Below are 57,011 nucleotides of genomic sequence, written 5' to 3'. Positions count from 1 at the left end.
TCGCCCATGGTTTCTTTCCATTTGGCGACAAAGGCTTCGTTGACCTCGGTGTCTGCCGACTGGAAGTAATTCCAGGCTGCCAGGTGACCAACGAGGTTGGAGGTATCCAGACCAGACAGTTCTTCTTCACCAACTGAGAAGGCAACAACAGGGATATCGTCAGCCGAAATGCCAGCTGCTGCCAGTTCTTTATAGAAGCCGATGTTTGCGTCGCCATTGATGGTTGAGATCACGCCGACTTTTTTTCCGTCAGCCCCCAGTGCTACAACGTCTGCAACAATTTTAGACCAGTCCGAGTGACCAAAGGGTGTGTAGTTGACGAAGATGTCGCCGTCGGAAACACCTTTGCCCTGCAGATAGGCCTTAAGAATGTTGTTGGTTGTGCGGGGGTAGACATAGTCGGTGCCCAGTAGTGCAAACTTTTCTACGCCCAATTCTTCGAGGAAGTAATCGGTGGCTGGGATCGCCTGTTGGTTTGGTGCGGCACCGGTGTAAAAGACGTTCTTCGAACTTTCTTCGCCTTCGTACTGAACTGGGTAGAACAGCAGGCCGTTCAGCTCTTCAATCACCGGCAGAACCGATTTACGAGACACAGAAGTCCAGTTGCCGAAGATCACGTCAACATCATGTACAGAGATCAGTTCGCGCGCTTTTTCAGAAAACAGCGGCCAGTCCGACGCCGGGTCAACCACAACAGCTTCCAGTTGCTTGCCCAGCAAGCCACCTTTGGCATTTTGCTCTTCGATCAGCATCAACATGGTGTCTTTCAGCGTTGTCTCTGAAATGGCCATTGTGCCGGACAGCGAATGTAGAACGCCAACTTTGATTGTGTCACCGGCGAATGCCGCACCAGTCATGACGCTCAAGGCCAGTACGCTAGCTGCGGTTTTCTTTAAAAAGGTCATCGTATCTCTCCAGACAGAGCGCGCAGGAGTACTTGCCTTTTACAGACGGCACTACTACGTCGACCCTGCAACGTTTGTTGCAAATCGTGTGGCGGCCGCATCGAGGTCCAATTCGTTTGGTCGTCACACACCTATTTTTACTGAGATCACAAAAATGATTGCGCTCTCAGTGGCACCAGAGGTTCTGCTTGACCGGATGATTGGCAACTGCGGCACCCCTTAATTTCTGGGCAAAAATTACAAATGATCAATTTCTAGGCGAATAATTGCAGGTGCGCCCAATTATTACCCACCCGCCTTTTGTGCCCCAGCTTACACTGCCGGTTTTCTAGTTATCGCTACCTTGATGTGCTCCATATTCTGTCGAGAACAGGGTATCGAGGAAACCGGCATCACCATTCGCCAAGACATAAACGCTGCAACAGCAGAGGCTGCGCAACCCCGTGCCATTGGGGCTATGCGAGTTGTTGGGCATCTCAAAAGCGGCAAATCTTGCCTAGCAAATCTGCGCCAGTCTGGTGCGCTTAAACTACTGTTCCCGCGCAGGGTTTCCGGCCTTGAGGCCGTAATGATAAATACTGCGGGTGGCATAACCGGCGGTGACCGTTTCTCCATTTCGGTAGAGGCTGTAGGCAACTGTCATATGACCCTAACCACCCAAGCCGCAGAGCGGGTATATCGCGCGCAGCCAGGACAGACTGGTCGGATGGACACCCGCCTGCGTGTTGGCACCGGTGCGCGCCTGAACTGGATGCCGCAAGAAACCATTCTGTATAACCATTGTTCCTTCCAACGCCATCTCACCGCAAATCTGGCCAAAGATGCCACGTTGCTGGTGGTCGAACCGCTGGTATTTGGCCGAATTGCCATGGGCGAAGTGCTAAGTAACGCACGGTTCAACGATTGTATCGACATACGTCGCAATGGACAGCGTCTCTATTACGATGCGGTTCGGCTGCACGGGGACATTACAGCCAAACTGTCCCGCCCCGCCGTGGCCAATGGCGCAAATGCCATGGCCAACCTGATATTCACTGCTCCGGATGCAGGGCGTCACCTGACGTTCTTACGTGACGCCTTGCCTGACACCGGAGGTGTGTCGCTGATTGGCGATGACCTGCTGGTGTTACGTATGCTCGCCAAAGACAGCTTTGTCCTGCGCAAGTCCCTTTTACCCATTCTTGACCGGCTCACTGACAACGGTCTGCCGCTGTGCTGGAGACTCTGATATGAACCTGACCCCCCGCGAGAAAGACAAACTGCTGATTGCCATGGCCGCCGAGATCGCGCGCAAGCGGTTGGCCCGTGGCGTCAAACTGAACTACCCCGAGGCGATTGCTCTGATCACCGACGCCGTTGTCGAAGGCGCCCGGGATGGCCGATCCGTTGCCGACATGATGGAAGCCGGAGCCGAGATCATCTCGGTCGAGCAATGCATGGAGGGCATCGCCGAGATGATCCCCGAAGTGCAGGTCGAGGCCACATTCCCGGACGGCACCAAACTTGTCACCGTTCACAACCCCATTCGATAAGGACATTCCGATGAAAACTCTGATATTTCTACCGTTGATCGCTTTTGCCTCCCCTGCCCTGGCCCACAGTGGCGCCCATATCCACCCGCATGAAGCCAGCAGCTGGTTGCCGGTTGTGCTGGGCCTGACAGCCATCGCTGGTGCCGCCGCGCTAGCCTATGCGCGCAGCAGCCGCAAATGATCCCTGGAGAGTTGTTTCCAGCCGCGGGCGATATGGTACTGAACGACGGAACCAAGGCGGTGACGCTGATGGTTGCCAATACCGGCGATCGTCCGGTGCAGGTTGGCAGCCATTACCATTTTGCCGAAAGCAACTCGGCACTTGAGTTCGACCGGACCGTGGCACATGGCCTGCGGCTCGACATTGCCGCCGGAACAGCGGTGCGGTTCGAGCCGGGACAACGGCGCGAGGTGAACCTGGTCCCTATTTCCGGGGACCGGCGGATCTATGGGTTCAATCAAAAAGTGATGGGGAACCTGTAACTTACCGTCGCTACCAGCCGAACCATCCTCAAAAAATCCGCAAGACACCACCGTATCCGACGCATTGGAGGCCACAAGATGCCAGCCACAATCAAACGCTCCGACTATGCCGCAATGTATGGCCCCACAACGGGCGACCGTCTGCGTCTGGCCGATACCGATCTGATTATCGAGGTCGAGCGCGATCTGACCACCTATGGCGAAGAAGTCAAATTCGGTGGTGGCAAAGTAATTCGCGACGGAATGGGCCAGTCGCAAGTCACCCGCGCCGATGGGGCGGTGGATACGGTAATCACCAACGCGATGATTATTGATCACTCAGGTATCTTCAAGGCTGATGTGGGTCTGAAGGACGGGCGCATTGCCAAACTGGGTAAAGCAGGCAACCCTGACACCCAACCTGGCGTAAACATCATCATCGGCCCGGGCACCGAAATCATCGCCGGTGAAGGCAAAATTCTGACGGCGGGCGGTTTCGATAGCCATATCCATTTCATCTGCCCCCAACAGATCGAGGACGCGCTGCACTCAGGCCTGACCACCATGCTGGGTGGCGGCACCGGCCCGGCGCATGGTACCCTAGCCACCACCTGCACCCCTGGCCCCTGGCATATCGGGCGCATGTTGCAGTCAGCCGATGCTTTTCCGATGAACCTGGCCTTTGCGGGTAAGGGCAACGCCAGCTTACCCTTTGCGCTGGAAGAGCAGGTAAAAGGCGGTGCCTGTGCGCTGAAATTGCACGAAGACTGGGGCACCACCCCTGCGACCATAGATTGTTGCCTTGGTGTCGCCGACGCCATGGACGTTCAGGTGATGATCCACACAGACACACTGAATGAGTCCGGTTTTGTCGAACACACTGTCAACGCCATGAAGGGCCGCACCATTCACGCCTTCCATACCGAAGGTGCCGGCGGCGGTCATGCGCCTGATATCATCAAGATCTGTGGCGAAGAGCATGTCCTCCCGTCCTCCACTAACCCAACGCGGCCCTTTACCGTCAACACACTGGAAGAACATCTGGATATGCTGATGGTCTGTCACCATCTGGACAAATCCATCCCCGAAGATGTCGCCTTTGCCGAGAGCCGGATCCGGCGCGAGACCATTGCCGCAGAGGATATTCTGCACGATATGGGCGCCTTTTCGATCATCGCGTCGGACAGTCAGGCAATGGGCCGTGTCGGCGAGGTGCTGATCCGAACCTGGCAGACCGCCGACAAAATGAAGAAACAGCGCGGGCGTTTGGTAGAAGAAACCGGCGAGAACGATAACTTCCGGGTACGCCGCTACATTGCCAAATACACCATCAACCCGGCCATTGCCCATGGCATCAGCCATGAAATCGGCAGCATAACCGAAGGCAAGCGCGCCGATCTGGTGCTGTGGAGCCCGGCGTTCTTTGGCGTGAAGCCCGAGATGGTCCTTATGTCGGGCAGCATTGTCTGTGCGCAGATGGGCGATCCAAATGCCTCGATCCCAACACCGCAACCTGTCTACACCCGCCCGATGTTTGGCGCTTATGGCCGGTCACTGGAAAACAATGCGGTTACATTCGTATCTGAGGCGGCACAGGCAGACGGTATTCGTGAAAAACTGGGTCTGGCCAAACAGACCGTGGCGGTGCGCAACACTCGCAACATCGGCAAGTCGGATCTGATCCTGAACAATGCCACGCCCGAAATGGACGTGAATCCCGAAACCTATGAAGTGCGCGCCGACGGTGAGCTTTTGACCTGCCAACCAGCTGAGGTCCTACCGATGGCCCAACGCTACTTCCTGTTTTAAGAGGCGAAATATGCAAAGAACTCATTACGATATCTGCCCTTCCCATAGGGCGCTGCCATGAGCGCTCCGTCGATGACCTGCCGCGCCTATCACAGCCATGCCCATGACACAGCCCCGGTTGATCGGGTGGTGCTTGATTACGATGCCCGATTTATGCGCCGTAAGGTACTAACCACCGAGGCTGGTCAAAAACTGCTGGTCGATCTGCCCCAAACCACATCACTGGACCACAAGGGCGTGCTGCTGTTGGACAGCGGTGGCGAGATCGAAGTGGTCGCCGCATCGGAAAAGCTGTTGCAGATCACCGGCGATGACATGACCCAGTTGGCCTGGCACATTGGCAACCGCCACACCCCCTGCCAGATCGAACCCACCCGCCTACTAATCCAGAATGATCATGTGATCCGCGACATGTTGAAACTATTGGGCGCCGAGCTTTGCGACGTGACCGAGACCTTTACCCCGGTTGGAGGCGCCTATGGTCACGGGCGCACTCATTCCCATGCTCACTGATCCCGACCTGACCCGGCTTCAGCAATGGCTGTCTCCGTCCTACCCGATCGGGGCCTTCGCCTATTCGCACGGCCTTGAGACCGCAATCGAGACTGGTGCAATCATCAGCAGTGCTGACCTACGGATGTGGTTGATTGACCTGCTAACAAATGGTGCCGGTTACAGTGATCCAATCCTACTGGTCGCCGCCTATCGCAGTGAAGACGCCAAAGTTTTGCAGGACATCGACCAACAGGCGCGGGCCTTTGCCCCCTCCAAAGAGCGTCTGGCCGAGACAGCTCTGCAAGGTGCTGCCTTTTGCCAGACCACCTCGGCGATTTCAGGCCATGACATCCCAGATCTGACTTATCCGGTTGGCCTTGGCTATGCAGTGCAGCTACATGATCTACCGCTGGATGTGACCATGCATATGTACCTGCATGCCTTTGTCTCCAACCTTGTCGCAGCCGCGCAGCGGTTGATGCCAGTTGGGCAAGTCGAAGGGCAACGCATTCTGACAGAACTGGCACCATTGATTGCCCAAGTGGCACAAGACGCACTGACATCAGATCTCACCCACCTCAGCGGCTCCTGCTTCCTGGCCGACGTCGCATCAATGCAACACGAAACTCAATACTCAAGGATGTTTCGCTCATGAGCACTTTTAATGGCCCCTTGCGGATAGGTATCGGCGGCCCCGTCGGCGCTGGCAAAACCACCCTGACCGCCGCCCTTGCGCGCAGTTTGTCCAGAACCCACTCCATTGGAGTCATCACCAATGACATCTATACACAGGAAGACGCCGAAGCGCTGATGCGGATGCAGGTGTTGCCGCGGGATCGCGTCATCGGTGTCGAAACAGGGGGCTGTCCACATACTGCCATTCGCGAAGATGCCTCGATCAACCTCGCCGCAATTGCTGAAATGCAAACCAGACATTCCGACCTTGAAATTGTCCTGATCGAAAGCGGTGGTGACAACCTGTCAGCCACCTTCAGCCCCGAACTAGCCGATGTGACCATCTATGTCATCGACGTAGCCGCAGGTGAGGAAATCCCCCGCAAGGGAGGCCCGGCAATCACCCGTTCTGACCTGCTGGTCATCAACAAAACCGATCTGGCCCCCTATGTCGGGGCCTCGCTCGAGGTGATGGACCGGGATGCAAAGCGAATGCGTGGCGACGGGCCGTTCTTCTTAGCCAGCCTTAAACACAACCAAGGGGTCCCGGATATTATCGCTCAACTTGCTGAGGTTGGTGGATTTTCCATTACCTAAGGGACTGTTGCATTAACCAGTCTAAGATTGTGAAGTGTTTTTTGAGGCTCTGTCGCAAAGTTTTCAATCCGCTGAAGCCAAGTATTGGCCGGGTGATCCGCTTGATGAAACGATGGTCCTGCTCGACGATATTGTTGAGGTATTTGGATTGAACGATGTTGATGATACGGCCAGTTCCCGTAAATTTGAGAATGACGTTCAGCTTTTGAAGACCAGCTAAATTGGCCCCGCTTTTGTCGATGGCAATACGGTCCGGGATACCGTTTGAGCCAACTGCTCGTTTGAAGAACCTTCGTGCGGCGGCGGTGTCGCGCCGCTCTGACAACATGAAATCAAGGGTTTGCCCGTCACGATCAACTGCGCGGTACAGATACGTCCATTTCCCTCGAACCTTGATATACGTCTCGTCCATCCGCCAGGAGATAGCGGTCGGCTTTTTTCTGGCTTGGGCGTTTGCCGCAATCGTTGGCGAGAACTTTACCACCCAGCGGTTTAACGTAGCGTGGTCGACTTCCACCCCGCGTTCGGTCATGATTTCCTCCAAATCTCGGTAAGAAACTGCATATCGGACGTAGAAGAACACGGCGTACAGGATCACCGACTTTGGGTAATGGATTCCTTTGAAATCAATCGTCACGGTGGTTGCTCGCCTTCAAATTTCGAGACCTTCGGCTAACATAATTCCGCCGTCCACCCCAACAGCCAAAACTATGCGACAGAACCCCGAGTGGCGCATGATTTTGCAAACGCCCCGGCTCTGTTGATGATAGACCCTTGGTTAGTGTCTTCCGATTGTTTTCCCACAATATGCTGAAATTGCTTGCGGGAATCGCGTTATTCTTCCATTAATATACGGAATATGTGGAATAACACGATGGAAACCGTAACAAACGGTTCCGACCAAAGGCCAGAGCATGACCCAACAGATCTCCCGTATCGACCAGCTCGTCGGGCAACACGCTATGAAGTTATCTGAGCGTTTACAGGCACATAGAGCAGAACTGTTTCCGCCAGATGCCCGCAAGGAGTTGCGTCGTTTTACCTCTGGAGAGGCTGCAGAGTTACTTGGTGTTAAGGATGCATACCTGCGAAAACTGCATCTCGATGGCAAAGGACCCTCGCCCGAGATTCGCAGCAACGGACGCCGTTTCTATTCGCCGGCCGAAGTTCAGGCCCTGCGTGAATTGCTGGAAGCGGGTGCCAAAACACCCGGCACCTACCTGCCAGGACGAAGTGAAGGCGACCATCTGCAAGTGATCACTGTGATCAATTTCAAAGGTGGATCTGGTAAGACAACAACCGCCGCCCATCTGGCGCAAAAAATGGCCTTGGATGGTTATCGGGTTCTGGCAGTCGATTTGGATCCACAGGCTAGCCTGTCCGCTCTGCACGGCTTTCAGCCTGAATTCGACCTGCTCGACGGCGGCACACTGTACGATGCCATTCGCTACGATAATCCGGTGCCCTTATCGCAGGTGATACAAAACACCTATTTCACCAATCTGGACCTGATTCCGGGCAATCTGGACCTGATGGAGTTTGAACACGATACCCCCCGCGCGCTCATGCAACCAGATGGTAGTTTGTTTTTCACCAGAATAGGCGAAGCGCTGGCTTCGGTTGAACACGATTATGATGTGGTGGTGATAGATTGTCCGCCTCAGCTTGGCTTTTTGACCATGTCAGCGCTGTCAGCAGCAACGGCGGTTTTGGTCACAGTGCATCCTCAAATGCTGGACGTGATGTCAATGTGTCAGTTTCTGCTGATGGTGTCGAATTTGCTCGGCGTGGTGTCCGAAGCCGGCGGCGACATGTCTTATGATTGGCTCCGCTATGTTGTCACACGGTACGAGCCTGGCGACGGGCCGCAGAATCAGATGGTCAGTTTCATGCGTTCGATGTTCGGTGATCATGTGCTTAATCACCCGGTGCTAAAATCCACCGCCATTTCGGATGCCGGTCTGACCAAACAGACACTTTATGAAGTGGAAAAGAACCAGTTCACCCGCTCAACTTATGAGCGCGCAATGGAAAGTCTGAACGCCGTCAACGGCGAGATCGAGGCCCTGGTTCAATCAGCATGGGGACGTAACAATGGCGCGTAAAAACTTGCTCAAGGGCCTGATCGAAGGAACCACCGAAGCCGCCCCGCCTGTCGGCGAACAAAGGCAGCGTGTGGACAGTGCCAAGCCACGCTATACCACCGGGGCAATTGGCGCGGTCAATCAATCGATTGCCGCACTGAAAAGCCGTTCGGTTGCAGATATTGACGCGCGAATGATCGACACTGCCGGAATGCAAGACCGTCTGGATACGGCGGATGATGATCTGCATATGCTGACCCAGTCAATCCGGGATTACGGCCAACAGGTGCCGGTATTGCTGCGCCCCAATCCCAATGACCCAGAACGCTATCAGGTGGTCTATGGCCGCCGCCGTGTCGCCGCGCTCAGGACCCTGGGATTGCCGGTCAAGGCGTTGGTTCGGGTTCTGGATGATCGGGCACTGGTGATTGCCCAGGGTCAGGAAAACGCGGCCCGCAAAGATCTCAGCTTTATTGAAAAAGCCAACTTTGCCCGCCAGATGCGCGATGGCGGCTATGACCGCAAGGTCATTTGTGACGCGCTACACATGGATAAGACTTTGATATCGCGCATGCTTTCGGTAACAGATCGCATTCCAGTGGATTTAATCGAGGCAATCGGAGCCGCCCCCACTGTTGGGCGGGACCGCTGGCTAAAGCTGGCAGATAAAATCAACGGTCGCGATCTTCTCGCCGCCGCACAGGGCGCAAGCTCTGAGGCCCGGTTTGATGCCGCGATGGCAGCACTGGTCACACCGCGGCACACTGCCCCACCGGCACGGAGCCATACCCTGGATAGCGGGACCGAATTAGCCAAATCCGCACGCAAGGGCGGCAAGACCGTTCTAACCCTACACAGCAAGGCCGCGCCGGGCTTTGATGATTGGCTGGTTGAAAACCTCAACCAACTGCATCGTAACTGGCTCGATGGCCGTGACAACTAAATTCTTAACAAAAACAACAACAGGAGGACACCTCAGACAGAGCCAATAAAAAGCCCCCCGAAATGGATTCCGAGAGGCCTTTAGTTCGTGTTTTTGCACTTCCGAACATAGAGGATCGAGTTGACAGCTGTCAACAGGCGCCGAGTTTGGCGGGCAAGAAAGTTTTGTCATGTGATCGAATATGGAGCAATTAACAACGACGCCCTTTGGGCAGCGGCCAATGACGATTGGCCTAATCAAGCAAGCTACTGATGCCCTACACTCCGCAGACATCCCACATTGTGATAAATGGCAACTGTTTCGGGCCCTGTGCACCGCACGCCTGCATTATGGCCTCAGTGACCGTGATCTGACGGTGCTAAACGCATTGCTCAGCTTTCACAAAGGCGCCAATCTCAGCGGCAATACCAATCTGGTGGTTTTCCCCTCCAACAACGCCCTGTCCGAGCGCGCCCATGGCATGGCCGAGAGCACCCTTCGCCGTCATCTGGCGGCTTTGGTGCACGCCGGAGTGATTAGCCGCCACGACAGCCCCAACGGCAAACGCTATGCCTCTCGCAACCGCGACGGCCAGATTACCCGTGCCTTTGGCCTTGATCTACATCCGCTGCTGCGCCAGGCCCGCCAGATCACCGAGGCAGCAGCCGTAGTCCAGGCCGAAGCAGCGGAGCTGAAGCAACTGCGCGAGAATCTGTCTTTAATGAAACGCGATGCCAGCAAACTAGCTGAATATGGGGTCGAGGTCGGCGTTCAAGCCCCCTGGGACGCTGTGCAACAAGAGCTGTCTGTCATTACCAAGTTCAAGCGCCGCAAACTCGACATTTATGCCCTTGATCAGCTTGGGGATAAGTTGCGGGCACTCCTGTATCGCATCCGGAAATATCTATCGATGACAGAAAATATGAGCGGCAGTGACATCGAAAATGGGCGGCACTATCAGAGTTCAAATAAAGACTCTAAAGAATCTGAACCAGTCATAGAAACAACCGCATCTGCTAATGAGCTGTCCAACACCCCTACCCTGTCCCAAAAACAGAACCCTTTGGAAGCCCAAGAAACAACCCATACCAGCCTTCCCTTGGGCTTAGTGCTCAAAGCCTGCCCTGCCCTGATCCCCTATGCGACAGAGCAGATAAGACATTGGCATCAACTAATCGGATTAATGACAACGGTCCGCGGCTTTATGGGCATCACACAGGATGCCTGGGACGATGCCAAGCGTGTTATGGGCGCTGAAGCTGCAGCAATCACTGTCGCGGCAATTTTACAGCGCATCGACGACATTCGGTCTCCCGGAGGTTACCTACGATTTTTGACCCAAAAGTCAGCTGCCGGAGGATTTTCACCAGGCCCGATGATTATGGCCCTCTTGTCCCCAATTAGGCAGGCTTGACCAATGTTGACAGCTGTCAACTCCATGGATCCCTTTGTTAGGGGAGCATGCATCACAAAGAGGCGCAAGTTTTTTAAAAAATCGACAACAACAATTGGCACAGATGTAGGGCTCTGATGTGACGACAGTCCAATACACTGGTTGTCAGCGTCTATGTCGAGACGTTGACAGACGTTCAGGCAAAATGTGGTTAGCCGGATGCATCTTAGCTGAGTAACAAATCGGTGCCAAAAAATAAGGAACATTCCCCTCTATGCCAAAGACAATAAACACCCTGCACCAAACTTGGCGATCCGCTCAACTCTACATCTGCTTTCACCGAGACCAGAAAGGCGAGCGACGGAACGCTCCTAAAGTCTGGCCACCGAAGAACGCCAATGCGATTATTCACAATGACCCACATGAGCAAGAAACCTTTGTTGTGGTTAAAAGTGCGCAAGGGGAACCAGCTCAAGACTTGCGAATCAAACTACGGCCCGACAAGGTTGTTCTACGTGGCGATTATCCAGATGCTTAGAACGGCATTCTTGTGTCTGAGCATTCAGTCTCCGTTCCCGTGGCGGGTATAACCTTTCGCATCAATCAATATGGCTCGATCACTTGGGAAAGCGAAGGCGCAGTAAACTGGAGCGACCCAATGAGCTTCACAGATCATCCCTGGTTGCCGCTTGCATTGCATCACAAAGCGCCCTGCCCTCCTCCTGAAACAGCCCTACCAAAATCGGTTTGCACGCTTCTCTGGCAACCCCAAGATCAAACGGGTCGAACCAATGATTTAGGTTCCGTGCCATATCTCCGGTAAATACCGCCGCATATCTAATAGACAGCCCACCCGGAGCTGGATCCGGAACTACAGGCTTTGTGCTTCCGCAGGCCAAGGATTTGAACCGTACTGCTGCCTTATTACGAAGTCCCTTTAGCAGCAGCTCCACCGGCTGGTCATGTGCATCAGCCAAACGCTGAATTCGCTCTGACAGCACATTGCCCAGGTTCAAGCGATAGTTGATCTGAATTGGCCTAGTGGACTGGAGACCCCGCGGCTTGGAAGCCGACTGGTAAACTGTCGGCTTCTTCTGAGACGGGTCATGTTTGTCGGTAAACTGACCGTGGGGTTCAACCGCCGTAATGTTGGGTACCGCTGCTGCCACTACACCATTGCTCGCGGGTTTGCCATCGTCAGCGGCGTCCCGTTTCGCATAGGCATCATCAACACCCGTCAGGATCAGGCGATGTTTATCCCGCTTCATTCTTTTGTCCTCAGTGCAATGTCCATACATGCTGTCAGAAACGCGTCTGCTTCATTGAGGGCCTTCATCATGTGTTTGGGGTTCTTGGCAAAGGCTGGAGATGTTTCATTCTGTCGGGCCAAAACACGGCCCAACAGACCTTGTCGATCCATTGTCTTGTAAGCTTCTCGTTCTTGCAGCACAGCAGGAAGGATCTGCAGGACCTCTTCTGGATGATCTACGTCGATGCCAACAAGTGGGTTGGAATGGATTGTGCGAATGAGTTCAGCGTCTCCTTTTGAAGCCGTTGAGGACAATCTGTTGAGCGCTACACTGAACGCTGGCAAGAGGGCAGGGTTGCTTGCGCGATCCCGCATGCGGAACAGGTAATTTGCAGTTCCAACTGCGGTCTCTAGATCCGACTGCGACAGCAAGATGGGGCATAAGATCAGATCAGCCAGAATGGCAAAGGTATCGTGATCCCGGCTGGCATCCCCGGCGGTATCGATCACCAGAAGGTCAACGTCACCTTCGTCCTCAATTTCCTCGACGATCTCTGCAACCTCACCTGCATCAATTGTTTGATAGGCATCGATGCCGGAGGACCAGAGGCCAGCTGCAGCAGCCCGTATGGCCCAGTTGGCGAGATTGCCAGTCTGATCCGCGTCAATGAAGGCGCAGCGCAGTCCTTTGGTATCCGCGGCGCTCAAGAGTACTCGTGCAGCGGTGGATTTTCCGGCGCCGCCTTTTTGGTTCATCAGCGTGATGGTTTGCACTTTGGTATCCTGTACTTGTGGTGACTGGCACATCGCCAATCGTCGTATTGGCGTGTAACCGAATGGCCGATTGGCTTCTATTGTCCGACCGTCTGTGGTTTTGGCAGCATGTCGTTTTGTTGACCGGGCAGTCTGTTGAACTGTCAGAGTGGCAGCCTGTTAAACCGCACGCAGACGATTTGTCGTTTGAGCGACTGTCGGCCTGTCATTCTGTCATCCCGTTAGTACGGCGGGTGTAAGGCTGTCTCTTTGTCAGGTTTACATGCAGGGAGATGTTATTCTGTTCCTGTGTCATCGTGCGATCTGTCTCACTGTTTCTGTGCGCTTTGTCAGCGTGTTTTTACGGTAGGTAATTTTCAATACATGTCAAAACGGAAAAATGCGCAATATCGATTATTGCGGTTGTGCGAAGCCGTTTGAGAGGCTAGCGAAGGAGGAGAGAGAAGAGTGACGTTGGCAGGATATGCCTAATGTATGCACATTATGTCAGTGGGGTCCTGCGGCGCATGAAGAGATCAAGGCTGACAGTTGAGCAACGCCAGGAGTTGGCTCGGCGCCACGCCGTGGGCGAGGACGTGAATACTCTGTCCAAGGCTTATCAAGTGACTATTCGCCAGGTCTATCGGGTGCTGGCGGATGAAAAGGGCGACACACGGGGCAGGGCCCGGGTGTCGAAGTCTGTGTCGTTCCGGGCGCCGACTGGGGAAATAGACGCGTTTCTTGCCAGTGCGCGCGGCGTTGGCATTACTGGATCCAGCCAAGCGTTTCGGGCACTGGTGCGGATGGCTCTGGGACTGTTTGAGTTGTTTCCGAACCAATTGGAAGACTTCAATCGCTCCGTTTGGCTGATTGGCAAAGAGGGACAGTTGCTCAATCAACTCGCCAAATCAGTTCACAAAGGCAAGCTGCGGCTCACAGATGAGGACCGGATTTTGCTGTCCAAATGTATCGACGTGAACAAACGGCTTTATGATGAGCTGCGGGACATCCTTGATGAGGCCAAGACGCGGCGCGGCTATGCGCTGTCACAGCTGTCCAGAGCAAAAGGGCAGGGGGATGGGTAGGCAGGACCCTTTAAGTCTCTACCACGCAGTTATGGGGGATCTGTGGGAGGAAGAGCACCGAAGGGCGGGAGTGATGCGTGATGGTGCTAAAGAGCGTCAGGCGCGTAGCTATAAAGCGTCAGGGCGCCCATCTGTGCGCAACATCGCCAAGGCCTCTCAGGGATCACGTGCGGCGGTGTTCAAGCGCATTAGGGCAGGGGGCTGCAAGACGCGCCGCTCGCTTGGCAATCAGTTGGACTATGTGAATGACAAGGCAGTGTTCACCTTCTCAGGCCAGGCCAATTCTCTGGATGGCGGTGCCACTCTGTCAGAGGACCAAAAGACCAAGATCTTAGATCAGTGGACGGGGACTTGGCGGGGCAGCTCAAAGCTTGGGTTTACCAGTCATATGCTACTCAGCTTTCCCACGGATGTCTCTGCAGATCAGGTGCACGACATCACCTTGGATTGGTGTGAGCATTTTTTTGAGAGCGGTCACTACGGTGATGAGTGGGATTATGTCGTTGCGGTTCACACCGATCGGGATCACCCGCATGCGCATATTTTGTTGAACAATAGAGGCAAGGATCAAGGGGTGTGGTTCTCATGCTGGGCAGAGGGCGTAATGTCACCCCAGCTCATGCGGGAGAAGCAGGCCGAAATTGCAGAGAATTACGGCGTTGCACTTGATGCGACCACGCGGTTGGAGCGGGGAGTATTTTCCAAGCCTGCGGGCCTGGAAGAGATCTACGCCGCCAAAGCTGAAGGTCGGTCCGCACGTGAAATCGCGTTGAGTGAAGAAGAAGCCTCGATGGCAGAGGCGGCCGTGATCGCCTTTGCAAAAGAATATATGGACGTTGCCGACGTATTGGATCGGGCTGATGCGTCTCATTTGGCTGCAGCTGTGCGCCTTATGGCGGGCTCCCTTGCAGCGGGTAGCGCGTGGACTATTGAACAAGGAGATTTTGATTTGGCTGAGATTAGGACTGTTGGGGAGGCCATTGACTATGCCGAGACCCGCATTGAAGAAATACGAGATCATGCGGAGACCTTGGAACAACCCGAGCGCACCAGTTTTGAGCTGCGGGCAGCACCCGTGATCGCGAGCCTGTCTCAGTTGGTACCTGATCCGGAATTGCGTACAGCCTATAATCAAGAGCTAGCGGAGCCCTATCCGCCGGGATCAGACTTGGAAGGTCTGGGAGGGATACTTGCCGATGCACAAGAAAGCGGCGCGCTTGCTGGGTTCTTGCACGAGGGTCAGGAGCTGGGTCTGGATACGGATGAACTCCTGGCCCGCATGGAAGCGGGTGGCACCAAGAACCATGGGCTGGCTCAGGAGTGGGTTGAGCGGGATCTGACGGCAATCCTGGCCAAGAATGGCATTGAGATTAGCGATGCGTCAGTTGAGCAGATGGATGATGGCGTTGAGACGTTGGATGCGTTCCAGATGCGCCTTGCCAGTGCGCTTGGTGTTGAGATGCAAAGTGCCTTTGCAGATTTGGAGCTTGAAGAGCTGGATGACAATTTGGAGCAAGTACAGGAGGAGGGCGCTCGCCACACCTTGCAGGGCGAGACTGCACGAGAACAGGGTCTTCAGTTGGCCGGTGCCAGGGGCGCAGCCGAATTAGGGGACACAGCCTACGCAACGGGCATTGACGTAACCGATACTGAAGAACCGGCGAACGATTATATTCGTCAGCTGGCGCAGGAGTTGCAGGACGGTGATCTGTCTGACGAACAACAGGAGGTTAAGCAGCGTACTTTGGTGGCCGAGCTACACAAAGAACTTGGTGATGAGGGCATGGCCGAGCTGGATCGCGGCCATTGGCAGGTGTTGGAGGTGGTGCTGCCCAATAAAGTTGATCAGATCAGCGTCACCAAACAATATCTAGAGATTGCCGCAGAGGATCGTGGAGAGCCGGAGTTTGCGGAGATGGCCTCTGATCTAGCCCAGGCCCGTGCCAATGAACGCGCCAAGGAAATCTCGGTTGAGAAGGCGGCTGAGAAATCATCCGAGAGGGCCCGCGACCGGGTTCTTGATGATGATATGGGCCTGTAGGGCAGGCTACAAATGAACAATCCTGTAAAACTGAGTGCCGGCGTTTTGTTTGGCCTCCTCTGTGGTGCAATGATCGGCACCATTATCGGTAGCGCTTATCTGAGCCTAGCGCTTCGGCGCGGCGTTGCCGGTTTTGATATGTTCAGCGTTTGGGCGGCGTCTGAGGCCGTGCGAGCGGCGCACCCTGAGGCCTTCAAGGTCGCTTTCGGTGCTGTTGCTCTCTTTGCTTCGGGCTTGGGTCTCCTGGCCTTTGTCTGGAGCTGGCGGAAACAGCGGGACGACTATGGCTCGGCGTATTGGCAGACCAAGCCCGAGCTGAGAAAAAACGATATGCTGCATCCGGTGGGAAATGGCTTTGTCTGTGGCAAACTAGGGGTGCCTAAATCGAGCGCCAGTTATGTATCCTCCAAAGAGATCCCACATGTGATGATGGTGGCACCGACGCGTGCTGGTAAAGGTGTCGGCTTTGTCATTCCCAATATTCTCGCCTTCAACGGCTCCGCCGTGGTTTTGGACGTGAAGGGCGAGAACTTTGAGAAAACCGCCCGCTACCGCATGGGCAATGGCGATGAGGTCTATCGGTTCTCACCGTTTGACTGGGCCAATGGGACCCATCGTTACAACCCGCTTGCTCGCATAGCTAAAGCCAGGTCTTTTGCGGAGCAGTTTACCGAGGTCAGTATTTTAGCGGATCTGTTTCTGGACAAGGACAACAGGCAGTCAGATACATTTTCCGAGGCGGGTAAGACCATTTTTGTCGCGGCTTGTCTGTTAGCGCTACAACGTAATAAAGCCACCCTCGGCGAGGTCTGTAAGATCGTGTCTGATGGGGTCGACAAGAACGCGCAGTACCAGACCTACGCTGAGGAAGCCGTCGAGCCGACGCTGCAAACCCTTTGGAGGAATGCGGCCAGCGCCTCTGATCGACTCCTGACCAGCAATATTCAGGCGTTGAAAACCGCAGGTCTCAAACAATGGGACAACCCTGCTGTTGTCGCAGCTACCAATGAGAACGATTTTGACTTTTCCACCTTCCGGAAAAAGCCGCAGTCGCTCTACATTGCCGTGTCCGAGGACCACATTCCTACGCTGGCCCCGCTCCTGCGGTTGATGTTCGCTGATATGATTGCCAGCTTGCGAGCAAATGAACCTGGGCCAGACGAAAAATGGCCAGTGATGATCATGATTGATGAATTCCAGCAGATGGACGCCATGCCCTATCTGGAGCGCGCGATCCACACCCTGGCGAGTTATGGTGGCCGTATTGCCATGATTGCGCAGTCTCTGGCGGCGCTGGACAAGATTTACGGCCCCGACGGGCGTGGCAGCTTAGAAAATGGCGCAGGGTTAAAGCTCTATATCACCCCGCGCGACGAGCAAACGGTGAAAGAGGTCTCGGCATCTGTTGGCAAGACCACCTGCGAAGCGGTTACCCTGTCCTATGGCCGCAACAAGGGCATTCTGGGGGAGCAATCTTCAACCAGTCGCTTGGAGGAGCGGCCTTTGCTATCTGAGACCGAGGCTCGGTTCATGGATCCGGATGATGTAATAATTCTGGCGTCTCCCCAGCATCCCATCAAAGCAACGCGGATTAAGTATTATGAGGATCCGAAGTTCATGGAGATGATGGATGTGCAGGAGGGGAGGGTGTTGCCGTATCCGCCGCAGCAACGGCAGGAGACTACCGCTCGGCAGGACCAGAAAGCTGAGGTCAACAAGCCAGGGGCTGATGGTGATGAAAGTGAAAAAACTGAATTCAAAGCCACACGATCAACACAACGAAATAGACCCTCCCGCAAAATGAAACTGGAGATACCGAAGGCCGGGGCAGGGGGCCGTGGTACTGCTCCGATTAATCTCAGCGAGTTGGATAGAGATGCGCCTGTCAGCAAAAGCCATCTGGAACTCATCCGCGAAGGGCAGGCGTTCCCGCTTGGATGACTTGTCAAAATGATCAACTCGTGCCGCATTTTGAGCCCACCGATCGTAGCGCTCAAAACTGGTTTCTGCAGATCACTCTACCACTTGTAAATAAAGCTCGGTCAGTGGTTTTCCGTCTTGCACGATTTTATCGGTTTTCTGCACCTTGAACTTGGTGTTTGGCTCGAACAGGTATTCAACCTTTTCCGGCCCATCCGACAGCGGTGTAATGTAGGTCGCGTTATGCCAAATCGTGGCGCCATCAGGGGGCGACACAATCAGCACGATGCCGTTGGAATAATGCATCGCGTCCTGTTGGGAATCCGTGAAAGACATAAACGTTTTCAACGTCACCGTATTCCCAACCGCCAGAAAGCCATTTACGGCATCGACCAACGGCATTTCAAGCGGCGGCAAAGCAGCATTGTTGTTCGCAGGCAGTTCCAGAAAATAGGCCGCAAAATGGACTGACCCAAGATTGGCGATGGCAACCTGCCCGCTGTAGAGTTTGGGTTTTGCATGGGTTGTCGTGCGTGGCATGGATTGCATGGCTGCGGACACCACGTTGCTTTCCGATGCCACACCACTGCTAAGCGCTGGCGCCTTCACTTCAAGCTGTGCCTTGACGTTCGCCAACGTGTCTGCAGGCACCATCATAAAGGAGTTCATGTAATCCTTGTTCTGCGGCGTATAGGGTGGCCAATCTGCAGACCAAATCGAGTTGGCGATACTGTTCATGTCCAAGGGCGCGTTGGTAACGCCGGTATAGGCAAAAAGGCGCATAAAATCGATGCGGGTAAAATCCGCCGTCGTCCAGTCATAAACCGACATTGCCAATTCAAAACTGTCGGAAGAATATGGAAAATATTGAAGACCAAGGGCTTTCAGCTGTGCCGTTGTTTTACCGGGTTCGTCAGGGATGTCCTGATAGGGGATGTATTTGTCCACCATCATCTGCTTGAACGTGCCCATGTCCTGGGCAGAGACAACGGGTGGTAATGTAAGTTGGCCACCCTGGTCATTACCATCGCCGGTGATGAGATAGGTGCCGTCGTTATTAATCGTCAGGTCAACGGCGCCTTGCCCGTCATACCAATAGATCGCGGTCCCAATCAATATTTGCCAGTAATGTGGGCCACCGGGCTGATGGCCCATGTCCGTAAAATCCAGAAAGCCGAGACTGTCGACGAATAATCGAAACGACGCTCCCTCTGGGCCACGTACAGCGCCAATTGCATCGCCGTCTGAAAAGGCGACGGCCTGCAACGGCACCGAATTATTCGTAACGCTATTTATTGCCCACATAAAATTTCCCCCTATTAATTGCGCTTCTTCGCCTAAGAGTTGCAGCCGCATGATGGGGTAAGCCAAAAACCGATCGCGCATGTCGCACTGCAAGGTCAAGAAAGCTGGAAGCCCACACGATGGTTCCAATAGAAATTTGTTGCTTTCAAAGCTAATTCGGTTCAGCCTACATCATTAAGTTGAATAGTTCCCATACGGTTCCCCATTAGGTTAGTGAGGCAGAGTGTACTGATGAATGACATCACCGTCACTTTTCAACCAAACACAACTGAAACGATCAACTATACCGTGTGGGGAGTCAATCCCAGCGGCGGCCAATTTCCAATTGCGTCTGGTTTTACCTCTGGAACAGTACAGGTACCGGTTTCCGGCTTCCCAAGTTATTTCGTCTCAGCTCAAGTCCCTCAGTTGCAAAGCCAGGCAGAGGTTGATGATACGAGTACGGTGACACTTGTGTTTGGGTCTCAGAATGATTTCAAAACAATTTTGTGGCTGGTCTTTCAGCACATCGGACAACAATGGGGCAATGCCGCAGAGGCGGACATGCCTGAAGTGCAGTTTAATCAAGTGATCGACTGGCAGGTTGAGCTTGATCCCAACTATGCGCTTTATTATGCGGAGACGATTTCTGAATATACCAAGCTGTTACAACAGACCGGCAGTTCTGACGCAGCGCTAAAAATTCTGTTCGCTGAAAATCAGAAAGATGCGCCCAAACTCCCCAACGTTGCGAACTTCGTGTTGAAGGAGTTCATGATCTGGCAAGTGGCGTTCGGCGGGTTTCGCGCCTTCGGCCCCCCGTATCAGAATTACACGGGCTGGATGGGTGGCGGCAATTTCAACGACATCCCCACACCATACAGGACAGCAAAAAATGGGTGAGTCTGTATACGCTGTCATTGTCGGATCCGGTGTTGCGGGCAGTTTAGTTGCGCAATCAATGCTTGCCGCAGGCAAAGGCCCGATACTGATGTTAGAGGCTGGTCCAGATATCAAGATGGGTGATCCGGGGCGCTGGTTTAAGTACGTCGCAACCGGAGACGCGCCCTATACAGCAACCTATGACGAGGCCAGCGATTTCACCGCCACCGGCATTGAGCCCTGGAATATCACCGGTGGACGGGTGCAGGGGCGCGGTGGCACAACGAACCATTGGGGCGGTTGGCTTCCACGCTATATGGAAGAAGATTTCAAACAGAACACAAATACCGGCGTTGGATTAGACTGGCCGTACGACTACAGCGACCTGGAGCCTTATTACCAACAGGCAGAACAGTATTTCGGAACCGAAGGGGACTCATCCGAAATACGCCCGCCGCGTTCAACGCCGTTCCCTTTTGACGCTGCGCCTTTCCCTATTACTGCTGATCCATATATCGATGCCTTTAAGGCACAAAACATGACCTACCGACACGTTCCGATGTCGCGGTATGGCAAATCGGGGTCTGGTTTCGGCACACCGTGCCGCACAACAGGAACCTGTGATTATTGCCCGATCGGTGGTCGTTTTACCGGTAACCAACCGCTTGATGTGATCAGCAATAGCCAATTTGAACTTCGGCTCGGGGCTGCCACGCAGGAAATCCGCATGTCCAGTAAGACCACCGCGACCGGCGTGTCATACTTGGATACAAGCACCGGCCAAACCGTGGTCGTGGATGCACAGGTTGTCATCGTGGCTGCGGGCGCGTTTGAAAACCCAAAACTTCTGCAGCGCTCGGTTTCCAGCTTTTGGTCGCAAGGACTGGGCAATGACTATGATTTGGTGGGGCGCTATTTGGTCGCCAACAAATTCTTCTTTGTAAACGGAGTTTCGCCGACGAACCCAGAACAATACGAACAAGAACTTGGGTTTCCAAACCTTTGTTCGCGATACTATGATTCACCGGCCACTCAGAAAACAGGTAAGTTTTTCCTGACGATGGACTTTTCTGAGCCAACGATTGATGTGGCTTCGCTGATGTATCAGGGCAAAACTACAGCCGAGATTCAAGCTGCGACAACGGGGGCCACCAAGTGGGAACTGTTTGGAAACCTGTCAGGCATATCGCTGGCTGCGAACAGAATATCGAACGAAACCGGGGTTACCCGCTATGGATTGCCGAAAACCCTGATTGCGACACCTTCGGCGATGTATAGTTCGACTGCGATGGAAAACTACGTTGGGATCTGCACCCAGCTGCTTCAGCATATGAAATGCACTTCGATCGACAGCGGCTCTTACCCACAGCGCGGCGATCATGCCGCCTGTACGACCCGCATGGCAACCGATCCAACCCAAGGTGTTGTCGACAAGGATCTAAAAGTCCACGGCACAGACAATGTTTATGTCTTGGGCAATAGCGTGTTGCCATCCTTGCCAGCGGCGAACCCGACTTTGACGATGGTGGCAATGATCTACAAATCGTTGACTGAGTTCAGCGATCTACTGACCAGGGAATGATGATGGCGATTACAGTTACCTTTCAGGATCTTACATCCACATCTATGTACTCCGTAGTCGAGGTTGCGCCCTCTGGCCGAAAATGGGCCAACATTGCCTATCCCGTCAGCGGTTGGCAACAAGGGCAAAACCCATCAGGCGATGTCAGTGTTCCGGTTTCCGGCTACCCGACATACACAGCCACCGTATTCCCATCTGGCAGTATGCAAACCACACCATTTTCGTCTGACGCTACTATCGCGCTAGCAGTTTTCACATCAAAAAATTGAACTCGCTGTTTATTGTCGGCCTACCAAAGTCCCTGACCGGCATAATATATAGGGCTGTACAAAAGGCACTGTCGTTACAAGGACCGACGTGGGTCAGCGATGGGCAGATTCTCAACACCCAAAGGTTCAAATTCTCCCCGGCCTTTGATGCCGGACGATTTTTAACCCGTGATAACGATCCAGACGCATTTAGCGCGGCCAGAAATTTCCTTGATGACGCACTAAACCGCGAAGGGCACATATACAAAGATGCCGTGCAGCCGTTTGTTGTCGCGGACTATCTCGCCGATCATCCGATGAGAGTTCTGCACCTGAGACGACCACTTGATGACATCGCCTTTCACATGTTGCAGCAATTGCCATACTTAGGCGATGAAGTTCTGGAAATTCTGCCCGCTGCACAATCCAAACTTGAAGGCATCAAGGACGCAGTCACACTGGATTATGACGAGGTTATTTTTAGTGAAGACGGCGTATCTGATGCGGTTGGCGAAAGAGTGTCATATATCACGGATGCGTTTTGCGAAGAACGCGACCGTATTCTGGCATTGCGATCAAGTGACGACTACCGCGAAATCAAAGCTCGGCTGAAGGACCTAACACAAAGAAACCCAAAGCAGATCCGCATCACCCCTCCCTCGAAGATCGGCAAGGAAACGGCACTAAAAACCGTCCTTCTCATGTCTGATGCCGGTGTGCCCACAGGGTTCTCGCGGGTTGGAGAAGAGATATTAAAGGGATTATCGCACCAAACCAGCGCGAGTTTTCGGCTGCACCAAATAGGTATCAACTATTCTGGCGCGCCGCACCCACATAGCTGGCCGATTTACCCAGCATCAGCCACAGAGGTCGAACTAAAGGAGCGCGTATCTTCACTGGCCACTCAGCTGATGCCGGCTGCCATCATACTGCTGAATGATCCATGGGTCGTTGCCGAGGTTGCTGCTCATCTGGATACCGCTGGCTTCACCGGTGCAATTATCGGCTATTGCCCGGTTGACGGCGCTCCACTACCGCTTAGCGCTGCCGATGGTCTCAGCAAACTTCGATCACTTGTCGCATATACAGAATTTGGCCGAAAAGCCTTTATAGATCTGTTTGACACGGCTGACGTTACGCTCCCAGCATTGGATGTCATTCCACATGGTGTCGACACTGGTGCATTTGGTTTGTTGATACCTGACGACCCAGCGGCAAGCCGAAAAGCCGCAAAGGCACAGTTGTTTCCGACGGACCCAAAGTTTCAGGACTCGTTTGTCGTATTCAACGGCAATCGCAATCAACCGAGAAAGCGCATTGATGTGACCATGCGCGCCTTTGCCAATTTTGCGCGGGACAAGAAACCAAACGTGATGTTGTACCTCCATATGGCCAAGATTGACTTTGGCTGGAACGTCGTTGAGCTCGCAAAGCGCTTTGGAATTACAGATCGCTTAATAATGTCATCGACTGAAAATGCATTACCCAGCTTGTCGGAAAAACAGCTTAATCTGATGTATAATGCCTGCGACGTTGGTTTGAACACCAGCGCTGCCGAAGGTTGGGGACTTGTATCATTTGAGCATGCGGCTGCCGGTGCAGCCCAGATCGTACCCGGAACCGAGACGCAAAAAGAACTTTGGGGCGGCGTCGCAAAAATTGTAGAGCCATGCCTGACGACAACGGCGATTGGTCAAGTGGCGGACTGGCACCTTGTGTCAGAACATGCCGTGACCGAGGCACTGGAAGCGCTTTACCACGACAAACATGCACTGGAAAACTACGCGGCCCAATGTCGGCGCCATGCAACCGCTTCGCGTTTCTCTTGGAAAAGCATCGGCGACCGTTGGACCTGCTTGGTTGAGTCACTCTGCTAATGTGATCCCCTCCCGAAATCCGTCATTGGATTTCTGATCCAACGGAAGGGGCTAGCTCGGTTCGACAGCTTTTATCGTGTACGATCAATGCAGAACCCCGCGCGAACGACCAATTTTGTGAAGCTACACGACAACGTCGAAATGATAATCGAGTGTCTCAAAAGGACCGATGGTGGCACTTTGCAAATTACGCTTCCTACGAATATTGGCCATCTGTCGTTCTCAAGGGCATACAGCCAACCATCCAGGCTATTCCGAGCATGTGCTTCGGCAACCCTTTGAAACCAAAGCCTGAATCTACACTTTGCCGAGGTCACTTTCTGCGCATAGCCGTTGTTCATGCTAACCGCTGCGAAAGTCTTCTAGCCTTCATTTTTTTGCTGCCTGGGTCCAGAAACTTTGTTGTTCAGGCCAGTCTGTCAAAGCCGACCGCTAGTTTCGGCAGGCGGGGTTGTTTTGAAGGACCTATAGTTGTGCCAGATGACGCCTTTATCGAGCAATTGGGAAGGGATTGTTGCATTAATCAGGCAGGATGCTGGATTCCTTGGCAGCCAGAAAAGGAAAGCCAGAATGTCATTCAACGACTTGGCGAAGAAAGAGGTCGCCGACAAAAAGGCGTCGCAAGAAAAAGACCCGAAGTCACAAGCCGCAACCGAGCGAAACTCTGAGCCAAAATCCGAAGCAACCGATCCGTAAACCGGTTGATAGACGCGGCTGAGCATGTTGGCTTCACTCATATCCAGCTTACGAGGACTGGCGCTACGTGCGCTGCGATAGGTTGTCGCCAATGATGATCTCATTGATCAATTTGGCGGTTGCAGCATCCACTTTTTGCTCGGCTTCCGAGCCTTGGGCATTCTCGTGGTGTGCTGCTGCATCGCGAAGAATTCCTACGATCTCGCGTTCCGGCAACAGATTGCGATCTTGCAGCGACAGCAAGAGAGCCTCGCAAATCGAGAGGGCAGCGAGGCCTGCAGGGTCTTGTTGGTCTGACATCGGGAGCAATCCCCTTCATTTGTTGACTCGCGATCGGGCGAGGTCGTGATAATGTTGACCAACATCGCAGATTGTCCGGCATTCTTTACTGATCGAAAGCAGTCCGGAAATAGATTAGTTCTTGGAGCATGCGCTGGTTCGGGAGGGACCGATGATGAACATTGAAGCCAGTCCACTGACCCAAAAGCTCTCTGCGTTCGTTGCACTCTCAGAGACAGAACTGACCGTTCTTGAGCGCTTGCACCAGCGGAGGAAATCTTTTGCCGTAGGGCGCGATTTGGTTCACCAAGGCCAATCCGAACAGGCGGCTTACATTCTGGCGACGGGCTGGGTTGTATCTTACAAGATCCAGCCTGACGGTTCGCGGCAGATCGTTGATTTCCAGATACCAGGGGATTTTTTGGGGCTGCGCAGCGTCCTTTTGCACACATCCGATCATGGGATCGAACCGATTGTCGATATCGAAGCCGCGGAGGTGCTGCAGAGCGATCTTCTGCAAGCCTTCGCAGAGACGCCGCGGCTGGCAACGGCCATTTTCTGGGCGGTGTCACGCGACGAGGCGATGGTTGTCGAACATCTTGTTGGGCTGGGGCGGCGCGATGCGGATGCGCGCATGGCGCATTTCCTGCTGGAGCTTGGCGTGAGACTGTCACTCGTCGGTATGGGAAGCCGACAGGGCTTTGCCTGTCCGCTCACACAGTATCATCTGGCAGATGCGCTGGGGTTAAGTGCCATCCACGTCAACCGCGTCCTTCGTAAGCTCCGTGAACGCGGGCTCGTCACGTTTCAGGGCGGGCAAGTAACCTTCGATGACTACGAGGGGCTGGTTGCATTGGCGGATTTCGATCCGGCCTATCTCGATCAGTCGCGGCCTCTTTTGCCGTGAAACAGCCGCCCGCAGTATGGCATTGGGCGGCCCTCCAGTCTTTTCACAGGTTTGCCGACTTCACACCAACGCGCGGCTTGCCTGCTTGAGCTCGTTGTATGCCTCTTCGTCGTTTTCGGCTTCATGCGCCTTCTCGGCGGCTTGATAATGCTTGAGAGCGGTGGCTTTCTTGGGGCCTTCGGGTGCATTGTCCCAGGCAGCCTTGACGGAGGCCATGTGTTTCACGGTCTGGTTTTCTGCGGTTTGGTCTTCTTCATTCATGGGAATGTCCTTTCCTGGACGGTCCGAGAAACAAGAGGCGCAAAATGTATGCAATTCTTTTGAGGGACTGCATGTGTCCCGCGCCTCTGAGCTACTCGGAAAATGCCACCATGACTTGCGGTGGACACGGCCACCTATTCGGTTTCCCTGCGTCTCCGCACTGACGCAAGTTAGCCAGTCTGAGCCAGATGGAGGATCCACGCCAGAACCACAACGATAACTAGGGCCATCTTTGTCTAGGAGATTGATGGTTTGGGAAAATTGCTGGTGCCTACTTCGCGTGAATTCGAAACGCGAAGCGGCGCGCGCTTAGGCAGCAATGAAACCAGCTTTGCCGCTCTGCCCTCGCTTGCCAGCGCCAGCGTCGGAGTGCCGGTAATCCCTTTAAAATGCGTCGTCAGTCTTACTTGCGCGTCCTCACGGCCCAGACGTGAAAGCGCACGCGCCTCGGTCCATGGCTCGAGGTCAAGGCGTGCAAGCGCTGACAAGACTGTAACCGCCGCGCCGGTTCTGTCCTCGACCAATTCCGCAAAGAGGAAGGCATCGTAGTCGCTGCCATCCGGATGAAGGGCGTCTGAGGCGGACATGGGTTTCCTTTCGGCGTGAAACTGAAACAGTGACCTTGGCGCAAGGGTCTGAAGCCCCGGAACGGCTTTGTCTCTCAATCTGACAGCAAAGAAGCCGACGGGGGCTAACCTCGATCAGCATCGCACCCCGAAGGTTCGGATAGTGTGCATTCGACTACCTTGCTGCGACGAGGCGTTCCTTTCGACGCGGGCCACAATCGCGGCTGCGGAAAGTTCAACAATCAATTCAATGGAGGCTTGGGATGCTCACGCGTTCGACCAGATCAATGGTGACGTTTTTCAACGACTTCATGATTGGCGGCAGCCCGCGGGAGCTTCCATCCGGCACATATGAAATCCTTGTCGAGGAAGAGCTTCTACAAGGCCTCAGCTTCGAGGCATACCGGCGTACCGCGACATACTTGATGGTCCGGGGGCGAGGGAGCAATGCGGGTCGAACGACAATGCAAGTGATCACACAGGAGGATCTGGAGCACGCCATTGCAAGTGATCGGGCCTTCTCTGAAACCACAAATAACAGCGGCGCGGCGCTTTCCCCGCAGGAGGACACGACATGACCACACCTGAATGGCTGAAACCCGGTATTTACGGCGCACTGATTGGCGCGGCGTTTGTCGGCATCGTTGGATTCTCATGGGGAGGATGGGTGACCGGAAGCAGCGCTGAGAAGATGGCAGGCGAGATGGCGGAGGACAGCGTTATCGCTGCGCTCGTGCCCTTCTGTATCGACATGTCCCGAACCGACAATGAACGCATTGCAAAGCTGTCCACAATCCGCGAGGCATCGTCATTCAAGCGGCGCGACGCTGTCATGGAAACAGGCTGGGCGACGATGCCCGGATCAGATGGCCCGAACCGCGATCTGGCGCAGGCATGCATCGAAGGTCTCGACCTTGATGCATCGTAATGGCCTCAAACCGTCCCACGTTTCGTCAAAGGGCATCGCAGGCGTGCTTGCCGCGGTATCTTTCACTGAACTCCTTGCACTCGCTCTCGTCGCGCTCATCGCGATTGGAACGCCATCTTACGCCCAATCTCAGTCTGCCTTGACTCCCGCGAATGCGCAGCCCAAAAGCTATGGTGACGGATGGGAGTGTGATCGAGGGTACCGGCGTGACACCGATACCTGCCTTGCCATCATCGTTCCGGAAAACGCCTATGCGACAAATCGAACCTATGGTTCGGGCTGGGAGTGTCTGCACGGGTTCCAGGAGGTCAATGACGCGACATGTCTTGAGGTCGTCGTGCCCGATGGCGGATATCTCGACCCGTCGGGAAAGAAATGGAGCTGCTTTCGTGGGTACACGAAGGTTGATGATCTCTGCCTGGAGATCGACTTGCCCTCAAATGCCTATCTTGCAGACAACACCTATGGGGCTGCTTGGCAATGCAACCGGGGATTCGAGATTAATGGCGACACATGCCTTGCGATTGCCGTTCCAGAGAATGCCTTTCTAAACGGAGCCAGTTACGGGCAACCGTGGACATGTGAGCGGGGTTACTTCAAACGCGATGACACCTGTGAGGCCGTTGTCGTTCCGGAGAATGCCTATTTCGACGATGCAGGCTATGGCCCGGACTGGAAATGCAATCGCGGTTTTGAAACCTCTGGAGATCGCTGCACAGAGATTGACCTTCCAGACAATGCGCATCTCGACAGATCGGGAAACCGCTGGGAGTGCCACAGGAATTTTCAGCGATCGCAGGGGCGTTGCGTCCTGAACGACTAGCGCCTGCGATCTGGAAGAAAGCGCGATCCAGAAACCCGAACGGGTCATCCAATCGGAGCGCACAGAGCCACGTGAAAAAGGAAAAAAACATGGAATCGAACACTGCAGAGAAACCGACGACACGGCTTTCGATCACGGGCCAGCAAGCCCCAAATGACCGTCCCAAAATTCATCCATCTCGATCTGCTAATGCTGTTAGCGCATGTGAACCAACCGCAGTTGTCTACTGCGAGGCGAACTTCGGACGGATCGACGGCAAGACGGCAAACGGACTTATTCGTTATTCCCAAGCCTACCGCATCCTTTCAGTGATTGACAGCACATGTGCCGGGCGCGACAGCGGGCAAGTGCTGGACAATGTCGACAATGGCGTTCCAATCCTCAATGACATTGCGGCGGCGGTGACACGCGAAGCACGTATCCCCGATACGTTGATCTATGGGATGGCGCCGTCGACCGGCAAGCTGTCGCCGTCAGATCGGAAAGTTCTTTTGGACGCGATCGCACGCGGCATGAGCATTGTCAGTGGTCTGCACGAATACCTATCCGATGATCCCGTGTTCGAAGCAGCCGCCAAAGCCGCAAATGTGACGATCCGCGACATACGCAAGCCCCTGCCCAGCAAGGATATGCGCCTGTTTGACGGAAGCATCTCCACGGTGAAGGCTATCCGTATCGCCGTGCTGGGAACGGATTGTGCAATCGGCAAGCGAACGACGGCGACGATCCTCGCAAGGGCGCTGAATGCGCGTGGGATCAAGACGGTCCTTGTGGGCACGGGTCAAACCGGCCTCATGCAGGGCGCAAAATACGGGATCGCCATGGACGCCGTGCCACCGCAGTTTTGCTGCGGCGAACTTGAGCGCGTGATTGTCGCAGCCTCTCACGGCGACGAACCAGATGTCATCCTGATCGAAGGACAAGGCGCGCTCAGCCATCCGGCCTTCTGCACGTCGGCGTTCATTCTTCGCGGTAGCCAGCCGCATGCCGTCATTCTTCAGCATGCGCCCAAGCGCGCCTATCGCTGCGACTTTCCCACCATGCCGATGCCCGAGCCGAAAAGCGAAATCGCCCTCATCGAAGCTTTTGCTGACACACGGGTGATTGGTGTCACACTCAATCACGCGGCGATGACGGACGCCGAGGTTGGTGGGGAAATCGAAACGCTCTCGCGCGATCTCGGAATCCCGGTGACGGACGCGTTGACCCGCCCGGACGTGTATCTGACCGACATGGTGCTAGCTACCTTCCCACAACTGCGCCCCGTACCTCTCGTGGCCGCGGAATGACCTCGCCACGAGTGGAAATTGATCTGGGCAAAATCCAGTCAAACGCGCGATGTCTCGTCCGTCGCCTTGGCGCCCGTGGTATCTCTGTCACCGGTGTGACCAAGGCCGTCTGCGGGCATCCTGACGTGGCCGTGGCCATGGTGGAGGGTGGCGTTGCCAGTCTGGCAGACGCACGCATCAAGAACGTCGTTCGGATGCGGATGGAAGGGATCAAATGCCCGATCTCGATGATCCGCGCGCCGCTGCTGAGCGAGATGGAAGACGTCGTCCGGTGTTGTGACACGAGCTACAACACAGAGATGGACACGATCCTGAAGCTTGGAGCAGCCGCAAAGAAACAGGGCAACTCGCACGATGTCATTCTGATGGTCGAAATGGGAGATATGCGCGAAGGCATTTTGCCAGTGAACCTAAACGACTGCGCAACTCAGGTGATCGCAACACCCGGTGTTGCTCTTAGAGGCATCGCTGCAAATTTTGCCTGCATGAGCGACGTGGCACCAACGGCCGGTGACATGGCCATGCTTTCGCGACTGGCCGACCAAGTCGAAGGCGACTGCGGACCCGTTGTAGTTCTTGTGTCAGGAGGTGGCTCGGCCAATTTGCCATGGGCACTTGGCGAAGTTTCAACCGGGCGGGTCAACAACCTGCGTCTGGGTGAGGCGATCCTTCTGGGTACCAACCCCGTGACAGGGCATCCGATCACTGGCCTTCATACGGATGCCTTTACCCTTTTTGCCGAGGTTATCGAAACAAGCCGCAAACCAAGCCTGCTGTCGACCAAGTCAATTGCTCCGGCGCTTGGAATACTCAAATTGGTACAGAGTGATGACCTCCGTGCCCGAACGATCCTTGCTGTCGGGCAGCAGGACACCGACACAAGCGGCCTTAAGTTTCCATCGGGAATGGCGTTTATCGGGGCAACCAGCGACCACACCGTTGTCGACACAGCCAAATCCGCCGTTCCCGTTGGCTCCGAGATGAAAATGGGCATGAACTACAACGCCCTTATGCGGGCGATGAGCGCCCTAGATGTCGCCAAGGTTGTTTATGGCAAGCAAAAGATGAATGGAAGTGCCAAGGACCACGAGACCCACCCCTTCTTGACCTTGCTATGACGGCCAGATGATCGCCTGCGGGGCCTATGAAGATCATACCCCGCCGACTTGTCCGAAACCGCGCCATGGTAAAAGGGCCGGTCAATACACATATACAGATAAGCCGCATTCGAGAATCCGTGCCTGATCGAGGCCCGGAAATTCCAGCGGAAAACCCCAAAAGGATGAAGAACATGTCTATTAAAGACCTGATGACCAGAGCTGCTGCCATACTGAAAGCTAAACTTGCGGAACACTTGAATAAGGAACCGCAAGTCAAGGCGCCGGACCCTGCTGCGAAACCGGATTCTCCGGGTCCGAAGAATACCTGAAGCAAGCTCCGGAAGCGGCTGGCTTTGCTCAAAGTCGTGAAACAGCAACTCAATTGAAAGGATCAAACGCAATGATCGAAAAAATAGCCAAGACCATCGCAGTTTTTGACCTGCCTTTCAATCTTGCCGGCTTCGACGAAACGCTCCCTGCCGGGGAGTATGATATCGAGACTGAACTCGCTTCACCACCTGATCACAAGGATCCGGAAGCCTGGAAGGCCTCCGTTGTGGTCCACCTGCATCCACGCCTGTCCCATCCCGGATTGACGCGGAGCCTGACTGTGTCGCTTCTCGATCTCGACCGTGCCCGTGCGAGAGAAAAACTGTCCGGCATGGACCTCTCACAGGTCTTTCTCGAAGAAATGCTGGCCGATCCAATGGTGCAACTGGTCATGCAGGCAGACGGGGTGTCCGAGGCGCATTTGCGCCATCTCTACTCGGGATCGCGGATGGCACAGACTGACATGGATGACGTGGACGCTGAGACCGAAAACGCAACAGCGCAGGGGGATTCGCGGGACGCTTCGGACGTTCATGACGCCGAGAATGAAGGGATGCCGTGCCGACCGCGCACTTCATCCGTTTCCGCATGATGCCCGAAACGCATTTTCAGGGACCAAATTAACGCGAGGATCTGATGCAAGCAAAAGCCGACGACATCCTGATGGATCACCCCAGCCGCGCGCTTGGCGATGTGCCGAAGCTGCGGTTCTGCTTGGGTTGTAAAGCTTCGTTTTGGAGCGAAGGATTCGGCCAGCGCATCTGTGCAAGATGCAAAGGCACGACAGCATGGCGCGCGGCAGTGCCCGAAGGCGTCAGCAAAGGTCGGTCTCGCTCCGGCGGTCGGTCGACTTAGAGCTGCTGCCCTCGACGAGCACGACCACACACACGACCATCTATCGCTATCGCGCCGCCGTGTTCCTTAGACCGCACCAGCTGATGTTGCGTCCTCGTGAAATGCGGGATCTCATATTGACGGCATTCGATCTTGAAATTACGCCGACTGCCCGCATCGACTGGTCCCACGATGTCTCAGGAAACGTTATTGCCATCGCCAACTTCGATGTCACAACGGATACCCTTTCGATCAGGTCCCACACGACTGCCGTCCTCACGGCGACTAATCGGCCTGTCTTCCCGATTGCGGCCTCTGCGACGTCTTACGCGTTCCTTTACTCCGCCGAAGACTGGGCAGCACACCCGCACGTATTGCCGTTAGTCGAAACTCTGTTTGAGTGCATTCAATAGCCTTACATAGCTTTCGTTCGGGCTCCCGAATTACGCGGCGCTTGGCGGTTTGTCTGGGTGCCTCATTTGGCAAGGCAAAGGACCGATTCGGCGAAATTGGTTGCAACTCAACAAAACGCATGTCGCAGATGCGAATGGTTTCTGTGTCAGCGAAAGCCACAAGTGCATAAGTCCGCTTTGTCCGCATTGCAGACCTGCATGGTCGTCGCGGTGAACGGCGGCTCCGAGCCCATTGTGTGAATTTGGTTTTCCTGCTACGTGCGCTCGCGGCGCAAAAATTGCTGCGTCAGCGTGAGTCTCGCAGCTGCTGCGGGGCGGGAAAACCGGTCATTCTTGCGGACCACCTCGGAGAAGAACCCCCCAAAGGCCATCGCACCAGATCGAACTTTCGGAATTCGGCAGCCTCTTTTATGAAGTTTGCGACGGACTTTCTAGTTCATGTAGGATAGTGGTCGTTGATCTCGAACGTTCAGGTTTCTGAGCGATCGCGCGTTGAGAGCCGCAGATTGGCTCTGACTACGTTCTCCTCCAAAGTTCTTTCAAGGATTGCCCAAATGTCAGACGATAACGGCGACACGTCAAAAACCCATTACATTTGTCAAACCTATGTCGATGCCAAGGGGACAAAGGGCGCACCAGCGGGTGTGAAAATTGACAAACAGTTCCAGTATTCAACGGCACAAGAAGCCGAAAGCCGAGCGGAACGTGCGAGCCAATCGCCAGATTGCGCCGGTGCAGATGCCTATATGATTGTTGAGGATTCAAGTTCGGGCGAGATAAGTGCGCCGACGTTCCTTGTTCGGATTGGAAATGTGCCCGAATTCGACGATTTTTAACGGGCCACTGCGACGCAACCGGTGAGGCGTTTCATCTGAACGCAGGCCCATGTGCCCATAGTGTCAAGGAATGGCGCACGCCGTGTTGCACGGGAACCACCTGATGAAGCACAAAGCTGGGGAAGATGCTGACACACCCTTGAGCGCGGTTTGCAGATAAGACCTGAGCACTTGGCATAACCTCTAGATCGCCACCCTCGTACGAACTTGGCAAACTAAGCTGTAGTACCAATGTGAGCTTGCGTTTACGTGCCATGGGGCCATCGCCAATGTCGGAGTGCCAAGAAAAATGTCCGCTGTCTGAGGCCTTGTAACTTGCGACCTGAGGGCTCTCGGCAAACTCGCGCAGGTCAAAATCAAATTGGACGGCATTGGATTTTCGGACAATTTCGATTAAGCGGTCCATGACCCAGCCCAGCCCGTCGACGTCATCCACCCAGACCAGTTTTGCTCTGCGCACTGACTGGTCTTTCGTCTGACCTACAAGCATCGCATCGTTGGACGGCACAGCGGTGATGGCCGCAATGATACGCTCACACTCACCCGCGCTGAACGCCGCAGGCTTGGAGTAGAGTGCCATCATATGGGTCACCTTTTGTGAGACAAATGGGGGTCGACGCCGAAAAGAGGCCGCAAACCGGCGGGTGGTATCAGTGCGGTCGATTGCTGGCTTGGGACTGTGCCAGAACCATCTGTTTTATTTTTGTGGACGATGTGCGCGGGTTGTAACGCACCTGCGCGATTTCTTTGCCCATCTCTTTCAGATAGGAATCAACATCGAGGTTGTGGGAATTAGTGCCCCAATCTTCGCCAATTACAAAGATATCGGCACCGACAGCTTTGCAGCCCGAAACGTATTCTAGCGCGTGATAGGGGCGCACAATGTCGACGCAACTAAGGGCTTCAAGCATCTCAACCCGTTGTTCCAATGGGACAACTGGAACGTTGGGTTTGTACAGGTTCACGACCTCATCAGAGGCTACTCCAACGGCCAAGGTATCGCCCAAAGATTTACAGTGTTTCAACAATGCCAGGTGGCCAACATGAAGCAGGTCGAACGTGCCAACGGTATAGACGATCATTTTCGCTTTATCCTTTTGCCCACCCGTCATCGGTGGTAGCACAGGGCATCTGAATGCGCGTGTGCGTGAATTTTGTTCAGTTGTTTCAAACAATTAAACTGAGATATCTCTAGGCTTTCAGAAGCCCAGAGTTAATTGATGTTTTGAAACGACACGTTTCAAATGCACTCAGAATGGAAAGCAGAGATTGCCTGTCAAATGTTGACAAGGTGTCAGTTCTGTTAACTCAAAGGATGTCTCATGACAATCGAAAACGCTGCCGCGCCGAACCCACCGATCCTATCCTACATCAAAGATCTGCCCAATATCTGCTCGCTTGCGGGCTTGGGGTGTTCGCTGCTGGCGATCTATTTTTTGATCATTGGGATGTACCCGGCAGCGATGATCGGCATGATTTGGGCCGTGGGATTTGATTGGGCCGATGGATTGATTGCACGCAAAATGAAAGGCCGCACTGGGGATGATCGGGCCTTCGGCGGTACGCTTGATCTGCTGATCGATATTGTCAGCTACGGCGTCACGCCTGCCATTCTCATCCTGAGTTATGCCGATTTTAGTACCGTGTTTCTGCCCGTCGTGTTCGTGACGTTGGTCTTTGGTGCGATCCGCCTGAGCTATTTCAGCACCTTCGGGTTGTCAGGGGATGCTAAATATACCGGGCTAGCCATTGATAACAACAGCATCATTCTTGTGTTTGTCGTCATGTTTGCGGGATACTTTGAGCGCTCAACGTTTGCGATCATTCTGGCGGTGTGTGGTCTGTGCCTTGCGGGATTGAATGTATCCCAGATCAAGACACCGAAACTGTCTGGAAATCCGGTCAATGTGGTCATTCTTGCGGTTTATACACTTGGTGTGACCCTGTTTTATGGCTGGTCAATGCTGCAAACGTAGTTTGAAAGTACTTAGGCCGAAGCAGTCATAGGCACAGCCGCAGAGAAAAGGTGGTTCGAATTTCGCATCTGCTAATCTCGAATTCTAATGACTGCTTTGGTGACCTATGCTGCGTAGCTGCATGAAAGCTGCTGCAAGTTCGAGAAAATGCCGCGCCAGCGAAGTCGGGAAATCCAAGGTCGGTGTCGTCCGCACAGCGGTCTCCCGTCTGTCAGAAGGTGAATGTCCGGTCTTTCCATTTAGCCTGTTGGACATGATGACCGCTTTGGGCTGGAAGCTGCAGTTAGACGGGTTTGGCACGAACGGCAGGTTCGGGCCGTTTTCGACAGGATGGTCAATTTTAATGATTGATGACAAGATCTGTTCCGGGACTTAGGTTTGAAATTCGGTGAAAGTTTCCTAGCCTTCGTATCTTTTGTTGCCGAAGTTCAGAAATTCAATTGTTCAGGCAAACCTGTCAAACCCGGCCACGAGTTTTGGCTGGCAGAGGGCTGTCTTTATGGACCTATAGGTGTGCGAGATGGCGCTTTTATCCAGCAATTGGGAACGCCAAGAGACTTCGCCTCTTTCTCCCCACAAGTAAAATAGCTGCGGACCGTGGCTCACTGCGTTGCGCCCGCACCATCAACGTCGATTTTTCTTGCCCCCTCCCATCTCCATCCTCGCCGGAAGCAAGGTTTCACACGCGAAGCCCTTGTTTAATTGGAGAAAGAAAGATGACACAGCTTTATGCCCAGCCCTACGATCTGAGCGCAACAGGCTTTTATTTTAAGACAACAGAGGAATTTGCAGTAAAGTCAGCTGCCTTACGCAACGACTACGGTGAGCCGGTCGAAGAGTTCGAAATTCAGTTTATTGACGGTGAAGAGATTGACTACGATCTAGCCGGGGCAATGGGCCTGAACCAGGTCAATTTTGCGCAGTACCTGTCTGCTGTTGATAATTGCGATGACGAGGAAAAACGAACCGTCATTATTGCCGTGGGCGAATGCGGTTACACCTTTGAAGCTGACCTAGACCCCACCCGGTTTGATGTGGAAATCTTCGAGATTGCTAGTATGCGCGATTTGGCAGAACAGTTTGTGGACGAAGGGCTGTTTGGCGAGGTGCCCGAAGCGTTTCAGAACTACATCGATTATGACGCCATCGCCCGCGATCTAGCGGTGGAGTATTCGGAGATAGTTATTGCGGGCGTGAACTATATTTATGCCTGTCGCTAATCAGAAGGGATGACGCCGGTGCTGGCCAGGTGCTCATCCCCTCTGATTTTCAGGTGGGATCAGAAAGCCAGTCTTCGCGGCCATGGCGAACACGAATAATCCTGATATCGTCCCCTTCGATTTGATAGATGATCACATGTGAGTGAAATCTGTGAATGCGGCAGGGCTTGGTAAACTCTAGCCGCTCACGTGCCATTTTTGGGTTAGCCGAAAGGAGGTCGAAGACCTCGAACAGTGCATCGTGATAGCGACGCGCTTGGCTCACACCAAAGTTCTCAATCCCAGTCACGGAGATCCTGATCAGGTCTTCCTGGGCTGCGCGTGTCAGGTGGTAAGGCATTAGGCTCCGTCTGAACGCGCTTGAACACGGGCTAGGGCGTCTTGGAAGATTTCATCTTTAGATTGAGAGCTTGTTCCGCTTGAAAGGCCTTCATCAATGAGCGTCTGCATCGCAGCTATTTTGTCTTTGCGCTCTTGATCGCGACGGATCAGATCGCGCACATAATCGCTGGCATTGCTGTAACGTCCAGTTTCACTTTGGGCTTCAACCCAGGCCTTCATTCCATCCGGTAGAGAGACATTCATTGTTGCCATAGTTGGATCCTCCATAGGCAAAGAAGATATTGATTGGCAATAATTGTCAATCTTTGCCATTTGAAGACCAGTGCCAAAATTCTCAACCGACTTCATCGCCTGGGAAATACAGCTCAGTCACCCCCCGGCGACCATCGCTCCGACCAAGCTGAACAATCACATCAATTGAGCGGGCAATGTAGTCTTTGACTTCCGCAAATGTCAGCGGCGTTCCTGCCTGTAACACCATGATCGCCAAGCGATCGATCGCCAGCTTGGCTGTTTCAGCATGCAGCGTGGAAATAGACCCGCCATGCCCTGTGTTGATGGCCTCGAGATAGGTGATCGCTTCACGTCCGCGCAGCTCTCCGACAATGATGCGATCCGGGCGCATTCGCAACGAAGCAGCCAATAGAACTTCTGTGGAACGAGGTGAATCCTTATCGCGCTCGGACAACAGGCCAACGGCATTGGACTGCGGTGGAAACAGCTCAAAGGCGTCCTCAATGGTGATCATGCGTTCCTCGCGGTTCACAAAACCAAGGAGGTGCCGTGCAAAGGTCGTCTTACCGGTTGATGTACCGCCGCTGATAAGAATGTTGAGCCGCAGCTCAATCAGGCGCTGCAGGGCAGTGTTGAGATCCGCTTCAGCAAGTTTGCGGACCTCAGCCATTTTCACACAGCGCTTGGCCTCCAGCGAGACTGCCTCGCCAAATAGGTACTCAGCTTTAAAGCCTGGCATGCCTTGAGTGGAAAACAGGCGGATTGAGAGTGATGCGCCATGCTCGACGGCAGGTGCAATAGCCACCTGAACGCGAAGGGGGCGGCCACGGTAGTCTATCTTGCCCGACACAAGTGGGCGAGACTTCGATACCTTAGCCTTTGCGTCACCAACAATGGCCTGGGCGATATCAATAGCGTTTGCAGGTTCAATCTTGCGGGTACCAGCAGGGATCATATGAGCCGCGCCCGCGCGTTCAATCCAAACCAGCCCGCCAGGGTTTATCGCAAGTTCAGAGATACCAGGATCTGTGAGCCATTCCGCAAAAGGCTCCAGATAGGCATCGACATAGCTTGTCTGGGCCGGGACCAGCGCCTTTGTCACCAGATCACCACATCGCGGTCCACCAAAACAGTGACGCTGTTGCCCTGATCAATGTAGATGGTTGGTTTGCGCGACAGCTGTTCCGCAATCACAGTGCCGGTTGCGTCCTCAAGATCCTCGGTGACGGAAACCAATGTGTCGGACGTGGTTTCACTATCGACGCGGGATGCCGCAATTGAGGGTGCAGCACCTATTACGGAGATCAAAGCTGCCCCGCCAAAGCGCTCACCAAACTTAGTATCAATAAATCCGGTTACGCCGGACCGCCCAAGCCTGTCACCACCCACTGCTGAGATCTGCATGGAGTGTCCATCTGGTGTTAGAATACGGCTCCAAGCAATCAAGATACGTTTTTGGCCCGCATCTATACCCGCGCTGTAGGAGCCAAACAGGCGAGAGCCACGCGGGATTAGGATGTTGTTGCCTGCAAAGGAGGGCACGGGTTCTGAAACAACGGCAATGACATTGCCTGGCAAGTCGCTGTTGATGGCAACCTGCAAAGCCGCCTGGACAACGGATCCTTGCGCCAGAGTGCGATCTGGATCCATCATTTGCTCTGCCTGCTGAACAGTTAGAGGTGGTGCAGACTGCAGAAAGGCCTCGTTGTCGGACAGTTTGCGTCCATCAGAGCCGCCTGTGGAGGAGTTGCCGCCTGTTGCCTCACCGGATTGGCTATTTGCAAAAATCACCGCTGGAGATTCAATCTGTGCCTTTGCTAAGTCAGCTGCATCTCTAGCGACCTGTTCTGCTTGTTGTGCATTCAGCGCGAGGGCCTCTCCACGTGCTAGTTCACTTTCCAACGCCTCGCGCTGCGTACGTTCAGCCTCGAGCAGGGCCTGCAAGGAACTTTCCCGAGCAGCGGCGGTGGATTGAAGCGCGGCTAGCTTCATTTCAGCCTGTTTGGCGTCGTCTTCCAGATTTGCAGCCCGAGTTTCAAAAGCCTCTGTCAATTCTGCGACGGCCTGACCAATTGCCTTGTCTCTATCGGCGCTGCTTTCTGCCAGAGCTTGCCGCATGGCGGCTAGCTCATCGGCCAAGTTATTGTTCTGGGGTGCCGCAACCGCTTGTGGGGCAGGTGATGTCAGTACTTCTTCTATTCGAATGATAGCCTCTTCAACTTGGCGCTCCGGCTTGGAGGTTTCAAAGCTGAGCCGCCCAGCATTCGTCTGTCCACGTTGGAAATCTTCCACCTTGGATGAGCTGAGGGGTGCGTCGGCGTCATCTTGCAAACCCGCGGCTAACAGATAAGCGCCAAATGCGCCCGTGATCGCTAAACCCATTCCAACGGCAGGCAGACCAATGTTGCGTCGAGGCTTTCTCTGGGTTTGATCTGCCATTGCCGCCAAGCGGGACTCTAAGTTTGGTTGCGTCACGACCTAGTTCCTTACGTAAATGGTGGTGGCATCGCGGGCGACACACAAAGCGGCGTCATCAATGCGCAGCGTCCAGAAATCATTTACCCCGAGCACGCGAACGGTATTGCCTTGCTGGGTCCAATTGACCGTTCGCTCACGCCCCTGGGCATCTGCTTTGAAGATGGCCGGTTGGCGCATGCCCTCTGGAAACAGAAAATAGGTGTAACGCCCATCGTCGTAGATGGAGGTGGGCTGGAAATCGCCTTCCCCCGCAATTTTGTAGGCATGGTTCTTTGGTGGCTGGAACCCTTTGGGAGAGGTGCGCGCCGCTGTGCGTCGCGCCTCTTCTGGATAGCGAAAGCGCACCTCGTAAAACCTGCCCGTGGGGCCTTTGATATGGCCCTCGCGTAATTCTAAGGAATAGGTGTGCCTATTGGTGATTACGGTCATGTTGGTCACCGCGCGCGAGACATGTGGCTTGATTGAGATCACATTGCCCAGATCCGTGATGGGGGTGATTTCAAAACTCTCAGTGTCGCCTGCAATCACAGCTTCAAAGCGTTCTCCCCGTCCAAAATGGATGGTGGTTGAGAAGCGAAGGTCCGTCTCAATGACAAACACCTGGTCTGGATCATAGATGGCATTGCGGATGCGAATATCACGGATGCCTGCGGTGGGCGTTCCAGCTGCAAGGGCAGGGGAAGCTAGGTTTGCAAGAAGAAGGAGGGCGAGGATTGTCTTCCAGATCGACGGTCTGGCTTCAAAGTATTGATTGCCCATCTCAGTTCTCCAGGGTTTCTGCATCGACGCGGTAGGAGGTCACAACAAAACCAAGGGGATTGCCCCAGACTTCTTGCAGCAGCTGTTTGGTATCGGGGCGGAACTCATAGGCGATGGTGGCGACGTAACCGCGGGTGACCCGGCGGTCGTCACGCGGTTTGCGCAGGGTTTTGGTAAACCGGACCTGTGCCACGCCTGCGTTCAGTTGGTTTACCGATTTGATGATCACGTCAATTTTGGCCTCCGGCCCATAGACTGAGATGGGGTAATCCTCAGCAGCTGAGTTCCACAGGTTTTTGAGGGTTCGCGCCGCGTCCGCATCAGACCGACCGAGGACGGCATTGATGCGTTGCTCGCTGTCAGCAAGATCGTAGGTCTCGCGTTGATCAACGTAAGCAACCAGATGCGCCTGTATGACGGCGTCATTCTCATCCAGTGTCATGTCTTGAACGGCTGCAACCCGGTCCAGCTGGCCGCTGGCCTTGTCGACCACCACCACGTGGGTTTGAGTGGTTTTCAGCGGGAGGAGTGACAGCGCGCCAAGGAAGCCAGTTAGCCCAATCACAACACCGATGCCCGCGACCATATAGGCCATGCGCTCTCGGCGGCGCGGGCCGAGGATGAGATCGGTTTCAAAAATGTCTTTTGCAGTAGTCACGTAGAAATCCTTCTGAGGGATCGTCAAAACGCCCCTGATTTTCTTATTGGTTGGCCCGACTTACTTGCTTGGCCTGAGGGATTGAGTTTGGGCGAGCCGAGCAGCAGGGCTGGATCTGGGCGGAGGTGAGGAGGTGGCGTCCGAGGTTGGTGCGCTCATCCTAGCTTGTGTCTCGCTGATCGCTTTTGATCCGTAGTACCCGGTCTCACCCATTGCCCTGCGAGCAACCTGACCGGAGCGAATAACTCCGCGTTTGGCGAGGCCACTGAGACCTGCAGCGTTTGAAGCAATGCCAATTGTTCCGCTCAATCCCATTGCGATGGATGGAACCGCGAGCATGATGCCCGCTGCCAAGAACAGGACGACGATGAAGGGGAAGATCAGGTTGAGTGTATCCACACCGTCTGGATCAGGCGTGGTGCTGGCGATTTCACCAGCAATTGCGATGACAATGCCAGCGGCGCCTGCTGCGGCAATGGGCATAAATGCATAGCCAATGATTGAGCGGGACCAGGCTTCAAATATCGACATGGTTGGTTTGAACAGCGAGCACAGGATGGCAACGGGTGCGACGACCACCATCAGGGTCAGAATGATTTTTGCATAAGCTATGATGCCCGCTGATACGGCCGCAAAAATGGCCGCAATCACCCAGACAACAACACCCAGAACAGCACCAAAGACCCAGCCGGCACTGTCGCCAATCGTATCGCCATATTCCGTGACCTGAGACACCATTGAATCGAGCGCAGCATATAGACCGCCAGTTGATGTCACCCCGGTTAGAGAGATGATGGCGGATCCGATGCTATCCGGAACTTGCGTAATGATGGTGTAGACCACCTGAAAGTTCGGCCAGGATTGTGCAAATATTCCAACAAGGGCGATCTTTATTCCAAAGGCAAAGAAGCTGCCAAAACTCATGGGTCGGATCTGGGCGACAATATTGATACCGAGGAGCACGACCAGCAGGGCAGAACCGGTGGTGATTACGCCACCCACCGTTCCGGCGATTTGGGAAAACCCCGCTTCGGAAACGCCTTCAACAGCGTTATCGACGACAGAAAGAATATCGGTGATCACTCCCATTATCTAGGACACACCTTAGATCTCTGGGCCGTCAGTAGATCGGCTTTAACCCGAAGTTTCGGTACATCGAAGCGGAGGTTTACACCATCTGTGCGTTCAAATTCGTGGGCTGCGACCTGAACGTCATCCCAAGTAATTTGCACATAGAAGCACTCACAAGAGTCGGTATTTTTCCAGCGCCGCATCGCCATGATTTCCAAAATAGCTGCATACCCATTCCGTGTAAGCGCAAGCTGGGCAAGTTCCTTTGGTGGTCGGGGTGGTCTGCATTCAGGCTGGTCGGGCTCAACCGCCATTGTCCGGAAGTCTAACTGTGCTTGCGTTGGTTCAAGCGAACCCAGCTCGCCAATTGCAGCTACTTGAGCGACCACTGTTGGCATCGATGTCGTTTCTTTCTCGGTGGGGTCAGCCTCGAAGACATGGGGAAGGGCCGCTAGGCCAACTGCGGTTATCCCAGCAACTGCAATGATCGCCATCAGTTTGCTGCCCATCACTCGTCTACCGCCATGGTTCGGAACCGACGCTCTTCAGCGAGGGTTGCCGCATCTACTACGCCAAGCTGGCCAGCACTGACGCCGGCGGCTGCTTCAAGTCTCCAGATCTGTGTCAGAATGATGCCAAGCTCAGCCGTTACACGGGTGTTGAGGTCTACGGCTGATTTTAACCCGTCCTGATCATCGATATGACCAACCATTGTTTGAATGCGCTCTAGACTTTGTCCGGCTTCAGCGTGAGATTCTTCGGCTGCCACGGACAACATGGCGCTGGCGCCAGCCTGCGTTGCTAGGTTGTTATCACTTGGCTTGGGTGAGCTTGAGAGGGAGGACAGTCGTTCACTGGAGAACCCTGCGTCTCCCAGGACGCTGCCAATTCGACTGGCTGCGGCGGACCCTTCCCGAAACGCACCGGTGAAGTTCCCCGCCCTGATTTGGTCGAGCGAAGCAATCGGCTGCTCGATGATGCCCTTCAATCTCTCAAAGTCTTCAATAGTCGCGAGCAGCTGACCCAGCCCGTTGCCTTCCACCAAAGAAAGGAGTTGATCTTCCAGGTTGGTCAGCTGTGAGATCTGAGTTTCCAACTCCTGTCGCATGGTGGCGACTTGTTCGAGCTGAACATTCAGATCATTTGCCATGTGCTCAAGCTGGGCCAGTAATTGCCCTAGTTGAGTGCCGTCGATCGTGGGAACACCCTGGGCATGAGCACCAGAGGCAATCGCGCAAAAGGAAACTGCCCCAGCAAGAAAAAGGCGTTTAGAGCGTACCGCTATTTGGTTGAAACTCAATTTCCAGGCCCTGGCTGGAGCCAAAACGGGACTTGCGCCGCTGAGGATATTTAGCCTTCTTTGAAACTCTATACTCATTGGGAAACTCCCATTTGTTTGAAGTCATGCTCAGCGAGGCGATCTGCAACGAGGTGTTGAGCGAAAGCCCCCTCGCGAACCTGGTTGGTGGCCTTGAGCCGGGTGCGCAGTGTTAGGATGCGGGCGATCTCAGCGCGGGCATAGGTGTTGAGCTCAATCGCAGCCTTGGCGTTTGGCTGCTCATCAATCTGGTGAATGATGGCACTCAGGCGGGCTATCACCTGCTGAGTGGTGGCATGACTGTCAGCCCCATAATATATGCTGGCATCTGCTGTGTTGCTGTATTCGGCCAGGGTCATGTCACTGGGCGACAGTGTGCCAAGGGCTGCAACGCCGCCCACAACTGCGAGATATTCATTGTAGTATTTGGTGACGTTGCGCACGTAGCCCTGGGTTTCAACAAAAGGCGGGACACCGCCATATTCAATCACCCGGCCGGGCCCTGCATTATAAGCAGCCAGGGCGTGTGGGATATTGCCAAACCGGCGCAGTTGGATGGTGATGTACTTTGCGCCACCGCGGAGGTTTTCGATGGGAACAGTCCGATCTACCCCCATGTCACTTGCTGTCCCTGGCATCAGCTGGGTGAGACCGTAAGCCCCAACAGGACTGGAAATGGCCACGTTAAAGCGGCTTTCCTGCTTAATGAGAGCCTGAAACAGGCACCGAAACTGTGTTGGCGACAAGCCCGCTGTTACCGCATCACCCGCATATTCCTGCGCTACCTGCGCAATCATCACCTCCACAGTTTGCCGCGCGTCACCAAATAAACGTGCATCCATTGGGCTGGTATCGATTGCGGGATAGATCACATTTGCCCCAATCGATGCGTCGGTTTCCAGCGCGGTGGCATTGTATCCTGAACCCGTCATTGCTGCGGTCATCTCTTCCAGAGTGGAGAGTTGTTCCATCTGCACATCGGCGAGCGATTGGCGAATGGTCAGGCTGTTACGCTGAACTTGCAGGTCTTCAACCAGTGCAGTGGCCTTTGCGATCTGCTGCTCAATAACCGCACGGTCAAATGTGGGAACACCTTGGGCTGAGAGTGGGCAGGGCGGCATGGGTGCCATCAGCCCCACTGCTAAAACCACTCTGTTCACGCGCCAGATCCGATTGGCCGGAATAGGCAATCAGGGTCTTGTGAGTTTCGAGAAACGTCGGGAGAGAAAAAATCCGGCGCAAAGGAAAGGGCAGGGGAGGTGCTGTTGCGGCTCACGACGGGTTTGCCGCTGCGATTAAAACAAGGCGATGTTTTGTCTGTGTAATTTTCGCACCCAGCCAATGCGGCCAGGGCGCCAATCAAAATCAGTTTGTGCATTAGGATGTCTTCCAAAAATCATTACGGGTTCGCCAACCAGGTCCGGCGAGGGCTTCGCCTGTGGCACCACCACCAAGGAATGGCAGCAGGGGACCAAGGGCACTCAGGTCTGCATTGATAAATACGCTGTCACCTGCCGAGCGCAGGAGAGCAGCGCGCGTGCCAATCATTGGCTGCACCAGCAGTTCCGCTTCTTTGTCGTTCAGACGCAGGAAGCGATAGTCGGAGGGCTCTGCCTTGGGGTTTGGAAACAGGATCTGAGTGGAGACCGTTTCCACAATTACCTTGCCCACATGGGATTTTTCCAGCTGCGACGGGAGCTGGGTCATCATAATCACCACGCAGTTCATCTTGCGCAGAGTGACCAGCCAGTTTTCCAGACGGGTACCGAAGTAGCTGTCGTTCAGCAGCTTCCACGCTTCATCCAACACGATGATGGTGGGTTTGCGGTCCTCAATGACCCGTTCAATCTGGCGGAAGATGTAAGACAGAACGGCCATGCGTTCGGTGTCTATTTCGAGAATTTCTGTCATGTCAAAGCCCACGATGTCGCCTTTGACAGAGATGTCATGGCCTTCAGCGCTGTCTTCAAACACCCAGCCAAACCGGCCTCCCGGTGCCCATTCCGCAACGCGGGAAAGCAGTTCATCCCCGTCATCGAGAGACCGGAACAACTGTTCAAACCCAGAGAAGCTCTGCAGGCTTTGATGGGCATCGGCGTTCTGGCGAATGGCCAGCTGCAGATGGCGGGCTTGTTCACCGTTTAGAGGGCCCGTGCGTGACATCAACGTTGTCAGCCAGTCCGAGAGCCATGCCTTACCTCGTGCATCAGTCTCGGTGGCAAGTGGGTTTAGCCCAGTGGCAACGCCTGCGCGGATTTGGTTGTAAGATCCGCCAAGGGCACGCACCGCCATTTCCAGGCCCTGATCCTTGTCGAAGAAAAACAACCTAGCTCCAACGCGCTGAGCCTGTGCTGCGAGAAAGGCGGTGGTGAAAGTCTTGCCGACACCCATGGTGCCCAGGACAATGGCATGACCAGCCGTTGGTTCGCTTTTTGCATCACCGGGCTCGTGAAAGTTAAATCGGTAGCCAGATGATCCCACTGTTGGAAACACCGTGATATTCTCAGCCCATGGGCTTTTGTTGGGCGCCCGCCCTTCGACTGTGCCATGCAGAGCTGCGAAGTCCGCAAAATTGACCGAGGAGATTGGCGTCTTGCGGGGGCGGTAAGAGAAGTTGCCGGGGTGTTGTGCAAAATAGGTGGCTTTGAGCGCCATGTTTTCTCGGATCAGCACGGTGGAAGTTTCCTGGCCAATCCGTTTGACCTGCGCCACGCCCTGTTCGAGCAGATCCCGATCTTCGGCATAGATCGTGACGGACAGGTGATGATCGCCAAAGGAGATACGCCCGGATTCCATATCGTCTGCCGCATCCGTCAGCTGATCGCGCAATGAGACGGCCGCATCATCCGCAGCTCGCATCTGGCGCACGGTCCGCTGGATATTCTCCAACATGATATTGTTTGGAATAGGGGTGAAGCTATTGGTCAGCACCACATCAATTGGCAGATCCAACGCATCCAGCATGGTCACATCGGTGATCGAGGGGTAGGTCTTGATAGCGAATAGGGCCCCATAGCGCAGAGCGCCGGTCACCTCATCGCGGATCGTTACTCGGTCTCCCTCAAAGATAGCGCGGCAATTGCTGGCCTGTGATGCGAGGCTGGTGAAAGCCGCACCTTCTGCGATTGGCGCAAAGCTTCCAGAATTGAGCGCGCCGAGATACCCAAGCCATTCGCTCCCCTGTCTGGTCAGGCGCTTTGGCTTCGCTGTCGAGAGTGCTTCTTGGAAGAAGTTCATCACTTCATTGAGCTGCTGAGTCCGGGCCAGGCGATCCTTGAGATAATTGCGGGTGGCAAACCGGCGCAGGAGTGGCACACGTGAGCTCAGGTTGGGGCGGCGGATGACGCTAAGGTAAAGGCGTAGCTTTTTAGGTCCCAAATCCCGGATGTGGTCCTGCCAGAGTTGGTCGATCTGGGCGGCAAAGCTGTCACCTTTCACAGGGGACAAGTCAAATTCCTGCGGTACAGAAATTCGGTGCACATAGAATCCAAATGAATTGCCGGTAAGAGAAACAATGGCCGACACCGCCCGCTTGAGCGCATCAAGATCGCTGTCCCCGGCAGTCATCGGATTGACACCGTCAAAGCGTAGAGTGGCCATGAGGTCGCCCTGCTTCAGCATCATGATCTGATCCTCAACGTAAGCGAGGTAGGGCATGTGCTCAGACAGGTAACTTTCCTTGGCAAAATCATTTGCACCCAGAGACTGAAGGGCAGGGCTGACACCCTTGAGGTTGGATCCATCAAGAGCCAAAGGAGTCACCTCCCCAGATATGGGCGTTCTTGGTGCCCCAGACCTTGCCGTATGACACGCGTAAGACCTCAAAGAATTTGGGTTCTTTGTCGGCGGTAAACCACATGATCACATAGGCCGGGGCACCTAGTAGCAAGAGAGCCAGGGACTTGGTCCAAATGAACGGCAGAATGATCCCCATACAAAGGACGGCTAGGTATCCAACAGGGAGGCCAAGATACTTGGGTGGCCTGGTGAGGCCGAGAAACAATGGGGAACGTTGTGCCACGGGGTGCCTGTCGGAGTTGATAAAAGAGGATCCCTATCGCTGGCCTGAGGTTGCAACTGCACTGCAGCTCGCATTCAGGCCAGGCGATAGAAATAGGATAGAGATTTAGGGTGGCGCTGGTGTTGCCGATGACGAAAACGCGGACGGGTGTTAAGCGAACCCAGCAACAATGGTGCCGGCCGAGAATATCAACACGATGCCGATGATCACGGAGGCAAACCAACCCCAGTTCAAGCGCCCCATCATGCACATAAAACCAGTTCCGATGACGGCGAGTGTGGCCACTGCAATCCCAATTGGTCCTGTGAGAGCCGCTTCAACGGATTCCAGCATGTTTTGAATTGGAGACAGGTCTTGAGCCAGAGCAGGGGAAGACATGACTATTGTGAAAGCCACCAATACGGCGGCCTTCTGGGCAGATTTGAAACTCATAGGTTTGGTAGTCCTTTTAAATCTTAGTCCAACACGACAGCAGTCTGTGTCCTGGGTTTGGATGATGTCTCTGCTGATGCGGCGAGAACACGGCGCGTGACCATCCCATTTGAGAGCTGGTTGATGCGAGTGATGTAATTGCGGGTTTCTCGGAACGGTGGAACGCCGCCGTATTGCTCTATCCGGTGCGGGCCTGCGTTATAGGCCGCCAGTGCCAGCTCGATGGATCCAAACGTGGAGAGCTGAGCCAGGAGGTAACGCGCTGAACCATCCAAGTTCTGGTGCATGTCATATGGGTCTACGCCAAGCTGCTTTGCGGTACCCGGCATGAGTTGGCCTAGCCCTACGGCTCCTTTTGGGCTGAGCGCATTGGGGTTAAAAGCGCTTTCAGCTTGGATGAGAGAGCGAAACAACTGGTGCCATTCACTAGAGCTAAGACCAACAGCTGCCAAAGCGCGATTGCTTTGATGTCGTGCAGCTGTATTGCGAACCGCAGACAAGATCTCCGCACGCGCCTGGGAAACCGGGGCAGGGGATCGAGCGATCTGAGCATTCCCAGGCGGAATTGTTCGAGAGAAGCCAATTAGCTCAATATGTGCAGGTGGGTCCCCGTGAAACGTCCAGCCAGAGGCGCTAGCGCTTCCGTCCTTGTGGAACATCATTACGTCCGCGAAGCTCGCCTGTGGTAATGATGAGGTCGCTATCAAAAGTGAGGTCAGTGCCGTCGCCAAACTCGAAGTGGTGTTTGAACAGGCCAGGCCACAGATTAAACAACCGAGGCTCCACACCGTTCTCCGACACACGGTCAGAGATAAGGATGCTTTCCTTGCCGGCGGCAAGGTAAATGCACTGATAGCGTGGTTTGCCATTGGTCAGCTCGATCAAGTCATACCGACATTGAAACGCCACACCTTCAGCCACCAGGGCGCGTACGCCTCTGATTGTGATCAATTGGTATTTTCGTTTTATCGGCATGTGTCGTCCCTCGCTTGAGACGACTTCTAATACGTGCGGACCCTCTGCGGAAAGACATTCACTGTCAATAGTAAAAATCACACTTAAATCCAAAATAGTACAATATTCAATATTGCCTGACGTTTGATATCTTGACACTGTGCAACCAGGTGATGCCGCGTCCAAGATTACGCTGGGTCACGCTTCATCATATGCATCTATGAGGGAGTCAAGTGCGCATAGCGCACTTATTGGTAGAAATGTGAATGATGACTTTGAAAGGGTGTCTGGGATGAAAATGTCGTTTGGCTCGGTGCTTCGGCGAACTCTTTTTGGAGGGGTGGTTGCTCTTGTGAACCCGGTGGCCTCAAGCGCCTATCCCGTGGATTGTGCAATCCTTCTGTGTCTTGCAGGTGGGTGGCCTGCGTCAGCAGAATGCTCTCATGCCCGGGCGGTGTTCATTCGCCGGATCACACCCTGGCCGATTGAGCCGCCGCTACAGATATGGCGGTGTCCGATGGGGGTTGCCCAAAATGAAGATCTAACGAGGCCATTGCTCGAGCGGGTACAGAAGGTGGCGCTTGCGAAAGCGTCGGCGTCGCCTCAAGTCGCCAAGACTGTTTTCCGGGATGGAAAACCCAGCGTAGGGAAGGCGATTGCTGCCCAGATCATTGATGCCAGTGCAACAGGAACAGCTGACATCGACATATCTGATCCGGCGTTTGATTTTGTCCGATCTCTGCGTGTGTACCACATGGAGTTTCGGCAAAGGCGGACACGAGATGATTGCAATCGGACCGACAGCTCTCGTCTCGGTGTCTATGGGCAACAAGGGGGCTTTGCATGGAGGCACCACAATCTCCGGTCTGGATATAGCGCTGGGTCTCAGCCGATCCGATCTTTGTCTTGGAACGCTCCGCCACAGTCGGCAGTTCACCGCGTTAGGCGAGGAGGGGACTGTCCCAATATCAGGTTCCGCGCGGTTGGGGTTTATTGGGAGGACTTTGAGGGGGCCCCTGGGTATGAGGAGGTTAGGTACTAGAGTGACGAGGGGCTTCCGCAGGGTGGCTTGGACTGTGTGCCTAAAGGCAGGGGGGACACACTAGATTTTCAACCAATAGCGTGTTCCTTTGCGTTCCCCCGTCTTTGTAAGTGCCGATTTCGCTACAAGATCATTGAGGTCACGGGTTGTCGTAACGGTTGTGGCTCCGGTAATCGAGATATAATTTTTTGCGCTCAATCCACCCAAAAACCCCTCAGGACCTGCATCAAAAAGGCGAATGAGGGCTTTTTCCTGCCGTGGGTTTAGTTTCCCTCGAAGTCGATCCAAGGTCTGGGTCTTTGCGATGATATGATCAATGAGCGCAATGGAGTAAGCTTGTGCTTTCAGAGCTGTTTTAGCAAACCAGATCAGCCAAGGCGTGACTTCCATGGTCTTATTGTTCGCTTCCAGTGCATCGTAGTATGCGTTTCGCTCCTTCTCGATTTGATAGGAGAGCGCAAGCAAACTTGGCTGCCTTAGGGAGCTTGCAAAAACATGCTCACTGAGAGCCCGTGCAATCCGACCGTTTCCGTCTTCAAAGGGGTGTATGGAAACAAAGTAGAGATGCGTCAGACCAGCCTTGGCTAGCGCAGGGATCTTACTCTCATGAAGCCAGTTCAAAAAACCGTCCATCTCATTGTTAACAACACTTGATGGCGGAGCTTCAAAATGAACCTTGGGTCGATCAATTCTTCCTGAAACCACCTGCATTGCTTCGGTATGTGTCCTGTAAGCACCAACATCTTTGAGATCAGTACGTCCACGGCAAACAAGGGAGTGCCAGTGAAAGAGGCTTTTGTGGGTTATAGTTTCACCGTAGCCCTGAAAGCAGGCCACCATGAGTTCAGCTATCCCGCTTTCCGCAGGCTGTGAGCGGCGATCAGTACTCATGCCAAACTGACGACGAACCGAGGACTGAACAGAATCCCTGTCCAAAAACTCTCCTTCGATTTCAGAGCTTTTCATGGCCTCATCGCTCAGTAAGCTTACTTTGAGTTGGTCCTTGTGCTCATTGGTGAGGTGCTGCCATGCACCCATAAGGCGACCAGAACCAAGTAGAAACTGTTGTTCCAGTTCTTCAAGTTCCCGAGCATCGAAGCTCCAATTGGCCCAGTCGGGCTGCTGCCAGTTCCATGTCATGAGGAATAAGGTAGTAATTTATTCCTCACATTGCACACGAAAAATGAGGAATATCAGGATTTTTATTCCTCATTACTGCTTTGTGGCAGTTTTTCGGCTTAGAAGTAGGATATCGCAAGTACATTCACACGGCACACAGAATGACCGCATTAGCAAACCGATGACGCCTAAATGGTTGATTACTTGGCATGCCTTGCCCCATCAGAACTTCAACCTGACGTAACTTCACGACAATCTCTTCCGGCTTCGCCCCACCATTAGATCACTTGCCTCGGCAATCATCCTGGCCGCAATCATTGACGGTTCACTTCCTCCGGTCATAAAGCGCAGACGCAATTTACGATCTTGATTTACGATCCCTTCAATCGTCTCAATTCCATCCATCTCAGGCATATGGATTTAGATAAGGAGTAATGCTGGCCCACTGCCCTTGGGTAGGCAAACCAGAAACTCAAAGCCATTTAAACAGACTTCAGGGGTTCGCGTTAGTTTGGCGTTTTGGATCGAAACAAAGCCCAGGCATCCACCTCAGTTCCGTCCCTTTTTTTGCAAATCCCAACTTTGCCATTCTCACTGTTCCTAATTTCGTAGGAGCCGCCAGTTTCCAGACAGTAGTCAGCGGCCGGATTTGTGAGTTTGGCCGTGTTTTCATGTGCTTCTCTGTACAACTCCCAAGCATCAACCATGCTGCCATCCTTGAGAGTGCACACAGAGGTTTTCAGATCATACGATCCACCAATGGCGACACAGAAACTAGCAGCAGGGTTGGCAATTTTTGTGGTTTTCATAGTTGCGGGTTCCTTGTGGCTATTTCGAAAATACTCCCAAGCGTTCACTTCGGTTCCACCTTCTAGTGTGCAAAACCCATCTACAGCTCCGTCGTGTTCCTGGGTGCCATAGAGTCCACCTTGTTCGATGCAGAACACCGCGGCTGGGTTGGCCAGGCTATAGTTTGCTGCAGCGATTGTTGGCATTAAGAGGATCAAAAATCCGGCCAGATAGGGGTGGAAAAACAGTGGGTTGGGAAATTTGTACGTCATGGGAACCTCAGGAAATGCTTGATGTAGTCTGATTTGAGATGTGAAATGGATATATGGGAAAGAGAACCTCAGATTTGTCGTTGTATACATTCGGCATCCTCTTCTTGGATGTCGACACTGACGAGTGTTGATCCTGGTGCTGTTATTTGAACCATGATGCCTTCGATTTTTGTGTAGGTTTTGGCTTCGGAAACAGTCCAGTTCGGTCCTGTCGTTTGAACGAGATAAGCAAGGACACCGGGGTCTGACCCAAGGACATACCCTTTTGTCCGTTCATAGGATTTGGCCATAGACTGCGCAAAAAGATCCACTTCTTGTTTGGTGAACCTCTGCTTTGAGCGCCAAATGTCATGAGAAAACCCCATCACTGGAGGGGTGGTCTTGTCCTGAAGTTGAGCGGTAGTCGAGTGCGATTTTTCCAACTTAGTGAAACGGTCTACTGACATAACCTCACCGTCAAAGCGTTGCCTCAGAAATCGCTCCACTTCCCCGACATCTTTACACAGATCCGGTTTGGTGGTTAGGATGACATTGGCATGCATTAGCTGGCTTTCAACTAGGCGTCCGAAATATTTGTCGTTGATCTTCTTGCTCACCAAACTCAGGTCCGCCAGCGTATAGATACCTGTATAGTGCAAACCCGCCGCCAGCCCCAACCAAGACAAGCGGGCCGGGTCGGCTACTCCGCTAGCTTCCATTACGATGTGATCCGGTTGGGGGTTATTAGCCAGCAGCTCTGCTAGCAAACCGCTCAAGCTTTGCCCCATTGTGCAGCATACACAACCATTTGCCAGGGCGAGCTTCGTAGCGCTACGTGAGATTATCAGCGTTTCGTCAATATTGACCGCACCAAAGTCGTTCACAATGACTGCATAGCGGGTCCCCTGGGTCTGCGCTAGAATTCGGTTAAGAAAAGTAGTTTTACCTGCACCGAGATACCCTGCGATCAAGGTGAAAGGGATAGTAGTCATTTTGGCACCGGATGAGGTTCACCCTCAAAAACGACACCCCAAATTGGAATGTCTTTGAATGAATAGGCTTTAAAGTCGACATTTATTGATTAAAATTTCACCTCAAGTCGCAGCCCAGCAAATATGGCCGTTTCCCTGTCTGCCTGCGCAGGTTCAATGAATTGCAAGTCTGCCGTCATGCGTGCCCAGTCAGCCACCGCAAAACTATAGAAAACCTCCAGCCCTTTCTCATCTTGAATTGGGAAGCCGACTGCTACGCCTGCGTCTTTCAGCGGTTCGCTGAAATTGTAACGGTAAGCCGCAATGCCCCAGGTATCGTCCCTTCGCCCAACAAATGGGCTGTCGCCAGCTAATCCTGCAAATACATGACCCTGGATCGGGTTCGGATTGCCATCAGAAATCCCAGCTTCAAAGAACAGGCCCCAACTTTTGCCATCACCAAGGGAGACAAGAGACTGTTGGTAGCCATAGCTGAGGTACCAGTAATTGTCGGCGTCTCCTATCGGGCCCCGCATAGAGGGCGGAACCTGTAGTTGCGGCAAATTGTTCAGGTCGAAACCGTCTTGGGTGCTGTAATATCCTTTTATTGAGTGAAAGGCCGGCAACTCGCCAACCCGAACGGGAACGGTCGCGGCCAGGCCAAAGGTCGCACCTTCACTGAACAGGTCCTTCAGGACCCCGGAATCGTCAGCGTTCCTCGGATCATAGACAAGGGCGGTAAAAACTGCAGGGTTGGTTTTAACTGTCAAAATACCGCCGGCGAAATATGGCGGCACAACGCCTGATACGGGTGCTGCAAGAGCGGTATTCATAAACCCTTCGATGCCACCGCCGCCCAAAATGGGTGTTTTTGACGCGAGTGACGCGGCATTAAATTTGCCAAAACTGAAAAGAACGTTTTCGCTGAATGCTTGGGTGAAGTTGATCGATAGCGCATTGTTGTCCCCGTTTAAACGGGGAAAAGTATATGCCGTATTGATTGGCAGGATCACCCCATCGCCATTTAACACTCCGCCTGGGCTGGTTCCGTAAGTGTGTTCGTAGTCGACTGTGGCAAAGAACCCGCGCCATAGGCCAAGCTTTTCACCGTCTATGTTGATTAACGCTCGGGCCACACCGCTGTTTTCAAAACGGCCTGATCCGCTGCCGTTGATTTGTTGCTGGCCGAAATGGGTCAGACTGAATTCGGTGTTGATCCCGATCTGGCGCAGCGAAACTGTCGGGCTACCTTCAAAGTCCAGCAATCGGCCACGTTCGCCGATCGGCAATGTATCGGCCAGAGCGCCCGTTCCAGCGAGGCTCGCGGCTCCGCAGAGCAGCAACTCGCGCCAGCCGAGTTCAATCACCACTTTTCCAAGCATCTTTACACATTACGCGGAACAGTACGGACCAAGATTGGCTCCATCGTATCGATGTTATCAAGAGGCTCTGGCGGACGCCAAGTATACATTGAATAAGTGATGGAATCTTCGGTGACATCGATGACGGTAAAACCGTTTTTCTCGCTGGTTTCCATCAACTGTTCCATGCCAATCAACTGTGATGGCATGGTTTCAACTGATCTCATTGACGAGGGGAAACCGGTGTCGCCCGTGCCAAGCGCACCAGTCAACACGGTCTCAATTGGGCGACTGAAGGATAGCTCGCCAGATTGGTAAATCTGTCCAGCACCGCTGGCATGGAAATCCCCCTGCATGATCACAGGAGCTCGTTTTTGCTGCAGTGAGAGCGCCTCCAGCAATCTCTGGTGTTGGCCATACCAACCAGACTGCCAACCAGCCTTGGGATTGTACATCACCAGTTTTCCAGTCTTTTCATCTAGATTGTCCGGATACCAGTCGCCCAGTTTTCCTGAGGAGTAGCCAAAGGGCATAGATGGGCAATGCATGAAGTGCAGCGTATCTTCAGCCAGAGTCCGGTCAATAATCCAGTTTTCCGCAGCCTGTGGCAGGATCCGCGCATGCTTGCCTTTGTAATCTATCATCCGGCGGCAATCGTAGATGACGGTCTCTATCAGATCGCCGTAACGGATAGAGCCATAGAGCATATTCGATCCGGACGCCCGCCCGGCCCGCAAGCCTCCATCCAACCAGTTCTCGTAGGGTTGGCCATAGGGCAATAGCTCTGGATAATACATGAACTGAGTCAACTCGGCCGCCCGCAAGCCGTAGGAATCTGCGGGTTGCGTGGCCAGTTCATCGGTGAACTCGTCATTTTCAAACATGTCGTGATCATCGGTGACAAAAAATGAAGGGGACGAGCGCAGTCGGGTGCCATAAAGACCCGCAATCTGGTGATCACACAATGCCTGAAAAATATCGGCATTGCGTGGATCCAGCATCGGTCGGTCGATGTCGAGTTCGCCACCGATCGGGTCCCAGTACTGCTTTCGCATAAAGTCAGCGTACGGCTTGTTCAGACTTGTTTTTATGTCCCAATAGATGTGATCTCCGTTGGAAATCACCACGTCGGGTTCAAATGCAACGCCCCGTTCAAGCAAACGATGGCGGGCCGCCATATCAAGGAAACCGGTCTTGCCGTCGTCGAGAACCGGCCCATCCATGCCGCCCGCACAGGTGAAGGCCAGAATGCGCATTTTGGGAGGCATTGTTCCTGGCGCAGGGAAGGTTTTTAATGGCCATGTTTCGGTAATTTCACCTCCGCCGCCTTCAAACAGTTGCAGAGTGTAATCTTTGCCTGCCTCAAGATTTTGGGCGTCGAACTGCCAAAATTTTCCGGCAAGATCAGTTTTGGAACCAGTTGTGGCCTGACCATCCACCCGAAGGACGGGAGCTTCACTGCGAGCATTTTGAAAGGAGGCTTTGATCAAGAAACGCTCGTGGCTTGCTGTAGGAATGAGGTGAGCAACGTCCCCCCCTTTCCACGTACTGGCTTGAGATCTTGCAGGATATGGAAGCATCGCTGCAGCGGCACTAGCCGCGGCCATTTGTAAAAGGGATCTACGAGAACGATCGGCAACCCGAGACATAACAATTCCTTTTCTCATGCTTCAAATAAAGGTCCAGCACCATCAATAGACATTTCTAATGCGATTTTCATTACTGGGTCCATCCCAACAAAGGTACGAAACGCGACATAGGATTACCCCTGGTTTCTGACGCGCATGATTGTTTGCCTGCTGGTTTTGAATTCGCGTGCGATAGCTGAGATTGCCTCGCCGTTTTTGATTTTTTGCTTCACTTCATCTTGTTGATCCGCTGATAGGGCAGATGGTCGCCCCAGGAGTTTACCTTCAGCTTTGGCGCGAGCAAGGCCGGATTGGGTGCGTTCGATCAAGAGGTCGCGCTCGAATTGGGCCACGGCATTGATGACGTTCATGGTCATTTTTCCCGCAGAACTGGTGAGGTCGACCCCACCAAGGGCGAGGCAGTGAACGCGGATGCCTATTTCTTCGAGCTTTGCGACAGTGGTGCTGACGTCGATGGCGTCGCGGCCTAGACGGTCGAGTTTGGTGACGATCAGGACGTCGCCCTTTTCCATCTTGTTGAACAGCCTGGAAAAGCCCTCACGCTGCGCGATGGCCATGGAGCCCGATATGATTTCAGTGACAATGCGGTGTGGCTCGACGGCGAACCCGGCGGCTTCGATTTCCCTGATTTGGTTTTCGGGTGTCTGGTCGAACGTGGAGACGCGGGCGTAAGAAAAAGTTCTGGACATAGGGCAATTCGTTACGGAATGGGTGTACGTAATGATACCTGTGTCCTATAATATTGCAAGCTAATTTACGGACGGGCTTTGAGGCCCTGTACGTAATCGTCCCTTTTCGGTCACCTTTGACAGGATCAGCTGATGCCTCGCATGCGCATTCTCACGGCCAATGAACAGGAGCTTTTTGATAAGCCGCCACTGTTCGACCATCGCGACAGGAAGAAGCTCTTCGACTTTCCCAAGTCCTTGCTGGCTGTCGCCGCGATCATGCGCAACTCGGATCATCAGATCGGTTTTCTGGCAAGCTGCGGATATTTTCGTGCGACGCGGCGGTTCTTTGCGCCAGTGGATTTCGTGGAACGCGATATTGCCTATGTTGCGAGCCAGCTTGGCCATTCGGTTCCATCAGACGTCCATTACCCAGATCGCACGCGCCAACGACATCAGCAGGTCATACTGGATTTCTACGGTTTCACGCCCTTCGATCAGAGTGCGAACAATGCCTTGACCACCGAGATTGCCACAATGGCCCGGATGCATCTGAAGCCCCGGCTGATCCTTGATCGCTGCGTGGATTTCCTGATCCAGCGGCGTATCCAAGTGCCGTCTGCCTATCGTTTGAGCGACTT

61 protein-coding genes and 1 pseudogene (1 of these 62 running past the window's edge) are annotated in these 57,011 nt (G+C 53.9%); 31 read left to right on the top strand and 31 right to left on the bottom strand.

The annotated features are described in order from the left end of the window. Positions 1-905, bottom strand: the 5' portion of a protein-coding gene (gene urtA / locus FEE96_RS22605; RefSeq protein WP_138165398.1) for an urea ABC transporter substrate-binding protein. 373 nt of this gene lie to the left of the window's left edge; the window shows 905 of its 1,278 coding nt (coding positions 1-905); the start codon lies at positions 903-905; its stop codon lies off the left edge, out of view. Between the two features lie 346 nt (positions 906-1,251). On the opposite strand from urtA, the gene FEE96_RS22600 reads away from it, so the two are divergent. The 8 genes from FEE96_RS22600 to ureG all read left to right on the top strand — a co-directional run bounded on the left by FEE96_RS22600 (position 1,252) and on the right by ureG (position 6,475). Beyond that, on the top strand, positions 1,252-2,133 hold the full coding sequence (locus FEE96_RS22600; protein WP_246079574.1) for an urease accessory protein UreD: 882 nt from the start codon (positions 1,252-1,254) through the stop codon (positions 2,131-2,133). A 1-nt stretch (position 2,134) separates the two neighbouring features. Next, positions 2,135-2,437: an urease subunit gamma gene (locus tag FEE96_RS22595; RefSeq protein WP_138165397.1), complete on the top strand. Its 303-nt coding sequence runs from the start codon at positions 2,135-2,137 to the stop codon at positions 2,435-2,437. Positions 2,438-2,447: 10 nt separating this feature from the next. Then, a complete protein-coding gene (locus tag FEE96_RS23630; RefSeq protein WP_171021796.1) occupies positions 2,448-2,618 on the top strand; it encodes a hypothetical protein in 171 nt (56 codons plus the stop codon). After that, a complete protein-coding gene (locus FEE96_RS22590; protein ID WP_138165396.1) occupies positions 2,615-2,920 on the top strand; it encodes an urease subunit beta in 306 nt (101 codons plus the stop codon). The genes FEE96_RS23630 and FEE96_RS22590 overlap by 4 nt, the downstream gene beginning before the upstream one ends. A gap of 78 nt (positions 2,921-2,998) precedes the next feature. Next, a complete protein-coding gene (ureC, locus tag FEE96_RS22585; RefSeq protein ID WP_138165395.1) occupies positions 2,999-4,708 on the top strand; it encodes an urease subunit alpha in 1,710 nt (569 codons plus the stop codon). 57 nt (positions 4,709-4,765) lie between these two features. Then, positions 4,766-5,221, top strand: coding sequence for an urease accessory protein UreE (locus FEE96_RS22580; RefSeq protein ID WP_138165394.1), 456 nt, complete (start codon positions 4,766-4,768; stop codon positions 5,219-5,221). After that, the gene (locus tag FEE96_RS22575) at positions 5,211-5,858 is read left to right on the top strand and encodes an urease accessory protein UreF (protein ID WP_138165393.1); all 648 of its coding nucleotides are present in this window, start codon (positions 5,211-5,213) and stop codon (positions 5,856-5,858) included. The genes FEE96_RS22580 and FEE96_RS22575 overlap by 11 nt, the downstream gene beginning before the upstream one ends. After that, the gene (gene ureG, locus FEE96_RS22570) at positions 5,855-6,475 is read left to right on the top strand and encodes an urease accessory protein UreG (protein WP_138165392.1); all 621 of its coding nucleotides are present in this window, start codon (positions 5,855-5,857) and stop codon (positions 6,473-6,475) included. Before FEE96_RS22575 ends, ureG begins: the two co-directional genes overlap by 4 nt. 40 nt (positions 6,476-6,515) lie before the next feature. Here ureG and FEE96_RS22565 read toward each other — a convergent pair. Further along, positions 6,516-7,112, bottom strand: a pseudogene (locus tag FEE96_RS22565) (IS6 family transposase); the annotation flags it as partial. Between the two features lie 277 nt (positions 7,113-7,389). On the opposite strand from FEE96_RS22565, the gene repA reads away from it, so the two are divergent. The 3 genes from repA to repC all read left to right on the top strand — a co-directional run bounded on the left by repA (position 7,390) and on the right by repC (position 10,895). After that, entirely contained in the window at positions 7,390-8,580 is a 1,191-nt protein-coding gene (gene repA, locus FEE96_RS22560; RefSeq protein WP_138165391.1) for a plasmid partitioning protein RepA, read from the top strand. Further along, the gene (gene repB / locus FEE96_RS22555) at positions 8,570-9,502 is read left to right on the top strand and encodes a plasmid partitioning protein RepB (RefSeq protein WP_138165390.1); all 933 of its coding nucleotides are present in this window, start codon (positions 8,570-8,572) and stop codon (positions 9,500-9,502) included. The genes repA and repB overlap by 11 nt, the downstream gene beginning before the upstream one ends. A gap of 181 nt (positions 9,503-9,683) precedes the next feature. Then, positions 9,684-10,895, top strand: coding sequence for a plasmid replication protein RepC (gene repC / locus FEE96_RS22550; RefSeq protein ID WP_138165389.1), 1,212 nt, complete (start codon positions 9,684-9,686; stop codon positions 10,893-10,895). Between the two features lie 644 nt (positions 10,896-11,539). Here the strand turns inward: repC and FEE96_RS22545 are convergent. Then, positions 11,540-12,142, bottom strand: coding sequence for a hypothetical protein (locus FEE96_RS22545; protein WP_138165388.1), 603 nt, complete (start codon positions 12,140-12,142; stop codon positions 11,540-11,542). Then, positions 12,139-12,897, bottom strand: a complete 759-nt coding sequence (locus FEE96_RS22540; RefSeq protein ID WP_171021794.1) for a ParA family protein — start codon at positions 12,895-12,897, stop codon at positions 12,139-12,141. Before FEE96_RS22540 ends, FEE96_RS22545 begins: the two co-directional genes overlap by 4 nt. 470 nt (positions 12,898-13,367) lie before the next feature. Here FEE96_RS22540 and FEE96_RS22535 point away from each other — a divergent pair, with 470 nt between their 5' ends. From FEE96_RS22535 to FEE96_RS22525, 3 genes are all read left to right on the top strand, one after another. After that, entirely contained in the window at positions 13,368-13,961 is a 594-nt protein-coding gene (locus FEE96_RS22535; protein WP_138165386.1) for a hypothetical protein, read from the top strand. Between the two features lie 73 nt (positions 13,962-14,034). Further along, complete coding sequence (locus FEE96_RS22530) at positions 14,035-16,002, top strand: relaxase/mobilization nuclease domain-containing protein (RefSeq protein ID WP_246079571.1); 1,968 nt, start codon at positions 14,035-14,037, stop codon at positions 16,000-16,002. Positions 16,003-16,014: 12 nt separating this feature from the next. Then, complete coding sequence (locus FEE96_RS22525) at positions 16,015-17,943, top strand: type IV secretory system conjugative DNA transfer family protein (protein WP_138165384.1); 1,929 nt, start codon at positions 16,015-16,017, stop codon at positions 17,941-17,943. Positions 17,944-18,015: 72 nt separating this feature from the next. Here the strand turns inward: FEE96_RS22525 and FEE96_RS22520 are convergent, their stop codons facing one another. Then, positions 18,016-19,227 carry a hypothetical protein gene (locus FEE96_RS22520; protein WP_138165383.1) on the bottom strand — a complete coding sequence of 404 codons (1,212 nt, stop codon included), beginning with the start codon at positions 19,225-19,227 and terminating at the stop codon, positions 18,016-18,018. A 231-nt stretch (positions 19,228-19,458) separates the two neighbouring features. On the opposite strand from FEE96_RS22520, the gene FEE96_RS22515 reads away from it, so the two are divergent. From FEE96_RS22515 to FEE96_RS24025, 4 genes are all read left to right on the top strand, one after another. Then, the gene (locus tag FEE96_RS22515; RefSeq protein WP_138165382.1) at positions 19,459-20,109 is read left to right on the top strand and encodes a hypothetical protein; all 651 of its coding nucleotides are present in this window, start codon (positions 19,459-19,461) and stop codon (positions 20,107-20,109) included. Continuing rightward, positions 20,102-21,670 (top strand): GMC oxidoreductase, encoded by a 1,569-nt coding sequence (locus FEE96_RS22510; protein WP_138165381.1) that lies wholly within the window; start codon positions 20,102-20,104, stop codon positions 21,668-21,670. The genes FEE96_RS22515 and FEE96_RS22510 overlap by 8 nt, the downstream gene beginning before the upstream one ends. A gap of 265 nt (positions 21,671-21,935) precedes the next feature. After that, on the top strand, positions 21,936-23,795 hold the full coding sequence (locus tag FEE96_RS22505) for a glycosyltransferase family protein (RefSeq protein WP_138165380.1): 1,860 nt from the start codon (positions 21,936-21,938) through the stop codon (positions 23,793-23,795). 570 nt (positions 23,796-24,365) lie between these two features. Next, positions 24,366-24,491 carry a hypothetical protein gene (locus FEE96_RS24025; RefSeq protein ID WP_281278376.1) on the top strand — a complete coding sequence of 42 codons (126 nt, stop codon included), beginning with the start codon at positions 24,366-24,368 and terminating at the stop codon, positions 24,489-24,491. Between the two features lie 63 nt (positions 24,492-24,554). Here FEE96_RS24025 and FEE96_RS22500 read toward each other — a convergent pair whose 3' ends face one another. Continuing rightward, entirely contained in the window at positions 24,555-24,791 is a 237-nt protein-coding gene (locus FEE96_RS22500) for a hypothetical protein (RefSeq protein ID WP_138165379.1), read from the bottom strand. A gap of 151 nt (positions 24,792-24,942) precedes the next feature. Between FEE96_RS22500 and FEE96_RS22495 the strand changes: the two genes are divergently transcribed. Next, complete coding sequence (locus tag FEE96_RS22495) at positions 24,943-25,677, top strand: Crp/Fnr family transcriptional regulator (RefSeq protein WP_138165378.1); 735 nt, start codon at positions 24,943-24,945, stop codon at positions 25,675-25,677. A gap of 60 nt (positions 25,678-25,737) precedes the next feature. On the opposite strand, the gene FEE96_RS22490 is transcribed toward FEE96_RS22495, so the two are convergent. Together FEE96_RS22490 and FEE96_RS22485 are read right to left on the bottom strand one after the other, a co-directional pair. Next, positions 25,738-25,938 (bottom strand): hypothetical protein, encoded by a 201-nt coding sequence (locus tag FEE96_RS22490; RefSeq protein ID WP_138165377.1) that lies wholly within the window; start codon positions 25,936-25,938, stop codon positions 25,738-25,740. 236 nt (positions 25,939-26,174) lie between these two features. Further along, positions 26,175-26,525 carry a hypothetical protein gene (locus FEE96_RS22485; RefSeq protein WP_138165376.1) on the bottom strand — a complete coding sequence of 117 codons (351 nt, stop codon included), beginning with the start codon at positions 26,523-26,525 and terminating at the stop codon, positions 26,175-26,177. Between the two features lie 242 nt (positions 26,526-26,767). Here FEE96_RS22485 and FEE96_RS22480 point away from each other — a divergent pair, with 242 nt between their 5' ends. The 9 genes from FEE96_RS22480 to FEE96_RS22445 all read left to right on the top strand — a co-directional run bounded on the left by FEE96_RS22480 (position 26,768) and on the right by FEE96_RS22445 (position 33,057). After that, the gene (locus tag FEE96_RS22480; RefSeq protein WP_138165375.1) at positions 26,768-27,082 is read left to right on the top strand and encodes a hypothetical protein; all 315 of its coding nucleotides are present in this window, start codon (positions 26,768-26,770) and stop codon (positions 27,080-27,082) included. Continuing rightward, positions 27,079-27,432 (top strand): hypothetical protein, encoded by a 354-nt coding sequence (locus tag FEE96_RS22475; RefSeq protein ID WP_138165374.1) that lies wholly within the window; start codon positions 27,079-27,081, stop codon positions 27,430-27,432. The genes FEE96_RS22480 and FEE96_RS22475 overlap by 4 nt, the downstream gene beginning before the upstream one ends. Further along, positions 27,422-28,255: a hypothetical protein gene (locus FEE96_RS22470; RefSeq protein ID WP_138165373.1), complete on the top strand. Its 834-nt coding sequence runs from the start codon at positions 27,422-27,424 to the stop codon at positions 28,253-28,255. The genes FEE96_RS22475 and FEE96_RS22470 overlap by 11 nt, the downstream gene beginning before the upstream one ends. Positions 28,256-28,344: 89 nt before the next feature. Then, positions 28,345-29,544: an N-acetyltransferase DgcN family protein gene (locus tag FEE96_RS22465; protein ID WP_138165372.1), complete on the top strand. Its 1,200-nt coding sequence runs from the start codon at positions 28,345-28,347 to the stop codon at positions 29,542-29,544. Next, positions 29,541-30,662, top strand: a complete 1,122-nt coding sequence (locus FEE96_RS22460) for an alanine/ornithine racemase family PLP-dependent enzyme (protein WP_138165371.1) — start codon at positions 29,541-29,543, stop codon at positions 30,660-30,662. Before FEE96_RS22465 ends, FEE96_RS22460 begins: the two co-directional genes overlap by 4 nt. 382 nt (positions 30,663-31,044) lie before the next feature. After that, a complete protein-coding gene (locus FEE96_RS22455) occupies positions 31,045-31,566 on the top strand; it encodes a hypothetical protein (protein WP_138165370.1) in 522 nt (173 codons plus the stop codon). 44 nt (positions 31,567-31,610) lie between these two features. Next, positions 31,611-31,829, top strand: coding sequence for a hypothetical protein (locus FEE96_RS23625; protein WP_171021791.1), 219 nt, complete (start codon positions 31,611-31,613; stop codon positions 31,827-31,829). Beyond that, positions 31,745-32,221 (top strand): transglutaminase N-terminal domain-containing protein, encoded by a 477-nt coding sequence (locus FEE96_RS24185; protein ID WP_425467356.1) that lies wholly within the window; start codon positions 31,745-31,747, stop codon positions 32,219-32,221. Before FEE96_RS23625 ends, FEE96_RS24185 begins: the two co-directional genes overlap by 85 nt. 554 nt (positions 32,222-32,775) lie before the next feature. Beyond that, positions 32,776-33,057 carry a hypothetical protein gene (locus FEE96_RS22445; RefSeq protein ID WP_138165368.1) on the top strand — a complete coding sequence of 94 codons (282 nt, stop codon included), beginning with the start codon at positions 32,776-32,778 and terminating at the stop codon, positions 33,055-33,057. 31 nt (positions 33,058-33,088) lie between these two features. Here FEE96_RS22445 and FEE96_RS22440 read toward each other — a convergent pair whose 3' ends face one another. Together FEE96_RS22440 and FEE96_RS22435 are read right to left on the bottom strand one after the other, a co-directional pair. Beyond that, the gene (locus tag FEE96_RS22440) at positions 33,089-33,640 is read right to left on the bottom strand and encodes a 2OG-Fe(II) oxygenase (RefSeq protein ID WP_138165367.1); all 552 of its coding nucleotides are present in this window, start codon (positions 33,638-33,640) and stop codon (positions 33,089-33,091) included. Between the two features lie 67 nt (positions 33,641-33,707). Next, positions 33,708-34,139 (bottom strand): FAD synthase family protein, encoded by a 432-nt coding sequence (locus tag FEE96_RS22435; protein ID WP_138165366.1) that lies wholly within the window; start codon positions 34,137-34,139, stop codon positions 33,708-33,710. 240 nt (positions 34,140-34,379) lie between these two features. On the opposite strand from FEE96_RS22435, the gene FEE96_RS22430 reads away from it, so the two are divergent. Both FEE96_RS22430 and FEE96_RS22425 read left to right on the top strand, forming a co-directional pair. Then, positions 34,380-35,033, top strand: a complete 654-nt coding sequence (locus FEE96_RS22430) for a CDP-alcohol phosphatidyltransferase family protein (protein ID WP_138165365.1) — start codon at positions 34,380-34,382, stop codon at positions 35,031-35,033. A 716-nt stretch (positions 35,034-35,749) separates the two neighbouring features. Further along, positions 35,750-36,253 (top strand): antirestriction protein ArdA, encoded by a 504-nt coding sequence (locus FEE96_RS22425; protein ID WP_138165364.1) that lies wholly within the window; start codon positions 35,750-35,752, stop codon positions 36,251-36,253. Positions 36,254-36,302: 49 nt separating this feature from the next. On the opposite strand, the gene FEE96_RS22420 is transcribed toward FEE96_RS22425, so the two are convergent. From FEE96_RS22420 to FEE96_RS22310, 21 genes are all read right to left on the bottom strand, one after another. Continuing rightward, a complete protein-coding gene (locus FEE96_RS22420) occupies positions 36,303-36,593 on the bottom strand; it encodes a type II toxin-antitoxin system RelE/ParE family toxin (protein ID WP_138165363.1) in 291 nt (96 codons plus the stop codon). Then, positions 36,593-36,907, bottom strand: a complete 315-nt coding sequence (locus FEE96_RS22415; protein WP_342770992.1) for a type II toxin-antitoxin system ParD family antitoxin — start codon at positions 36,905-36,907, stop codon at positions 36,593-36,595. Before FEE96_RS22415 ends, FEE96_RS22420 begins: the two co-directional genes overlap by 1 nt. A gap of 22 nt (positions 36,908-36,929) precedes the next feature. Beyond that, on the bottom strand, positions 36,930-37,931 hold the full coding sequence (locus tag FEE96_RS22410) for an ATPase, T2SS/T4P/T4SS family (RefSeq protein ID WP_246079569.1): 1,002 nt from the start codon (positions 37,929-37,931) through the stop codon (positions 36,930-36,932). Then, positions 37,928-39,304, bottom strand: coding sequence for a TraB/TrbI/VirB10 family type IV secretion system protein (locus FEE96_RS22405; protein ID WP_246079567.1), 1,377 nt, complete (start codon positions 39,302-39,304; stop codon positions 37,928-37,930). The genes FEE96_RS22410 and FEE96_RS22405 overlap by 4 nt, the downstream gene beginning before the upstream one ends. 3 nt (positions 39,305-39,307) lie before the next feature. After that, positions 39,308-40,066: a TrbG/VirB9 family P-type conjugative transfer protein gene (locus FEE96_RS22400; protein WP_138165362.1), complete on the bottom strand. Its 759-nt coding sequence runs from the start codon at positions 40,064-40,066 to the stop codon at positions 39,308-39,310. A 1-nt stretch (position 40,067) separates the two neighbouring features. Further along, the gene (locus tag FEE96_RS22395; RefSeq protein ID WP_138165361.1) at positions 40,068-40,724 is read right to left on the bottom strand and encodes a VirB8 family type IV secretion system protein; all 657 of its coding nucleotides are present in this window, start codon (positions 40,722-40,724) and stop codon (positions 40,068-40,070) included. A 60-nt stretch (positions 40,725-40,784) separates the two neighbouring features. Continuing rightward, positions 40,785-41,813, bottom strand: a complete 1,029-nt coding sequence (locus tag FEE96_RS22390; protein WP_138165360.1) for a TrbL/VirB6 family protein — start codon at positions 41,811-41,813, stop codon at positions 40,785-40,787. After that, on the bottom strand, positions 41,813-42,304 hold the full coding sequence (locus FEE96_RS22385) for a hypothetical protein (protein ID WP_138165359.1): 492 nt from the start codon (positions 42,302-42,304) through the stop codon (positions 41,813-41,815). Before FEE96_RS22385 ends, FEE96_RS22390 begins: the two co-directional genes overlap by 1 nt. Then, complete coding sequence (locus tag FEE96_RS22380) at positions 42,304-43,080, bottom strand: type IV secretion system protein (RefSeq protein WP_425467357.1); 777 nt, start codon at positions 43,078-43,080, stop codon at positions 42,304-42,306. Before FEE96_RS22380 ends, FEE96_RS22385 begins: the two co-directional genes overlap by 1 nt. A gap of 89 nt (positions 43,081-43,169) precedes the next feature. Beyond that, on the bottom strand, positions 43,170-44,273 hold the full coding sequence (locus FEE96_RS22375; protein ID WP_425467355.1) for a lytic transglycosylase domain-containing protein: 1,104 nt from the start codon (positions 44,271-44,273) through the stop codon (positions 43,170-43,172). A 217-nt stretch (positions 44,274-44,490) separates the two neighbouring features. Next, positions 44,491-46,866, bottom strand: a complete 2,376-nt coding sequence (locus tag FEE96_RS22370; protein WP_425467354.1) for a VirB4 family type IV secretion/conjugal transfer ATPase — start codon at positions 46,864-46,866, stop codon at positions 44,491-44,493. After that, positions 46,856-47,134: a VirB3 family type IV secretion system protein gene (locus FEE96_RS22365; RefSeq protein ID WP_138165357.1), complete on the bottom strand. Its 279-nt coding sequence runs from the start codon at positions 47,132-47,134 to the stop codon at positions 46,856-46,858. Before FEE96_RS22365 ends, FEE96_RS22370 begins: the two co-directional genes overlap by 11 nt. Before the next feature lie 150 nt (positions 47,135-47,284). Then, a complete protein-coding gene (locus tag FEE96_RS22360) occupies positions 47,285-47,566 on the bottom strand; it encodes a TrbC/VirB2 family protein (protein WP_138165356.1) in 282 nt (93 codons plus the stop codon). 23 nt (positions 47,567-47,589) lie between these two features. Then, on the bottom strand, positions 47,590-47,979 hold the full coding sequence (locus tag FEE96_RS24180) for a lytic transglycosylase domain-containing protein (protein ID WP_246079580.1): 390 nt from the start codon (positions 47,977-47,979) through the stop codon (positions 47,590-47,592). 220 nt (positions 47,980-48,199) lie between these two features. After that, positions 48,200-48,541, bottom strand: coding sequence for a hypothetical protein (locus tag FEE96_RS22350; RefSeq protein WP_138165354.1), 342 nt, complete (start codon positions 48,539-48,541; stop codon positions 48,200-48,202). A 1,081-nt stretch (positions 48,542-49,622) separates the two neighbouring features. Then, complete coding sequence (locus FEE96_RS22340; RefSeq protein ID WP_138165353.1) at positions 49,623-50,702, bottom strand: Fic family protein; 1,080 nt, start codon at positions 50,700-50,702, stop codon at positions 49,623-49,625. 485 nt (positions 50,703-51,187) lie between these two features. Then, entirely contained in the window at positions 51,188-51,742 is a 555-nt protein-coding gene (locus FEE96_RS22330; protein ID WP_138165351.1) for a putative hemolysin, read from the bottom strand. 68 nt (positions 51,743-51,810) lie between these two features. Beyond that, positions 51,811-52,713 (bottom strand): CobW family GTP-binding protein, encoded by a 903-nt coding sequence (locus FEE96_RS22325; protein WP_138165350.1) that lies wholly within the window; start codon positions 52,711-52,713, stop codon positions 51,811-51,813. A gap of 89 nt (positions 52,714-52,802) precedes the next feature. Next, on the bottom strand, positions 52,803-54,059 hold the full coding sequence (locus FEE96_RS22320; RefSeq protein WP_171021792.1) for a carbohydrate porin: 1,257 nt from the start codon (positions 54,057-54,059) through the stop codon (positions 52,803-52,805). 17 nt (positions 54,060-54,076) lie between these two features. After that, positions 54,077-55,543 carry an alkaline phosphatase D family protein gene (locus tag FEE96_RS22315; protein WP_212744815.1) on the bottom strand — a complete coding sequence of 489 codons (1,467 nt, stop codon included), beginning with the start codon at positions 55,541-55,543 and terminating at the stop codon, positions 54,077-54,079. 272 nt (positions 55,544-55,815) lie between these two features. Beyond that, positions 55,816-56,391, bottom strand: coding sequence for a recombinase family protein (locus tag FEE96_RS22310; RefSeq protein ID WP_138165347.1), 576 nt, complete (start codon positions 56,389-56,391; stop codon positions 55,816-55,818). A gap of 132 nt (positions 56,392-56,523) precedes the next feature. On the opposite strand from FEE96_RS22310, the gene FEE96_RS22305 reads away from it, so the two are divergent. After that, positions 56,524-57,011, top strand: a 488-nt coding sequence (locus FEE96_RS22305) for a DUF4158 domain-containing protein (protein ID WP_138165346.1), incomplete at its 3' end; no start/stop codon positions are given.

The organism is Parasedimentitalea maritima (assembly GCF_005771405.1).
GTDB lineage: Bacteria > Pseudomonadota > Alphaproteobacteria > Rhodobacterales > Rhodobacteraceae > Parasedimentitalea > Parasedimentitalea maritima.
This window is presented reverse-complemented; position numbering and strand designations above follow the sequence as displayed.

Coding starts and splice junctions, on each gene's coding strand:
- FEE96_RS22510 (WP_138165381.1), top strand. CDS start 20,102: ATGGGTGAGTCTGTATACGCTGTCATTGTCGGATCCGGTGTTGCGGGC.
- FEE96_RS22460 (WP_138165371.1), top strand. CDS start 29,541: ATGACCTCGCCACGAGTGGAAATTGATCTGGGCAAAATCCAGTCAAAC.
- ureC (WP_138165395.1), top strand. CDS start 2,999: ATGCCAGCCACAATCAAACGCTCCGACTATGCCGCAATGTATGGCCCC.
- FEE96_RS22400 (WP_138165362.1), bottom strand. CDS start 40,066: ATGGGCAATCAATACTTTGAAGCCAGACCGTCGATCTGGAAGACAATC.
- FEE96_RS22525 (WP_138165384.1), top strand. CDS start 16,015: ATGAACAATCCTGTAAAACTGAGTGCCGGCGTTTTGTTTGGCCTCCTC.
- FEE96_RS22360 (WP_138165356.1), bottom strand. CDS start 47,566: ATGAGTTTCAAATCTGCCCAGAAGGCCGCCGTATTGGTGGCTTTCACA.
- FEE96_RS22415 (WP_342770992.1), bottom strand. CDS start 36,907: ATGGCAAAGATTGACAATTATTGCCAATCAATATCTTCTTTGCCTATG.
- FEE96_RS22470 (WP_138165373.1), top strand. CDS start 27,422: ATGCATCGTAATGGCCTCAAACCGTCCCACGTTTCGTCAAAGGGCATC.
- repB (WP_138165390.1), top strand. CDS start 8,570: ATGGCGCGTAAAAACTTGCTCAAGGGCCTGATCGAAGGAACCACCGAA.
- FEE96_RS22580 (WP_138165394.1), top strand. CDS start 4,766: ATGAGCGCTCCGTCGATGACCTGCCGCGCCTATCACAGCCATGCCCAT.
- FEE96_RS22425 (WP_138165364.1), top strand. CDS start 35,750: ATGACACAGCTTTATGCCCAGCCCTACGATCTGAGCGCAACAGGCTTT.
- FEE96_RS22325 (WP_138165350.1), bottom strand. CDS start 52,713: ATGACTACTATCCCTTTCACCTTGATCGCAGGGTATCTCGGTGCAGGT.
- FEE96_RS22490 (WP_138165377.1), bottom strand. CDS start 25,938: ATGAATGAAGAAGACCAAACCGCAGAAAACCAGACCGTGAAACACATG.
- FEE96_RS22340 (WP_138165353.1), bottom strand. CDS start 50,702: ATGACATGGAACTGGCAGCAGCCCGACTGGGCCAATTGGAGCTTCGAT.
- FEE96_RS22420 (WP_138165363.1), bottom strand. CDS start 36,593: ATGCCTTACCACCTGACACGCGCAGCCCAGGAAGACCTGATCAGGATC.
- FEE96_RS22435 (WP_138165366.1), bottom strand. CDS start 34,139: ATGATCGTCTATACCGTTGGCACGTTCGACCTGCTTCATGTTGGCCAC.
- FEE96_RS22535 (WP_138165386.1), top strand. CDS start 13,368: ATGTATGCACATTATGTCAGTGGGGTCCTGCGGCGCATGAAGAGATCA.
- FEE96_RS22330 (WP_138165351.1), bottom strand. CDS start 51,742: ATGACGTACAAATTTCCCAACCCACTGTTTTTCCACCCCTATCTGGCC.
- FEE96_RS22590 (WP_138165396.1), top strand. CDS start 2,615: ATGATCCCTGGAGAGTTGTTTCCAGCCGCGGGCGATATGGTACTGAAC.
- FEE96_RS22495 (WP_138165378.1), top strand. CDS start 24,943: ATGATGAACATTGAAGCCAGTCCACTGACCCAAAAGCTCTCTGCGTTC.
- repA (WP_138165391.1), top strand. CDS start 7,390: ATGACCCAACAGATCTCCCGTATCGACCAGCTCGTCGGGCAACACGCT.
- FEE96_RS22545 (WP_138165388.1), bottom strand. CDS start 12,142: ATGAAGCGGGATAAACATCGCCTGATCCTGACGGGTGTTGATGATGCC.
- FEE96_RS22385 (WP_138165359.1), bottom strand. CDS start 42,304: ATGGGCAGCAAACTGATGGCGATCATTGCAGTTGCTGGGATAACCGCA.
- FEE96_RS22485 (WP_138165376.1), bottom strand. CDS start 26,525: ATGTCCGCCTCAGACGCCCTTCATCCGGATGGCAGCGACTACGATGCC.
- FEE96_RS22465 (WP_138165372.1), top strand. CDS start 28,345: ATGGAATCGAACACTGCAGAGAAACCGACGACACGGCTTTCGATCACG.
- ureG (WP_138165392.1), top strand. CDS start 5,855: ATGAGCACTTTTAATGGCCCCTTGCGGATAGGTATCGGCGGCCCCGTC.
- FEE96_RS22310 (WP_138165347.1), bottom strand. CDS start 56,391: ATGTCCAGAACTTTTTCTTACGCCCGCGTCTCCACGTTCGACCAGACA.
- FEE96_RS22530 (WP_246079571.1), top strand. CDS start 14,035: ATGCGTGATGGTGCTAAAGAGCGTCAGGCGCGTAGCTATAAAGCGTCA.
- FEE96_RS22445 (WP_138165368.1), top strand. CDS start 32,776: ATGTCAGACGATAACGGCGACACGTCAAAAACCCATTACATTTGTCAA.
- FEE96_RS22455 (WP_138165370.1), top strand. CDS start 31,045: ATGATCGAAAAAATAGCCAAGACCATCGCAGTTTTTGACCTGCCTTTC.
- FEE96_RS22600 (WP_246079574.1), top strand. CDS start 1,252: ATGTGCTCCATATTCTGTCGAGAACAGGGTATCGAGGAAACCGGCATC.
- FEE96_RS24185 (WP_425467356.1), top strand. CDS start 31,745: ATGCAAAGGCACGACAGCATGGCGCGCGGCAGTGCCCGAAGGCGTCAG.
- FEE96_RS22475 (WP_138165374.1), top strand. CDS start 27,079: ATGACCACACCTGAATGGCTGAAACCCGGTATTTACGGCGCACTGATT.
- FEE96_RS22430 (WP_138165365.1), top strand. CDS start 34,380: ATGACAATCGAAAACGCTGCCGCGCCGAACCCACCGATCCTATCCTAC.
- FEE96_RS22390 (WP_138165360.1), bottom strand. CDS start 41,813: ATGGGAGTGATCACCGATATTCTTTCTGTCGTCGATAACGCTGTTGAA.
- FEE96_RS22480 (WP_138165375.1), top strand. CDS start 26,768: ATGCTCACGCGTTCGACCAGATCAATGGTGACGTTTTTCAACGACTTC.
- FEE96_RS22595 (WP_138165397.1), top strand. CDS start 2,135: ATGAACCTGACCCCCCGCGAGAAAGACAAACTGCTGATTGCCATGGCC.
- FEE96_RS22350 (WP_138165354.1), bottom strand. CDS start 48,541: ATGCCGATAAAACGAAAATACCAATTGATCACAATCAGAGGCGTACGC.
- FEE96_RS22500 (WP_138165379.1), bottom strand. CDS start 24,791: ATGTCAGACCAACAAGACCCTGCAGGCCTCGCTGCCCTCTCGATTTGC.
- repC (WP_138165389.1), top strand. CDS start 9,684: ATGGAGCAATTAACAACGACGCCCTTTGGGCAGCGGCCAATGACGATT.
- FEE96_RS23630 (WP_171021796.1), top strand. CDS start 2,448: ATGAAAACTCTGATATTTCTACCGTTGATCGCTTTTGCCTCCCCTGCC.
- FEE96_RS22520 (WP_138165383.1), bottom strand. CDS start 19,227: ATGTGGGCAATAAATAGCGTTACGAATAATTCGGTGCCGTTGCAGGCC.
- FEE96_RS23625 (WP_171021791.1), top strand. CDS start 31,611: ATGCAAGCAAAAGCCGACGACATCCTGATGGATCACCCCAGCCGCGCG.
- FEE96_RS22575 (WP_138165393.1), top strand. CDS start 5,211: ATGCTCACTGATCCCGACCTGACCCGGCTTCAGCAATGGCTGTCTCCG.
- FEE96_RS22515 (WP_138165382.1), top strand. CDS start 19,459: ATGAATGACATCACCGTCACTTTTCAACCAAACACAACTGAAACGATC.
- FEE96_RS22440 (WP_138165367.1), bottom strand. CDS start 33,640: ATGATGGCACTCTACTCCAAGCCTGCGGCGTTCAGCGCGGGTGAGTGT.
- FEE96_RS24025 (WP_281278376.1), top strand. CDS start 24,366: ATGTCATTCAACGACTTGGCGAAGAAAGAGGTCGCCGACAAAAAGGCG.